General features: G+C 66.4%; 44 protein-coding genes and 1 pseudogene. 33 read left to right on the forward strand and 12 right to left on the reverse strand.

Features of this window, described 5'->3' with window-relative positions; translation table 11 throughout:
• Positions 1–596 (forward strand): NAD(P)/FAD-dependent oxidoreductase (locus EB75_RS06665; protein WP_502689344.1); only part of this gene is annotated, 596 nt, incomplete at its 5' end.
• 6 nt (positions 597–602) lie between these two features.
• Here EB75_RS06665 and ygiD read toward each other — a convergent pair.
• The 3 genes from ygiD to EB75_RS06680 are packed head-to-tail and all read right to left on the reverse strand — an operon-like array spanning position 603 to position 3,374.
• The gene (gene ygiD / locus EB75_RS06670) at positions 603–1,367 is read right to left on the reverse strand and encodes a 4,5-DOPA-extradiol-dioxygenase (protein ID WP_073694717.1); all 765 of its coding nucleotides are present in this window, start codon (positions 1,365–1,367) and stop codon (positions 603–605) included.
• Between the two features lie 52 nt (positions 1,368–1,419).
• The gene (locus EB75_RS06675) at positions 1,420–2,874 is read right to left on the reverse strand and encodes an FAD-binding protein (protein WP_073694685.1); all 1,455 of its coding nucleotides are present in this window, start codon (positions 2,872–2,874) and stop codon (positions 1,420–1,422) included.
• A complete protein-coding gene (locus EB75_RS06680) occupies positions 2,871–3,374 on the reverse strand; it encodes a VOC family protein (RefSeq protein ID WP_073694686.1) in 504 nt (167 codons plus the stop codon). Before EB75_RS06680 ends, EB75_RS06675 begins: the two co-directional genes overlap by 4 nt.
• Positions 3,375–3,494: 120 nt before the next feature.
• Here EB75_RS06680 and EB75_RS06685 point away from each other — a divergent pair, with 120 nt between their 5' ends.
• Both EB75_RS06685 and EB75_RS06690 read left to right on the forward strand, forming a co-directional pair.
• Positions 3,495–4,139: a TetR family transcriptional regulator gene (locus EB75_RS06685; RefSeq protein WP_073694687.1), complete on the forward strand. Its 645-nt coding sequence runs from the start codon at positions 3,495–3,497 to the stop codon at positions 4,137–4,139.
• A gap of 23 nt (positions 4,140–4,162) precedes the next feature.
• A complete protein-coding gene (locus EB75_RS06690) occupies positions 4,163–5,302 on the forward strand; it encodes a 3-ketosteroid-9-alpha-monooxygenase, oxygenase component (protein WP_142239468.1) in 1,140 nt (379 codons plus the stop codon).
• 2 nt (positions 5,303–5,304) lie between these two features.
• On the opposite strand, the gene EB75_RS06695 is transcribed toward EB75_RS06690, so the two are convergent.
• Positions 5,305–6,942, reverse strand: coding sequence for a diguanylate cyclase domain-containing protein (locus tag EB75_RS06695; protein ID WP_073694689.1), 1,638 nt, complete (start codon positions 6,940–6,942; stop codon positions 5,305–5,307).
• A gap of 209 nt (positions 6,943–7,151) precedes the next feature.
• Between EB75_RS06695 and EB75_RS06700 the strand changes: the two genes are divergently transcribed.
• The gene (locus tag EB75_RS06700) at positions 7,152–8,306 is read left to right on the forward strand and encodes a beta-ketoacyl synthase N-terminal-like domain-containing protein (RefSeq protein ID WP_073694718.1); all 1,155 of its coding nucleotides are present in this window, start codon (positions 7,152–7,154) and stop codon (positions 8,304–8,306) included.
• Positions 8,307–8,319: 13 nt separating this feature from the next.
• On the opposite strand, the gene EB75_RS06705 is transcribed toward EB75_RS06700, so the two are convergent.
• Positions 8,320–8,958, reverse strand: a complete 639-nt coding sequence (locus EB75_RS06705; RefSeq protein ID WP_073694690.1) for a TetR/AcrR family transcriptional regulator — start codon at positions 8,956–8,958, stop codon at positions 8,320–8,322.
• 105 nt (positions 8,959–9,063) lie between these two features.
• Here EB75_RS06705 and EB75_RS06710 point away from each other — a divergent pair, with 105 nt between their 5' ends.
• From EB75_RS06710 to EB75_RS06730, 5 genes are all read left to right on the forward strand, one after another.
• Complete coding sequence (locus EB75_RS06710; protein WP_073694691.1) at positions 9,064–9,819, forward strand: SDR family oxidoreductase; 756 nt, start codon at positions 9,064–9,066, stop codon at positions 9,817–9,819.
• Positions 9,819–10,847 (forward strand): phosphotransferase family protein, encoded by a 1,029-nt coding sequence (locus EB75_RS06715; RefSeq protein ID WP_073694692.1) that lies wholly within the window; start codon positions 9,819–9,821, stop codon positions 10,845–10,847. The genes EB75_RS06710 and EB75_RS06715 overlap by 1 nt, the downstream gene beginning before the upstream one ends.
• 1 nt (position 10,848) lies before the next feature.
• Positions 10,849–12,069: an acyl-CoA dehydrogenase family protein gene (locus EB75_RS06720; protein ID WP_073694693.1), complete on the forward strand. Its 1,221-nt coding sequence runs from the start codon at positions 10,849–10,851 to the stop codon at positions 12,067–12,069.
• A gap of 118 nt (positions 12,070–12,187) precedes the next feature.
• A complete protein-coding gene (locus EB75_RS06725) occupies positions 12,188–12,652 on the forward strand; it encodes an RrF2 family transcriptional regulator (protein ID WP_073694694.1) in 465 nt (154 codons plus the stop codon).
• Between the two features lie 55 nt (positions 12,653–12,707).
• Positions 12,708–13,811 carry a hypothetical protein gene (locus EB75_RS06730; RefSeq protein WP_073694695.1) on the forward strand — a complete coding sequence of 368 codons (1,104 nt, stop codon included), beginning with the start codon at positions 12,708–12,710 and terminating at the stop codon, positions 13,809–13,811.
• Here EB75_RS06730 and EB75_RS06735 read toward each other — a convergent pair.
• Positions 13,745–14,545, reverse strand: a complete 801-nt coding sequence (locus EB75_RS06735; protein ID WP_073694719.1) for a crotonase/enoyl-CoA hydratase family protein — start codon at positions 14,543–14,545, stop codon at positions 13,745–13,747. The genes EB75_RS06730 and EB75_RS06735 overlap by 67 nt on opposite strands.
• Before the next feature lie 256 nt (positions 14,546–14,801).
• Between EB75_RS06735 and EB75_RS06740 the strand changes: the two genes are divergently transcribed.
• The 14 genes from EB75_RS06740 (at position 14,802) to EB75_RS06805 (ending at position 27,831) form a co-directional block, all read left to right on the forward strand.
• A complete protein-coding gene (locus EB75_RS06740; protein WP_073694720.1) occupies positions 14,802–15,449 on the forward strand; it encodes a TetR/AcrR family transcriptional regulator in 648 nt (215 codons plus the stop codon).
• On the forward strand, positions 15,446–16,309 hold the full coding sequence (locus EB75_RS06745) for an MlaE family ABC transporter permease (RefSeq protein ID WP_502689345.1): 864 nt from the start codon (positions 15,446–15,448) through the stop codon (positions 16,307–16,309). The genes EB75_RS06740 and EB75_RS06745 overlap by 4 nt, the downstream gene beginning before the upstream one ends.
• 1 nt (position 16,310) lies before the next feature.
• A complete protein-coding gene (locus EB75_RS06750; protein WP_073694696.1) occupies positions 16,311–17,168 on the forward strand; it encodes an ABC transporter permease in 858 nt (285 codons plus the stop codon).
• Complete coding sequence (locus EB75_RS06755; protein ID WP_073694697.1) at positions 17,168–18,685, forward strand: MlaD family protein; 1,518 nt, start codon at positions 17,168–17,170, stop codon at positions 18,683–18,685. The genes EB75_RS06750 and EB75_RS06755 overlap by 1 nt, the downstream gene beginning before the upstream one ends.
• Positions 18,682–19,731, forward strand: coding sequence for an MlaD family protein (locus EB75_RS06760; protein WP_073694698.1), 1,050 nt, complete (start codon positions 18,682–18,684; stop codon positions 19,729–19,731). The genes EB75_RS06755 and EB75_RS06760 overlap by 4 nt, the downstream gene beginning before the upstream one ends.
• A complete protein-coding gene (locus tag EB75_RS06765; protein WP_073694722.1) occupies positions 19,728–20,792 on the forward strand; it encodes an MCE family protein in 1,065 nt (354 codons plus the stop codon). Before EB75_RS06760 ends, EB75_RS06765 begins: the two co-directional genes overlap by 4 nt.
• A complete protein-coding gene (locus tag EB75_RS06770; RefSeq protein ID WP_073694699.1) occupies positions 20,789–21,097 on the forward strand; it encodes an MlaD family protein in 309 nt (102 codons plus the stop codon). The genes EB75_RS06765 and EB75_RS06770 overlap by 4 nt, the downstream gene beginning before the upstream one ends.
• A gap of 95 nt (positions 21,098–21,192) precedes the next feature.
• Positions 21,193–22,428 (forward strand): IS256 family transposase, encoded by a 1,236-nt coding sequence (locus EB75_RS06775; protein WP_073694700.1) that lies wholly within the window; start codon positions 21,193–21,195, stop codon positions 22,426–22,428.
• A 163-nt stretch (positions 22,429–22,591) separates the two neighbouring features.
• Positions 22,592–23,425: an Mce/MlaD family protein gene (locus EB75_RS06780; protein WP_174557637.1), complete on the forward strand. Its 834-nt coding sequence runs from the start codon at positions 22,592–22,594 to the stop codon at positions 23,423–23,425.
• On the forward strand, positions 23,422–24,537 hold the full coding sequence (locus EB75_RS06785) for an MlaD family protein (protein WP_073694701.1): 1,116 nt from the start codon (positions 23,422–23,424) through the stop codon (positions 24,535–24,537). The genes EB75_RS06780 and EB75_RS06785 overlap by 4 nt, the downstream gene beginning before the upstream one ends.
• Positions 24,534–25,796, forward strand: a complete 1,263-nt coding sequence (locus EB75_RS06790) for an MlaD family protein (RefSeq protein ID WP_286150105.1) — start codon at positions 24,534–24,536, stop codon at positions 25,794–25,796. The genes EB75_RS06785 and EB75_RS06790 overlap by 4 nt, the downstream gene beginning before the upstream one ends.
• Before the next feature lie 25 nt (positions 25,797–25,821).
• Positions 25,822–26,457 (forward strand): Rv1363c family protein, encoded by a 636-nt coding sequence (locus EB75_RS06795; RefSeq protein ID WP_073694702.1) that lies wholly within the window; start codon positions 25,822–25,824, stop codon positions 26,455–26,457.
• Positions 26,458–26,474: 17 nt separating this feature from the next.
• Positions 26,475–27,044, forward strand: coding sequence for an Rv1363c family protein (locus EB75_RS06800; protein WP_142239470.1), 570 nt, complete (start codon positions 26,475–26,477; stop codon positions 27,042–27,044).
• Complete coding sequence (locus EB75_RS06805) at positions 27,034–27,831, forward strand: hypothetical protein (protein WP_073694704.1); 798 nt, start codon at positions 27,034–27,036, stop codon at positions 27,829–27,831. Before EB75_RS06800 ends, EB75_RS06805 begins: the two co-directional genes overlap by 11 nt.
• Before the next feature lie 65 nt (positions 27,832–27,896).
• On the opposite strand, the gene EB75_RS06810 is transcribed toward EB75_RS06805, so the two are convergent.
• Together EB75_RS06810 and EB75_RS06815 are read right to left on the reverse strand one after the other, a co-directional pair.
• Positions 27,897–29,291 (reverse strand): amidohydrolase family protein, encoded by a 1,395-nt coding sequence (locus EB75_RS06810; protein ID WP_168175995.1) that lies wholly within the window; start codon positions 29,289–29,291, stop codon positions 27,897–27,899.
• A 181-nt stretch (positions 29,292–29,472) separates the two neighbouring features.
• The gene (locus EB75_RS06815; RefSeq protein WP_217267681.1) at positions 29,473–30,084 is read right to left on the reverse strand and encodes a TetR/AcrR family transcriptional regulator; all 612 of its coding nucleotides are present in this window, start codon (positions 30,082–30,084) and stop codon (positions 29,473–29,475) included.
• A 124-nt stretch (positions 30,085–30,208) separates the two neighbouring features.
• Between EB75_RS06815 and EB75_RS06820 the strand changes: the two genes are divergently transcribed.
• Genes EB75_RS06820 through EB75_RS06835 form a run of 4 tightly spaced genes read left to right on the forward strand, consistent with a single transcriptional unit; the run spans position 30,209 to position 34,725 of the window.
• On the forward strand, positions 30,209–31,039 hold the full coding sequence (locus tag EB75_RS06820; protein ID WP_073694707.1) for an alpha/beta fold hydrolase: 831 nt from the start codon (positions 30,209–30,211) through the stop codon (positions 31,037–31,039).
• Positions 31,040–31,048: 9 nt separating this feature from the next.
• A complete protein-coding gene (locus EB75_RS06825; protein ID WP_073694708.1) occupies positions 31,049–31,930 on the forward strand; it encodes an alpha/beta fold hydrolase in 882 nt (293 codons plus the stop codon).
• Positions 31,931–31,933: 3 nt separating this feature from the next.
• Positions 31,934–33,508, forward strand: a complete 1,575-nt coding sequence (locus EB75_RS06830) for an FAD-dependent monooxygenase (RefSeq protein ID WP_073694709.1) — start codon at positions 31,934–31,936, stop codon at positions 33,506–33,508.
• Complete coding sequence (locus EB75_RS06835) at positions 33,505–34,725, forward strand: MFS transporter (RefSeq protein ID WP_083612032.1); 1,221 nt, start codon at positions 33,505–33,507, stop codon at positions 34,723–34,725. The genes EB75_RS06830 and EB75_RS06835 overlap by 4 nt, the downstream gene beginning before the upstream one ends.
• Before the next feature lie 40 nt (positions 34,726–34,765).
• Here EB75_RS06835 and EB75_RS06840 read toward each other — a convergent pair whose 3' ends face one another.
• Positions 34,766–35,980, reverse strand: coding sequence for a BTAD domain-containing putative transcriptional regulator (locus tag EB75_RS06840; RefSeq protein ID WP_073694710.1), 1,215 nt, complete (start codon positions 35,978–35,980; stop codon positions 34,766–34,768).
• A gap of 339 nt (positions 35,981–36,319) precedes the next feature.
• Between EB75_RS06840 and EB75_RS06845 the strand changes: the two genes are divergently transcribed.
• The 6 genes from EB75_RS06845 to EB75_RS06870 are packed head-to-tail and all read left to right on the forward strand — an operon-like array spanning position 36,320 to position 42,542.
• Positions 36,320–37,168, forward strand: a complete 849-nt coding sequence (locus EB75_RS06845) for an ABC transporter permease (protein ID WP_168175996.1) — start codon at positions 36,320–36,322, stop codon at positions 37,166–37,168.
• On the forward strand, positions 37,165–37,953 hold the full coding sequence (locus EB75_RS06850) for an ABC transporter ATP-binding protein (RefSeq protein WP_073694711.1): 789 nt from the start codon (positions 37,165–37,167) through the stop codon (positions 37,951–37,953). Before EB75_RS06845 ends, EB75_RS06850 begins: the two co-directional genes overlap by 4 nt.
• Positions 37,950–38,921 (forward strand): ABC transporter substrate-binding protein, encoded by a 972-nt coding sequence (locus EB75_RS06855; RefSeq protein WP_073694712.1) that lies wholly within the window; start codon positions 37,950–37,952, stop codon positions 38,919–38,921. Before EB75_RS06850 ends, EB75_RS06855 begins: the two co-directional genes overlap by 4 nt.
• Positions 38,918–39,874, forward strand: coding sequence for an asparaginase (locus EB75_RS06860; protein WP_073694713.1), 957 nt, complete (start codon positions 38,918–38,920; stop codon positions 39,872–39,874). The genes EB75_RS06855 and EB75_RS06860 overlap by 4 nt, the downstream gene beginning before the upstream one ends.
• On the forward strand, positions 39,871–41,097 hold the full coding sequence (locus tag EB75_RS06865) for a M20 family metallopeptidase (RefSeq protein ID WP_073694714.1): 1,227 nt from the start codon (positions 39,871–39,873) through the stop codon (positions 41,095–41,097). Before EB75_RS06860 ends, EB75_RS06865 begins: the two co-directional genes overlap by 4 nt.
• 5 nt (positions 41,098–41,102) lie before the next feature.
• Positions 41,103–42,542, forward strand: coding sequence for a CYTH and CHAD domain-containing protein (locus tag EB75_RS06870; protein WP_353651648.1), 1,440 nt, complete (start codon positions 41,103–41,105; stop codon positions 42,540–42,542).
• 1 nt (position 42,543) lies between these two features.
• Here the strand turns inward: EB75_RS06870 and EB75_RS06875 are convergent, their stop codons facing one another.
• The 3 genes and pseudogenes from EB75_RS06875 to EB75_RS06885 form a co-directional block, all read right to left on the reverse strand.
• The gene (locus tag EB75_RS06875) at positions 42,544–43,530 is read right to left on the reverse strand and encodes a site-specific integrase (protein WP_083612040.1); all 987 of its coding nucleotides are present in this window, start codon (positions 43,528–43,530) and stop codon (positions 42,544–42,546) included.
• 71 nt (positions 43,531–43,601) lie between these two features.
• A complete protein-coding gene (locus tag EB75_RS06880; RefSeq protein ID WP_073694716.1) occupies positions 43,602–44,483 on the reverse strand; it encodes a universal stress protein in 882 nt (293 codons plus the stop codon).
• Positions 44,480–45,832 (reverse strand): annotated as a pseudogene (locus EB75_RS06885) (amino acid permease); the annotation flags it as partial. The pseudogene EB75_RS06885 and the gene EB75_RS06880, both read right to left, overlap by 4 nt.
• Positions 45,833–45,879: the final 47 nt, after the last annotated feature.

The raw sequence follows: 45,879 nt of genomic DNA on the forward strand, positions 1-45,879 counted from the left end.
CGAAGCTGCCTAACCACAAATCCCGTGTCCACTACATGGGGGCAAGGCCCCCGTCCGGGCCGGGGTGGGCACTCGTTGGCGATGCCGGCCACTTCAAGGATCCTTCGGCGGGGCGGGGCATCAGCGATGCGTTCGCTCAGGTCGATGCGCTCGTGCCGGCCGTTGTCCAAGGACTGAGCGGTTCCCCCGAAGCCCAGGACGCGGCGTTGACGCGGTGGGGCAAGTGGCGTGACCACGAGTTCTCCGACCACTATTGGTTCGCCAACGATCTGGGCAAGGCGGGCCGGGTGCCGTCGGTGTTTCCGCAGATGGTGGCCGACCTGCACGACAAGGGCCAGATCGGGCGCTTCCTCGACCTCTTCACGCACCGGGACAAGCCGTCTCAGGTGCTGAGCCCCGCTCGACTCTTCGGCTCGGCGGGACGGCTCCTGCGGCACCAGCACCAGGGCAGGCGCGCCCTCCTGAACGAGGTGCGCACCCTGGTCGGCGAGAATGCGCGTCACCAGTTCCTCAACCACCGGCACGCTTACGCAACGCCGGCCGAGACGCTGAAACCCGCTGGGGCGACGGAGGTTGACGCCACCAGCACGGTCTGAGCGCTGTCAGGTCAGGGTGTAGGACGTCATCGACAGCGACCCGTAGGTGTAGCCGTCAACGAGCACGCTCGCGGGGGTGTCGGCCGCTGCGCACAACCCGGCGAAATAGAGCATCGGGATGAAGTGGTCCGGTGTGGGGGCCGAGGCGGCGAAGTCGGGATGGTCGTGAAGCCGCAGAATCTGGCCCGGATCAGCGGTCAGCAGGCCGGCTGCGGCGTCGTCGAACCTTGTGGCCCAATCGAATCCGCTGTCGGGCAGTCGGGCATTCATGGCACGCAGGTTGTGCACGATGTTGCCACTGCCGACGATCAGTATGCCCCGGCTGCGTAGCTCGGCCAGTTGCGCGCCGAGTGCGACATGCTCCTCGAGTGGCTTCTCGGCGTTGATCGACAGCTGTACCACCGGGATCGAGGCGTCGGGGAAGGCGTGCACCAACACCGACCAGGTGCCGTGGTCGATGCCCCAGCTGTCCCGGTCGGCCCCGATCCACGTCGGCTTGACGGTTTCGGCGATCTCGTCGGCGAGGTCCGGCAGTCCCGGCGCCGGGTACTGAACGTCGAACAGTTCCTGCGGGAAGCCGTAGAAGTCGTGGATGGTGCGTGGCTGAGCCATGGCGGTGACCGCGGTGGCGTTGATGTACCAGTGCGCGCTGATCACCAGGATCGCGCGTGGCCGCGGCACCGACCGACCGAACTCCGTCCACGCGGCGGTGTATCGGTTGCGTTCGACCGCGTTCATCGGACTGCCGTGTCCGATGAACGCGGCGGGCATGATGCTGGGCAGGTCAGCTGATCCGGTCATCGTTCGACCAACGCTACCGGCATTACCCTCCGGTTGCCGCTGAAGCGGCGGCACGTCCCGCCCGCCGGCCGAAGAACGATCCGGCGCCCAGTTGGGTGCCGCTCGAGTATCCCTTGCCGTCCTGCGCCAGCGTCGATGCACACGCACCCGCGGCGTACAGTCCGGCGATCACGCTGCCGTCGTCGCGCAGCACTTCGCCATCGACCGAAATGGCCAGGCCGCCAAGGGTGAAGCCGCTGTAGAACGCCTTGCCGAGGCTCAGATCGAACGCCGCCCACGGCCCGGTGTCCTGGGGCTCCAGATACTTCTCCGCCTTGTGGAAGTCGGGGTCTTCACCACGGGCCGCATTGGCGTTGTACCGGTCCAGCGAGGCCTGCAGCCGGCCGGCCGGGATGCCGAGCGCGGTTTCCATCTCGGCGACATCTTCCCAACCGTCGATCAGCTGGACCAGCGGCATCACCGGCATCTCGACGTGCTGGGAGTCGACGATGAGATAGGCGGAGCTATCGGGCTGTTCGAGGACGAACGCGGAAGTTCGTGCGTGATAGGAGTCTTCGGCCACGAACCTGTCGCCGCGCCGGTTCACGATGAGTCCGGTGAGTAGTTTGGCGGGCGGATACACCGGTGCGGTCATGAATGCCTGATCCAGGTATTTGGTTGCCGCACCGACGGATTGGCCCATACGAATCCCGATACCGTCGTCGTAGCTGCTGCCCAGGGCAAAAACGCGCTCGTCATTCAGCTGCGGCACATGCTGCGCCAGCATCTCGGGGTTCATCACGAAGCCGCCGGTGGTCAGCACGACGGACTTCGCCCGCACGGCGCCGGTCTCACCGAAGTGCTTCCAGGTGGCGCCGACGATTCGGTCGTCCTCGACGACCAGCGCACAGACGCCTGTCTCATAACGGATTTCCGCGCCCAGCTCCGCGAGCCGTTCGACGAGAAGCTTGACCACCATGCCCGCGCCGCCGGTATCGCCCGGCACCGGAACCTTGTGGCCCCGGGGTGCGGGCACCGCCTGCTCCCGGAACGGCCACACCTGCTCGTTGCCGGTGTACATCAGGCCCTGCGTCTCCGGCTGGATGACGGCCTTGTGCGGGTAGTAGCTGCGCTCGAACTCGAACCCGAGCGCCTCCAGCCATCGGAGGTGCTCGGCACTGCCTTCGCAGTAGGCGTTGATCAGTTCCGGCACAGGGTCTTTCGACACCGCGGTCAGATATGCGGCCATCTCCTCGGCGGAGTCGGCCTGCCCGGTGGCCGCCTGGACCGCGGTGCCGCCGCCGAGGTAGAAGTGGCCGCCCGCCATGGCCGTCGTGCCACCGGCGACCGCGGCACGCTCGAGCACCAACACCCGGGCGCCGGACGCCGCGGCTTCCACCGCGGCGCATCCGCCGGCCATGCCGAGTCCGACGACCAGGACGTCGACCTCGTCGGAGTACGACGAAACACTTTGTGCTGCAACGGTTTCCGGGATCATTTCGACCCCGTCGCAGCCGCCTTGATGTGCTCGAACATCGCGCGGATCTCGGGGCTGAACTCACCGAGTTCGATGTACGGGACTCCAGCCGAGGCGCCGTCGATGTATGCGAAACGCATCATGCCGCCCGACATCTCACCCTGCTGCACGATGGCCAGCCCCTGTTCCTGCGCCGACCTCACCGCTGCGCCGAAATCGCTTGGCTCGAAGCACACGTGGTGCAGTCCCGGGCCGCTGCGGTCCAGGAATTCGGTGTAGATGCTGGTGCCCCGCACCGGCTGGATCAGTTCCAACTGCATGTCGCCCGAATACGACATCGAGATGTGGGCGGTGAAATCCGCGGGCTCGCCGTGCAGGCGACAGGTCTCGGGCCCGAACTCGATGTTCGGCATCCGCACCCAGGCGCCGACCCCGTACTGCCGGCTCAGCAACTGCTCGGTGGCCTCGATGTCGTCAGTGACCCAGGCGATTTGGCAGATCTGTCCGTACGAGACGGTCATGGTTCTTCCTTCCGGGGAGAACGGCAGGGCTGAGGCAGGTGACCCAAAACTAAGCGAGCAAGCTTAAATGGTCAAGCATCGGTGATTGCAATCTGAAGCGTGAGGGCTAAACTGAGGCCCGTGAGTCGGCCCGGTGCACGCACGCAGCTGCTTCTCGCCGGTGAACGCTTGATAGCCGAATCCGGACCCGAGGTCTCCCTGCGTGATGTCGCGGTGGCCGCGGGGCAGCGCAACAATTCGGCCGTCCACTATCACTTCGGATCACGAGATGGCTTGATCAAAGCCATCATCGGCCATCGGCAGGCCCCGCTGGAACAAGCGCGATTGGCGCTGCTGGCCGAGCACGAAAGTGCCGGCGAGCCGGACGACAGCATCACCGCGCTGGTGACCATCCTGGTCGAGCCGCTTTTCGACACCCCGTACTCCGACGGATCGAGCCACTATGCGCGCTTCCTCGAACGCGTCCGCAATCATCCTGTGATGGCCGAGCTCACCCTCACGGCCGAGCAGTGGCCCGCCACCCGCATCCTCACCACCCGGCTGCTGCGGGCGCTCGATTACCTACCGGAAGCGCTTCGGCGCCAACGGATGGCCGCGATGGCCTCGGTGATGTACACGCTGCTCGCCGACCATGAACGGCATGTAGAGGAGCATCGAGATGCGGTCCGCGGTGCCCTCAGCGAGGCCGAGGCACGGGACAACATCATCGCGATGGTCGTCGGTCTACTCACCGCACCGATGCCCTCAGTGGTTGAACCCCAATGAAATTCGACGTTAAGGAGGCGCGCATGTCGGTCACGGAGCCGGAGTCGACGGAAATCCGGGAGATCGAGGCGGGCGAGAACCCGACCCGCTTCGCCCGCGGCTGGCACTGCCTCGGCCTGATCCGCGACTTCAACGACGGCAAGCCACACCAGATCGATGCCTTCGGAACGTCTTTGGTGGTCTTCGCCGACAGCCAGGGCCGGTTGAACGTGCTCGACGCCTACTGCCGGCACATGGGCGGCAACCTGGCCTACGGCAGCGTCAAGGGTGACTCGATCGCGTGCCCGTTCCACGACTGGCGGTGGGGTGGCGACGGCAAGTGCACGCTGGTGCCGTATGCCAAGCGAACCCCGCGGCTGGCCCGCACCCGGTCGTGGCGCACGCTGGAACGCAACGGGCAACTGTTCGTCTGGAACGACCCGCAGGGCACCATCCCGCCCCCGGAGGTCGACATCCCCGAGATCGAGGGCTACGGCACCGACGAGTGGACCGACTGGACCTGGAACATCCAGTTGATCGAAGGGTCGCACTGCCGCGAGATCATCGACAACAACGTCGACATGGCGCATTTCTTCTACGTGCACTACGCATTTCCCCGGAACTTCAAGAACATCTTCGAAGGTCACATCGCCACCCAGGTGATGGATTCGACGCCCCGCGGCGACATTGTCGTCAGCACCTTCCACGACCCGACGTCCATCCTCTATTCGGAGGCTTCGTATTTCGGCCCGTCGTACATGATCGACCGGTTGCGCAGCGTCGCCAATGGCATGACCGTCGAGACCATCCTGATCAACTCGCATTATCCCGTCAGCCCGAACTCGTTCGTGTTGCAGTACGGGGCCATCGTGAAAAAGCTCCCGAGCATGAGCGAAGAGGAGAACGCTGAACTGGCACGGACTTTCATCGAGGGCGTCCAGACCGGCTTCGAGCAGGACGTCGAGATCTGGAAGCACAAGGCCCGCATCGACAATCCGCTGCTCACCGAGGAAGACGGCCCGGTGTACCAGCACCGCCGTTGGTACGAGCAGTTCTACGTCGACGTCGAGGACGTCACACCGGAGATGACTGACCGCTTCGAGTTCGAGATCGACACCACGCATTCCGTCGAAAGTTGGGAAGCGGAAGTGGCGGAGAACCTGGCGGCCGCGGCCGAGAGCTGAGATCAGGCCGACAGGTCGGCTGCGGGCGTCCAGAACCGGGTCTGGCCGGGGCCGCTGGTCTTGGCGTCATACATCGCGACGTCAGCGTGTTTGAGAATCTCGGCCGCGACGCGGGTCTCGTCGGGTTCGATCACCGTGACCCCGACGCTGGCGCTGGCGCGCACGCGGTGCCCGTCGACGGAGATGGGATCGGCGAGAGCGTCGTGCAGACGTTGCGCGAGGCGGTGGAGCTTGTCGACCGCCGCGGGTGCGCCGACGAGGACGAGGAACTCGTCGCCGCCGATGCGCGCGACGGTGTCGTCCTCGCTCAGTACGTTGCTGAACCGCTCGGCGCAAATCTTGATCACCGTGTCGCCGGCGTGATGGCCGAGGGTGTCGTTGACCTCTTTGAGTTGGTCGAGGTCGATGAAGATCACCGCAGCCAATGGCGGGACGCCGATACCGCTGAGCGCCCGGGTGATCCGGTCGGTGATCCACGCCCGGTTGGGTAGGCCGGTGAGAGTGTCATGGGTGGCGTCGTACCGCAGCCGCTCGCTGGCCAGATGCGCGTCGGTCGCGTCGGCGAACGACACCAGCACGGCGGAGCCGCCGTGATCGTCGGGATCCAGCAGACACGTGCTGACGGACAGCCAGATGCGCCGGTCGCCGACGGCCGATACGTAGATCAGCGCATCGTGCACCGGCTGGCCGGTACGACGGGTGATGGTGACAGGGTGTTCGCCGTCGCTCAGGATGTGGTTCTCGAAGGTGTCGACCGGGAAGAGCCCGGTGAGTGCGGTGCCGGTGGCGGGGTATTGCGGGGGTAGCCCGAGGATGCGCAGCGACGCCGGGTTGGCCGATTCGATCCGATTGTCCGGGCCGATGACCATGACGCCGCGGTGCAGAGAATCGACCACGCTCTGGAAGTGCTGCTCGGCGCGGCGCAGCGCGGTCTGGTCGGAACAGACCAGCACGTAGCCGGCTTCCATGGCCGCCGCCGACACTCTGACGGCCAGGGGGCGCCAGTCTTTGGTGTGGTGGGTGGCGTGCTGGACTCCGCGGGCGGCGACGATGGCGGCCGGGTTCAGCGCGGCGCCGACGGCGATGCCGATGGCCAATCCCAGTGCCTCTGAGGCGGGCCGCTGGTAGATGGCCTCGGCGGCCGGATTCCAGGCCGTGACGGTGCCATTCGGCGCGGTGGCGATGATGGCGTCGGATACGTGCTCGACCAGCGCCGCCTGGTATCGCAGCATGGCCTGCGCGGCCTTCTGCGCGGTGATGTCCCGAAACACCACCTGGTAGGCGGACCGGCCTTCCCACGTGGTCAGGATCGACACCGATTCGACGTCGAGCGTCCCGCCGTCGAAGCGCAGCAGCGCGGCTTCCGACGGGTCGGACGCGTCGCCTTCGTTCCGGAGGGCGGCGATCCGGGTCAGCATGGCCGGCACCGAATCCGAATGGACGAAGTCGGTGATGGGGTGCCCGACCAGCTGATCCGCCGACTCGGCGCCGATCCACCGGATGGCAGCGGGGTTGACGTAGACCACCAGTCCGGCCTCGTGCACACAGATGGCATCGGGACTGTGGTCGACGAGCACCCGGAACCGCTCGTCGCACGGGTCCGGCCCGGCCGGACCCGTGTCCGGGCTGCTGTACGACACGGGTCCCTCCGGATTCGCTTCGACTGAGTGTCCAGAGTGCCCCTCATTCGCCCTCGTTGACAACCGGAACGTTCCGCCCACTGGGCGGCTTGTGTCTGGCGATGGCGCCGGCAGACATTTGGTAGTGCCTTCTGGCGAATTCCGCAGGACGATAACCGGGTTGCGGTCAACGTGCTGCTCACCACGGCAGCGGACGAGGAGAAGTGAACATGGCAAACGGGATCGACATCGCCGGCATCGGTGCGGCAACGGGATACGGGTGGGGCCGCGACAAGTTGTGGTCCGGCTTGCTGCGCGGTAAACCGGCGGCCGCGCTGTATCCGGGCTATGGCACGAGCGGCCGGGACGCCGGATGGCTGGCGCGCGTGCCGGACGGCGGGTCGTCGGCGGATGGACCGACTCGTTCGGCGCGAGCGATGCGTGCGGTGGCCCGCGAGGCGATCGACGACGCCGGTGCCCGCGGTTGGACACCCGGGCGCCGGGTGGGGTTGTTGCATGCGCTGGTGCTGCCCGAGATCGAGACGTGGCGCGACTTCTACCTCAACGACGGTTGCTCCCGGCAGGTTCGTGACTACCTGGCGCTCATGCCGTCGACCGCGGTGTCAATGGTCATGCAGGAGCACGGTTTCCACGGTCCGGCGATGAATGTGTCGGCGATGTGCGCGTCCGGGAACGCCGGGCTCATCACCGCCAAGATGTGGCTGGACGCCGGCATGGTCGACGACGTCGTGTTCCTGGCGACGGACCTGTCGCTGACTCCCGAGAACGTCGAACACTTCGTCAAACTCGGTGTGGCCGTGGTGGATTCCGAGCCGCTGGACGCGTGCCGGCCGTTCCAGGAGGGTAGCCGGGGCTTCTCGGTGGGTGAAGCCGCGGTGGCGTTCGTGCTGACCCGACAGCACACGCGGGCCTATGCGTCGGTGCTGGGTGGCGCGATGACGCACGACGCGTACCACGTCACCTCGGTGGACCCGAGCCGAGTGCAGGTCGACGAATGCGTGCGCGGCGCGCTGGATGCCGCAGGGGTCGAAGCCGCCGACATCGCGTACGTCAACGCGCACGGCCCCGGTACCCGGCAGTGCGACGCCGCGGAGGGGGGAATAGTCGACGACATCTTCGGCGGGCGGCCTGGCCTGTATTCGGTCAAACAGTTGGTTGGGCATTGCCAAGGCGCTGCCGCGGCAGTCGAGATCGCAGCGGCCGCAATGGCTTACGAGCACGGTGTGATCCCGGCCCCGCCGACCGTCGCGCCCGGGCATCACCGGTTGCTGGACGGGCCGACCCCGATCGACGGTGGTCTGACCCTCAAGACCTCGCTGGGGATGGGTGGCCAGAATTCAGCGGTGGTGTTGGCGCCGGCTTAGCGGGTTTTCGTCGTCAGGCCTCGGCGGTTCGGCTGTGGCCGAGCAATGCTGCCACGAGATCGAGCGCGGTACCGACCTCTGGTGCACCACCGCCGAGCAGCGGGGCGTAGAGGTGGGCGTCGCACATCCGGATGAGTGCCAGGCCGAAAGTGGCTGTGGGCAAAGGCAATTCCAGCCGGCCGGCGGCCACCTCGGCGTCCAGCAGCTCGCCGACCAAGCGCCCCGCGGTCTGTTCGACGAGTCCGGGCAGCAGCATGAGCCGCACGATCAGGAGCGGCTCGCGGTGCGATACCACCTGCAGGGGTTTCGCGTCGACGACCGCGTGCAGGAAGCGGTCCATCACTTCCAGGATGTAACCGGTGCCGCCGGGCGGTTCGGCATCGGGGCCGGCCTCTGCGGCCATGTCCGCGACGGTGCGCCGGAAAGTGCGTTCCGTGGCCTCGGCCAGCACGGTGGCGAGCAGGTCTTCCCGGTTGCCGACCAGTCGATAGAGCGTCGAGCGGCCGATGCCGAGTTCGGTTGCCAGCGCTGACATGTCGACCGACTCGCCTGCCAGATACAGCCGCGTCGCGGCGTCGACCGCGGCCTGGCGGCTCAATGCCGTCCCCAGGCGTGCGGACGGGGTGGGCGTCGTCGACTCTGATCCGGACATCTGACCATTATGGGACATTGCGCTGAAGTGTGCCAGTGTGGCACACTTCGCCTATGTGTCCCACATGTTTGGGGCCGGGTACCGCCAACATCACGAGGAAGTGACATGAGCACGCGATTCGAAGGAAAGACCGCAATCGTCACCGGTGCCAGTCGTGGCATCGGGTTCGCCATCGCCCAGCGCCTGGTCGACGACGGCGCCAAGGTGGTGATCACCGCACGCAAGCAGGAAGCGCTCGACGCCGCCGTCGAGGCCCTCGGTGGGCCGGACGTCGCCCTCGCCGTGGCCGGACGCGGCGACGACACCGAGCATCAGGATGCTGTGGTGGCCAAGGCGATCGAGACCTTCGGTGGTGCCGACCTGTTCGTGAACAACACCGGCATCAACCCGGTGTATGGGCCGCTCATGGACATCGACATGGACGCCGCGCGCAAGATTCTCGAAGTCAACGTGCTGTCCGCACTGTCGTGGGTGCAGAAGGTGAACCGGGCCTGGCAGGGCGAACACGGGGGAGCCATCGTCAACGTCGCGTCCATCGCCGGCCTGCGCCCCGCCCCGGGCATCGCCTTCTACGGCGTCTCCAAAGCCGCGGTCATTCACCTCACCGAGGAACTGGCGGTCGAGCTGGGCCCGAACATCCGGGTCAACGCCGTCGCACCCGCCGTCGTCAAGACGCGGTTCGCGACCGCGCTGTACGAAGGTCGCGAAGACGAGGTCAGCGCGAACTACCCGCTGAAACGCCTTGGTGTGCCGGAAGATATCGGCTCCGTGGTGGCGTTCCTGCTGTCGGACGACGCCGGCTGGATGACCGGTCAGACACTGACCATCGACGGTGGCGTGCTGCTGGGCGGCGGCGTCTGATGGCCGCTGACACGCAGCTGGATCTGCCCGGGCTGGACCTGACTCGACTGGGCGCGTGGCTGTCGGCCACGGTGCCCGGCGCCGGCGCCGACCTGTCGGCGACGTTGATCGCGGGCGGCAAATCGAATCTGACTTACCGTGTCACAGACGGTGATTCGTCGTGGATCGTCCGCCGGCCACCGGTGGGTGAACTGCTCGCCACCGCGCACGACATGAGCCGCGAATACCGGATGATGTCGGCCCTGGCGCCCACATCGGTGCCGGTGCCGGCCATGTACGGCTTCTGCGACGACGTGTCCGTGCTCGGCGCGCCGTTCTATGTGATGGCGCAGATCGACGGCATGCCCTACCGGCAGGCCGCCGAGCTGCAGGCGCTCGGTGCCGAGCGCACCCGGCTCATTTCGGAGCGGCTCGTCGACACCCTGGTGGCAGTGCATTCGGTCGATCCCGCATCGGTGGGGCTCGCCGATTTCGGTCGGCCCGAAGGCTTCCTCGGGCGCCAGGTCGGGCGGTGGCACAAGCAGTTCGCCGCCGCCTACACCCGGGACCTGCCTGCCATGGAGCAGCTCTATCAGGCGCTGTCACAGCGGGTTCCGGGCGATTCGGTACCCGGCATCGTGCATGGCGACTACCGCCTGGACAACGTGCTGTTCGATTCCGCGGACCGGCCCGCTGCCGTCATCGACTGGGAGTTGGCCACCATCGGCGACTCGCTCACCGATCTCGCGTTGATGGTGGCGTACGGGCGGTTGGCCGCATCGGGCACCGGAGAGGTCTCCGATGTCAGCGAAGCGCCGGGCTTCCTGACCGAGCAGGAGATCGTCGACCGCTACACCGCCGGAATCGGCCGCAGCCTCGGTGATTTCGGCTTCTACCTCGGCCTGGCCTTCTTCAAGATGGCGGGCATCTTCGAAGGTATCCACTACCGCTACGTCAACGGGCAGACCGTCGGCGACGGGTTCTCGTTCGCCGGGGACGCGGTGCACATCCTGCTGGACGCCGGCCTCAACGCACTCAAGGAGCACTGACATGGAATTCGCGTACGACGCCAAGACCAAAGAGATGGTCGCCGAACTGACGGCATTCATGGAGAGCTACGTCTACCCGGCCGAGAAGACGTTCCACGAGCAGCTTGCCGCGCTGGACAATCGCTGGGCGTGGGACAGCGTCCCGGTGCTCACCGAGCTGCGCGCCGAGGCCCGTCGTCGCGGGTTGTGGAATCTGTTCCTGCCCGGCGTCAAGGGGGCCGGCCTGACCAATCTGCAGTACGCGCCACTGGCCGAAATCACCGGCCGCAGTATCCAATTGGCGCCCGCCGTCTTCAACTGTGCCGCCCCGGACACCGGAAACATGGAGGTGCTCAACGAATTCGGCACCGAGGAGCAGCAGCGCCAGTGGCTCGAACCGTTGTTGGACGGTGAGATTCGGTCGGCCTTCGCCATGACCGAACCCGACGTGGCGAGCTCGGACGCCACCAACGTCGAGCTGTCCATCGTCCGCGACGGCGACGAGTACGTGATCAACGGTCGCAAATGGTGGATCACCGGAGCGATGAATCCGAACTGCAAGGTGTTCATCGTGATGGGCAAGACGGACCCGACCTCGGAACGACACCGCCAGCAGTCACAGATCCTGGTGCCCCGGGACACCCCCGGGCTCGAGATCCTGCGCGGCATGGAGGTATTCGGCTACGACGACCACGATCACGGTGGGCATGCGGAATTGCGGTTCACCGATGTGCGGGTCCCGGCGTCGAACCTGATCGGTGAAGAGGGCGGCGGCTTCGCCATCGCCCAGGCGCGCCTCGGGCCGGGCCGCATCCACCACTGCATGCGGGCCATCGGTGTCGCTGAGCGCGCTATCGAGATGATGTGTCAGCGGGCCGCGAGCCGGGTCGCGTTCGGCAAGCCGCTGGCCGAGCAGGGCGTCATCCGCGACTGGATCGCCGAATCCCGGGTGCGCATCGAGCAGCTGCGGCTCCTGGTGCTCAAGACAGCCTGGCTCATGGACACCGTGGGAAATCGCGGTGCGCACACCGAGATTCAGTCCATCAAGATCGCCACGCCGCTGACGGTGCAATGGATTCTGGACAAGGCCATCCAGGTGCACGGCGCCGGCGGGGTGTCGCAGGACTTCCCGCTCGCCGCGATGTACGCGGGCATCCGCACGCTGCGGTTCGCCGACGGGCCGGACGAGGTGCACAAGAACGCCCTCGCGCGCACGGAGCTGAAGAAGCACCTGGTGAGCTGAGCCGGTGACGCCGTCCACATCTGCCACTGCAGTCGCAGTGACAGATGTGAACAGCGCGCCGCCGGTCCCGCGAACGTCTTTATTTGCATCGTAAATGTCAATTAAATAGCGTGGTCGCGTGCGGCTTACCGGTTTCAGCGACGTCGGGCTGAGGATTCTGATCCGGCTCGCCGCTGAAGATGGCGTGCAACGGATCTCGACGCGCCAGATCGCCGAGGACATGCAGATCTCGTACACCCACGCGACCAAGGCGTGCGCGCACCTGGCCGCTGCCGGGTGGCTGGACGCCGACCGCGGTCGGGGCGGCGGACTGGCGCTCACCGAGGCCGGCCGCACCGCCCGCCTCGGCGATGTCGTGCGGTCACTGGAAGACGACGGCGAGACCGAACTGGTCGATTGCAGCGGGCTGGATTGCCCGCTGCAATCGGCCTGCCGGCTGCGCACGGCGTTGGCGCAGGCCAAGGTGGCGTTCTATGCGTCGCTGAACACCAGCACCGTCTCCGACCTCGCACAGCCGCCGACGCGCAAACTCCTCTTGAGCCTCGGCGCACTCGCCGCCCAGATTGATTCGGGCACCGATTGAACCGAATGGCTCTGTAGTTCGTGGTACCCCACAACCGCTGCGTAAGGGGACCACGATGCAACTTTCCGCACGCCTGCCCGTCGACCTCGCCGCTGCCGCCGTTGCCGTGGTGGTCGTCGCACCACTGACGCCCGTCACGCCCGTCGCCGAGCATGCGGCGCCCACCGTGTCGCGGGAAATACGTTTGGCCGCAACCGTTCCGCCGGACGGGTTGATCACCAGTTTCGTGAAGAACCAGGGGATCTACTGCTCCCTCATCTGTCCGCTGCTGGCGCAGACCGTCACGACGGGCATCACGACCACACTGCAGGAGCCGGGAGTGTTCCTCGCGGCACTGCCTGCGAACGGCCCGCTCAAGGCGCTCGGCATCGCCGGCGCATCGATGACGGGGCCGACCGCGGCGGCCATGGACAAGGCCATCGATGTGGATGCCGCCATTCCGGCAAAGCGGGCGCTGAACGCCTTCGAGGTCGGTGTGGTGGGTCTGCTCAACATTCCTCCCGCGATCCTCGGCGGTCCCGGTGCGGTCCTGGCGGCGTTCCAGGATTTCCGCCAGCAGACGTTCGACGCGCTCAACGCGCCCGTCGTCCGGGACCCGGAGCCGACGGTGCAGCCGCGCGGCGTGTTCCAGGTCGCGGTGATCGGCGTCATCAATGTGGTTGCGGCAGTGATCTTCCCGGGCTTCAACTTCTTCCTCGCGGGTGCGTTCCACGTCCCCGACGCCGTCGCCCAGGAGCTGGCGAAGACCGGCAATCCGCTCCGCGCATTCATGGCGGGTGTCCAAACCGCTGTCGGCGTGGTGAACAACGCCGGGAACGTCGTCGCGAAGGCCATCGTCGCCGAAGCAAACAAGGTCCGCGCCGCGGCCATGCAGCCCGGTGCCTTCGCACCGTTGGCAGCGTCGAAGCCTGCCACGACGTCCGCCGTCACTCCTGCTGTCACCGTCACGCAGCCGCCGCCGAAGAAGCCGAAGACGGCCTCGCCGTCGCTCGGGCAGTTGCCCAACCCGCTGGCCGGTCTGGCGAAGGGGCTGACGAAGGTCCTGCCGCCCAAGGCCAGGCCGAACCTCAAGCCCGGCGGCACGTTCGGGCTTCAGCTCAAGGATCTCGGCGCCCACACCGGGCTGCTGTCGCGACCGGCCTTGCGCGCCAATCGGTGATTGCGGCCCCGCAGCAAGCGGAGTTGCAACAGCGACTCGGTCCAGAACGCCGATCGCGGCGACGACGTCCACGTCGCGTCGAACAGTTTCTTGGTGGCGGCCAAGGCATCGGGGGACCGCTCGATGAGCTGTGCGGCCAGGGCCTCGGCTGCAGCCACCGGATCGTCGGCGACGGACGTGACCAGTCCATAGCCCAGGGCGTCGGTCCCGGAAAACACCTCGGCGGTCATGGTGAGCCGTTTAGCCACATCCATCGGCAGGAGCTCGCGCAGCGTCACCGACCCCGTCATGTCCGGGATGAGGCCCCACTTGGCCTCCATGACCGACAGCTTGCAGTCGGGTGTCGCGATCCGGAAGTCGGCGGCCAGCGCCACCTGCAGTCCGCCGCCGTAGCAGTGGCCGTGCACCGCCGCGATCACCGGGACCGGCAACTCCCGCCACGCCCAGCACGCCTGCTGGAAGAGATTGGTCTTCTGCCCGGGGAGCTTGCCGAAGTTGCGCACGGCGCTCAGCCCCTGCAGTTTCGCGCCGGCGAAATCCAGCCCGGTGCAGAACGCGCGCCCGTCGCCGCGCAGGATGACGACCCGCACCGAGCGGTCCTGTACCAGCCGACCCGGTATCGCGGCGAGGGCTTCCAGCATCGGCAGGTCAAGGCTGTTCATCTTGTCCGCTCGATTGAGCGTCGCGTAGGCGATGCCGTCGCGGATGTCCACGGTGATCCGGTCCGTCGTCATGGGGGCAGGATAGTGCGCCGCGATGGCTACCACGATGAGGTCCGAAGCTGTGGGTATTTCGTGAAAATGCCCAAACAGCCCCATGGTCGAGCATCCCGCCCTACTGTGCTGCGGCAACGGCTGTAGCGACTCCCAGCAAACCTGCGCGGCGCGTCACTTACCCGCGAGACAATTCATTCCGTTTCGCGAAGACTGTGTCCGAAACCGGAATCGATACGCTACTGTGATCCGCGTGACAGGCGAGGCGCGCGCGACCATGGCCGAGCGCCAGCGTGCAAAACGCGCTGAGCTGGTACGCGAAGAAGTGATCGAAGCCGCACTGGCGGAGTTCGCGGAGCGGGGCTATCACCAGACCTCCATCAGTCACATCGCCAAGCGCCTCGGGTCCGGGCACTCGATGTTCTACCGCTACTTCGAGAACAAGCGCGACATCGTCGACCACGCGGTGCGCCAGGTGAATGCCCGGGTGCTCGCCGCCATCGGCGACTCGAGGCCGGGGCAGTTGACATCCATCACGGAGTTCCGCGATCACCTGCTCGGCATCGGCATGGCCTACAGCGAACTGCTGGCCGACGAGCCGCGGCTGATGCAGTTGATCGTGGTGCAGGCCGCCGGCGTCGACCAACAGATGACCGAGGAGTTCCAGCACCTCTTCGATGACGGCGCCCGCGTCCTCGCGACCATGCTGCGGGACGGCATCAACCAGGGCTACATCCGCGCCGACGTCGATGTCCGCGCGACAGCCCAGACCATCTGTGCCATCCCGTTCGGCATCGCCTTGCGCTACGGGCAGAAGCCGAGCCGTGAAGAACTGATCGCGCAGACCCTCGCAAGCAACGAACTGGTGTGCCGAGGCATCGCCACCGAGTGGCCGGCATCCGGCCAGGAAGCGACGGCCCTGTGACCGACCAGGCACAGCCCAGGGGACTGGCGAAGTGGGGCGCCATCGCCGAGGCCATCGACTGGGTGAAGCGCTATCTGCAGAACCACCCGATCGCGTCGCTGAGCACTGCCGGCGGTCAGATCGTGCTCGGACTGCGGACGCTGGAGTACCTGTTCTTCGACATCATCAAGGGACGCTTCCAGGTGCGCGAGTTCCTGGACCAGGCGGCGTTCATGGCCGGAACCGCTTTCACCCCAACGGTTCTGGTGACCATCCCGATCAGCGTGACGTTGTCTATCCAGTTCGCCTTGCTGGCCGGCCAGGTCGGCGCCTCGTCGCTGTCGGGTGCGGCCACCGGTCTGGTGGTCATCCGGCAGGGCGCCCCGCTGGTCGCGTCGCTGCTGCTCGCGACGGCCGTCGGTTCGGCGGTCTGCGCCGACCTCGGATCGCGCACCATGCGGGAAGAGATCGCCGCCATGGAGGTGATGGGGGTTTCTCCGATCCAGCGCATGGTCGTGCCGCGTCTGGTCGCGTTGGTCCTCATCGGTGTGTTGTTGACCGGCGTCACCAGTTTCGTGGGCTACCTGGCGAGCTACATGTTCAACGTCTATCTGCAGAACGGCACCCCCGGCTCGTTCATCGCCACGTTCTCGTCGTTCTCGACCGTTGGTGACCTGGCGCTGGCCATGGTCAAGGCTGTCGTCTTCGGTGTCATCGTGGCCGTGATCAGCTGCCACAAGGGCCTGGACACCCGCGGCGGTCCGGCCGGTGTGGCCAACTCGGTCAACGCCGCGGTGGTGGAGTCGGTGCTGCTCATGATGATCGTCAACGTCGTGATGAGCCAGCTGTACATCCTCATCTTCCCGAAGACGTCGATCTGACATGGCCGCACCGTCAACATTCACCCCGGGTCTGCTGCGACCGTTCGCGGCGGTCGGCAACGGACTGCTGAAGGCGGCCGGGCGAACCGGCCACATGATCGAGTTCTTCGGCAAGGTCGTGCTGGCCATGCCCACGATGTGGGTGCGCTACCGCAAGGAACTGTTGCGACTGCTCTCGGATATCACCTGGGGCAACGGCTCGATCGTGGTCGGCGGCGGAACCTTGAATGTGGCTGGCGTTCTGGGCGTCACGGCCGGGGCGCTGGTGGCGATCGAGGGGTACAACGCCCTGAACCTGCTGGGTTTGGGGCCTGCCACCGGTTTGGTCTCGTCGTTCGCCACGACGCGTGAGTTGGCGCCGGCAATGATCGCGATGGCGTTCATCGCGCAGGCCGGCTGCCGGTTCACCGCCCAACTCGGCGCCATGCGGATCAATGACGAGATCGACGCGCTCGACACCCTCGGCATCAACTCGGTGGCCTACCTGGTGGCGACGCGGGTGGTGGCGTCGGTCATCGCGGTGGTCCCGCTGTTCCTGGCGTCCTTGGCCCTGGCGTATCTGTCGTGCCAGTTGGTCAGTGTGATCGCCGGCCAGTCCACCGGTACGTACCTGCACTACTTCGGCCTGTTCCTCGAGGGACGGGACGTGCTGTTCGCGACCATCAAGGCGGTGGTGTTCGTGTTCATCTCCTCGACCCTCCAGTGCTACTACGGGTACTTCGCCTCCGGCGGCCCGGCGGGCGTCGGAGTGGCGGCCGGACGCGCAATGCGCGGCAGCGTCACTGTCGTGATGATCGTCAACATGCTGCTCACCATGGCGCTGTGGGGCGTCATCAGTGGTGCAAGGTTCGGTGGCTGATGGCCAACTCGTTCGACCACGACCCGCGCGGCTCGACCGACCGCAAGCTGGGCGTCATCGGCCTGTGCTTCGCGGTGGTCGCCTCGTTCGCCGCGGTCCTCATGGTGGTGAAATCGCAAGGCAAGCTGGACGATTTCATCCGGGTGGACCTCAAGCTCATCAACATCGGTGACGGTCTGCCGGAGCGGTCCGACGTGAAATTCCGCGGCGTGATCGTCGGCATGGTGTCGAGCGTGACGCCCTCGCAGCACGGTCAGCCGAACGTGGTGCACGTCAACATCCAGCCGCAGTTCGCGTCGCAGATCCCCGACAACGTGACCGCGCGTGTGGTGCCCGCCAACCTGTTCGCGGTGTCGGCCGTTCAGCTCGTGCAGAACGGCAACGGGGCGCGGCCCATCCGTTCGGGCGACGTTGTCCTGGAAGACCAGACGCTGCCCACAGTGCTGTTCCAGAACGTGCTGGCGAAGCTGCGCCAGTTGCTCAAGGCCGTCGGTCAGTCACCCGATGCCAACAATGTCGGTGTCTTCGCGGCCATCTCCGAAGCCACCCATGGCCGCGGGCAGAAGCTCACCGATGCGGGGCACGACGTGAATGAGATCATGCGCCAACTGAATTCGGTAGTGCGGTCCGACGACACCGGGCCGACGACGTTGTCCGCACTCAAGGCCGCATCCGAGAGCTTGCGTACCGTGTCGCCGGACCTGTTCGCCGCGCTGGACAGCTCGGTGAAGCCGATGCGGACGTTCGCCGAAAAGCGTTCGCAGCTGACCGGTTTCCTCACCGGCGGGCTGAACACCACGGGAACACTCGGTGATGCTTTCGACCACCAGACCGACCGGATGATCCAGGTCAGTACCGGCCTGACGCCGGGCCTGGGTGTGATTGCGGACCACTCCGGCGAATTCCACGGCATCTCAACACGTTTGCAGGCGCTCGCCAACAAGGCATACGACGAAGCGTGGAACCCGGAGACCAACATGCTGACCGTCAAGGCGGCCATCTCGATGAACCCGTCACGGCAGTACACCCGAGCCGACTGCCCGCGGTATGGCGCGCTGGAGGGCCCGAGCTGCCAGACAGCACCGGAAACTCCGACGGCTCCCGACCTCAAACCGGGTCTGGCCTCGATGGGCACGGCCGTGCCGCCGTGGGTGACCGAGAACCGTCCCAACGTTGCGCCGCCACGGTTCTCGGTGCCGGTGGTGCCGGACTTCCCGGGCCCGCCGGACCCGAATGCGCCGCCGGCACCCCAGGCGGGACCCGCTCCGGGCCCGCAGGCCGTGCCCGCACCGCCGGGGCCGCCGTTGCCCGCAGAAGCCGGCGCACCCGCCCAGATTCAGCAGCAATCAGCGCCGCTGTACGGCGGAACCGTCGGGCCGGTCGGCAGCGATGTCGAGAAGGATCAGTTGAGCAAGATCGTCGGTGGCCCAGCCACATCCGCCACCCAACTGTTGCTCGGTCCTGTCGCGCGTGGCCAAGAAATACAGGTCACTCCGATTCCGGAGGGACAGCGATGAAACTGAAACGCAGCACCGTCGTTTTTCTCACGCTGTTCCTGGTGTTCTCCGTTGCCGTCACGTGGATGGTGTTCGCCACCTTGCAACGCAACATCGCCGGGCCGACCACGACGTACTCGGCCATGTTCAGCGACGTGTCGGGTCTGGCCGAGGGCGATGACGTCCGGGTGGCCGGCGTTCGGGTGGGCCGGGTCGACAAGATCGAACTGACGCCCGACTACCGGGCCAAGGTCACCTTCCAGATCCACAGCAATCAGACCCTCTACACCAACACGCTGGCCTCGGTGACCTACCAGAACATCATCGGGCAGCGGTATGTCGGGCTCAGCCAGGGTGACGGAGACAAGCGGAAATTGGCTGCGGGCGCGCTGATTCCGGTGAATCGGACCAATCCGTCGTTCGATATCTCCTACATGCTCAATGGTTTCGAGCCTTTGTTCACCGAGTTGGATCCGAAGCAGGTGGACAATCTGACGAACGCCATCATCCAGGCGTTCCAGGGCAACCAGGGGTCGCTTTTGACGTTGACCACCCAGGCCTCGGTGCTGACGCAGACGCTGGCGGGTCCTGATGCGGCACTGGGTGATCTGATTGCCAACCTGGACAAGCTGATGACGACACTGGCCAAGCAGAGCAGCAACCTGGAGACCATGCTGAGCCAGACGTCGGCGTCGTTGGCAGCCTTCAACAGCCGGCGTGAGGAACTGCTTTCCTCGGTGGGATCGATCACCGCCAACGTCTCGCGGCTGTCGACGATCGTCAACGCGATCACCCCGCAGATGCAGGAATTCATCGCCCGCGACCCCGGCTTCTTGAAGTACAGCACCACCGATGGCAAAGCCCGGTTCGGCTACATGATGGCCAATGTGCCACTGCTGCTGAAGGGCCTGAGCCGGATGACGCAGGACGGCACGTACCTCAACGCCTATCCCTGCGACGTCGACTTCGCGCTGTGGCGCGGTCTGAAGCAGTGGTTCCAGAACTTCGTCATCGCCGCCACCCCGGGTAACGGCAACGAAGTGTGGCACACGGCGGTATGCCGATGAGCAGCCTCTTCGGCGGCCCACTTCGCCCGGCCAACATCCCGGGTGGGCGCCAGCGAGTCCTGGAGGACTACAACAAGTTCTGGCTCGGTGTCATCGGTCTGACGGTCATTGTCGTCATGGTTGTCACGGTGGTGCTGATCAGTGTTCTGGACTTCGGCAGGAAGCAGTACACCGCCGAGTTCGCCCAGGCCGCCGCCATCAAGTCGGGCAATGCGGTGACCATCGCGGGCATCCACGTCGGCGAGGTGCAGGACGTCGCCCTGGCCGGTGACCACGTGGTGGTCACCTTCAAGGCCGACAAGAACGTGCGGCTGGGCACCGAGACCCGCGCGGCCATCAAGCTCACCACCATCCTCGGGTCTCGCTATCTGGAGCTGGTACCGGCCGGCCCTGGTGAATTGCGCAGCAACACAATCAAATTGAGTCACACGGAAGTGCCGTATGACCTGCAGAAGACGCTGGAGGGCGCGACCAGCACTCTGGCTCCGCTGGACGCTGATCGGATCGCCGAGTCGGTGCGCGTCATGAGTGCCAGCCTGCAGGGCCTGCCCGACGCACTGCCACAGGCGCTGACCAATCTGAATTCACTGGCCGGCGTGATCCAGTCTCGACGTGATCAGCTGGGCACGCTGATCTCCAACGCGGACACGATCGCTGCACTGCTGCACCGACAGAAGGCTGATCTGGGCGCACTTGTGTTGCAGGGCAATCAGATTCTGGGTGAGATCACCACGCGGCGGGCTGCGGTTCAGCGCCTGTTCGACGGGGTGACCTTGCTGGCCGACCGGGCACATACGATTCTGGCCGACGAGCCGCAACTCGACGCGCTCATCAACAGCCTGCACGACTTCGCCAAGATGTTGGCCGATCACGATGCGCTGGTTCGCAACATCCTGCAGAACGCACCGATCGCGGCGCGCGATTTCGCCAACATCATGGGTAGTGGGAATGCCGCTGATGTGCAGCTCTCGGGCGGACTCATGGTGGATGCCTGGATGTGCGCGATCAGCGGTCGAGCCCGGCAGTTCAACATCGTCGAGTACTTCAAGGACTGCAAATGAGAAAGCGCGCCTTGATCATTGCCGTGGTGGCCGTCGTCGCGGTGGTGTCGTTGGTGACGACGGCCGCCGCCGTGGCGCCGAAATTCTGGCACCGCGACATCAGGGTGACGGCGCATTTCCAGGACGCCGTCGGCTTGTATCCCGGCAATGCGGTGTCGGTGCTCGGCATGCAGGTCGGCAAGGTCGACACCGTGGAGAACAAGGGCAGCTATGTCGAGGTCACCATGGACATCGATCGGAAGGTCCCCGTACCGAGCGATGTCGTCGGGTTGCGTCCAGCAGAGTGGTGTACGAGTCGGACCTGATCAGCGGTACCGGCGTGTCGTAGCCGAGTGATTGAAGGTCATCGCGTGATTCTTCGAGGGACCGTCCAAAGTCACTCGAGCAAAGGAACCACGCGATGACCGCTGCCCAGAATATCGACCTGCCGACCGTGCTGGCCGAACGACTCACCACCACCCACCCCGACGTGCTGCGCGAGCTGCTCGCCACGTTCATCCACACCCTGCTCGGGGCCGAGGCCGACGCCCTGTGCGGCGCCGGATACGGCGAACGCAGCTCTGAGCGGACCAACCAGCGCAACGGCTACCGGCACCGCCAATTCGACACCCGCGCAGGCACATTGGATCTGGCGATCCCCAAGCTGCGGCACGGCTCCTACTTCCCCGAATGGCTGCTCGAACGCCGCAAACGCGCCGAACGCGCCCTGACGACCGTGGTCGCGACCTGCTACCTGCTCGGCGTCTCGACCAGGCGGATGGACAAGCTCGTCGAAACGTTGGGCATCACCAGCCTGTCGAAGTCGCAGGTGTCGGTGATGGCCAAGGAACTCGACACCGCCGTCGAGGCCTTCCGGACCCGGCCCTTGGACGCCGGCCCGTACACGTTCGTGGCCGCCGACGCCCTGGTCCTCAAAGTCCGCGAGGGCGGGCGGGTGGTCAACGTGCACGCCCTGATCGCGGTCGGAGTCAACGCCGAGGGCCACCGGGAGATCCTCGGTATCGACCTCACCACCGCCGAGGACGGTGCCGGCTGGTTGACGTTCTGGCGGTCGTTGACCGCCCGCGGCCTGTCCGGGGTCAAGCTGGTCACCAGTGACGCGCACGCCGGGTTGGTGGCCGCGATCGGGGCCACCCTGCCCGGCGCAACGTGGCAGCGCTGCAGAACGCACTACACGGCCAATCTGATGTCTCTGACCCCGAAGTCGTCGTGGCCGTGGGTGCGCACGCTGCTGCATTCGGTGTTCGACCAACCCGACACTGAATCCGTTGCCGCACAATACGACCGGATCATCGACGCCCTGTCCGACAAGCTGCCCAAGGTGGCCGACCACCTCGAAGCAGCACGGCCGGACCTGCTGGCGTTCACCGCGTTCCCCAAGCAGATCTGGCGCCAGATCTGGTCGAACAACCCCCAGGAACGGCTCAACAAGGAGATCCGCCGCCGCACCGACGTCGTCGGCATCTTCCCCGACCGCGACGCCCTGATCCGTCTCGTCGGCGCGGTACTGGCCGAACAACACGACGAATGGGCCGAATCCCGGCGCTACCTCGGCCTCGACGTCCTGAGCAAATCACGCACCGTCAACGACACCCCGACCGAACAGGAGGCCACCCACGCGGCACTGACCGCCTGAACCATCACATCGAAGAATCACACGACGACGTCGTACACCACGTCCATGGACTTGACCTGTCGTCGCCGCGACGGTTTCCGCCTCGATCCTCACCGACCGGCACATCGAGCTGACCCCGGCCTACACCAGCGGTCCCAAACTCCGCGACGGCGATCTGATCGGGTTGGGGAACACCAGGACGCCGGTCGAATTCGACCGGACCCTGGCCATGATCGACAAGCTCGGGACCGCCCTGAGGGGCGACGCCAATGGTGGTGGGCCGCTGGGTGATCTGGTGAATCTGGGCTCCCAGATTTCGGCGGGCAACAGCGATCAGATCAAGTCGACCTTGACCAAGTTGTCCGAGGCGCTAAAGGTCGGCCCCGACGGTGGCGCACAGACGCAGAAGAACCTTCAGCAGATCATCCGCAGTGTCTCGGATCTGACCCAGTCGGCGGCCGACAACGATGCGGCCATCCGCACGTTCGGCGCCAATGTGCACCAACTCAGCGACATCCTCGCCGACCAGAACCTGGGATCAGGGCGCACCGGTGCAAAGGCCAACGAGATCCTCCAGCAGGTCAGCGATCTGCTGAATCGGCACCGTGATCAGCTCAAGGGTGCGTTCGGTGACTTCAACACGATGGTCACCTCGCTGGCCGACAACAAGCGTGAGCTGACCGAAACCCTCGATGTGCTGCCGTTGACGCTCGACAACTTGTACAACGTCCTGGACCCGGTCGGCGGTAGTGTTCGCGTCCACCTGCTGACCGACAAGGTCATCTTCAACAACAACCTGAACAAGGAACTCTGCAACCTCATGGGCCTGAAGCAACTAGGTTGTGCGACAGGCACATTGCAGGATTACGGGCCTGATTTCGGGCTCAGCTCGATGCTGGACCTGATGGGCAACGGCATCGGTCCGTCGGGCCAGGGTGAGCCACCCAAACCCGGTGCTTCCGCGGCGACCCCGGCTCCGGCGCCGCCCGCACCCGCGGCGGGAGGGCCCACACGATGACTGTGAAATCGGTGGCGCGCGGCGCACGCTGGGCCGGCGCGCTGGGCGGTGTCCTGCTGATGACCGGCTGTGCCGCGGGCCTGGACAGCGTGCCCTTGCCATCCCCGGGGTCAGGTGGGCCGACTTACAACTTGAATGCCGTGTTCACCGACGCGCTGAATCTGCCGTCGAAGGCGAAAGTGCGTTTGTACGGCGCGGATATCGGTGAAGTCACCGGGATCGAGGCCCAGGATTTCACGGCCAAGGTGGCGATGAAGATCCGCAAGGACGTGCCGCTGCCGGTGGGCAGTACGGCTGAATTGCGTTCTGCCACACCACTGGGCGACGTTTTCCTGCAGATCCGCCCACCCAGCGACAAGGCTGACGGCGGTGCGCTGTTGCACAATGGCGACACCATCCCGCTGGCGTCGACTGCTTCCGCACCGACGGTCGAAGAACTGCTCAACTCACTGGCCATGCTGGTCAACGGTGGTGCCGTCCGCGCGTTGACCACTGACGTCAACGGGGCCGGCCGCGTGGTCGGTGGCCGCGGGGAGAAACTCGCCGGCCTGATCGCGGAGACCAACCAGTTCCTGTCGAAGATGTCGGCGCGCTCGGCGCAGCTCGACTCGACACTGCGCAGCACGTCGAACATGGCCGCCGAGGTGGCCAATCACCAGCAGAGCATCGATTCGGCTCTGTCAGCCGGCGGACCGGCACTGGCGGTCATCTCCGACAACACGACTCGCATCATGGATGTGATCGACAACGTCGGCCGGATCACCCGGCAACTGTCCAAGTTCCCCTCGATGCAGGGCACCGACACCCGCAGCGTCATCGCCGATGTCAACAAACTGTCGCAGGTCTCCAACGACATCACGCTGGATCCGAACATCACGCTGACGGCGTTCAACCGGCTGATCGGCGTCGTGGTCAAGTCGACGAATTCGGCTGCGCTGCATGGACGTGCGTCCGTCGAGAAGATCGCGATCGGTGCCCTGCCCGACAAGAACTACGCGGGCGACCCCGGTATCCACGGCCCTGACGGCACCGACTGGCATCTGATGATCGGCAGTCTGCGATACGAGTGGAACATGCTGCTCGGCCGAATCAACGGGCCGGACCGCCCATGATCAGCCTGCTGAATTCTGTACTGGCGGTGGCCATTCGCATCATCAAGGCGGTCGCCAGCCGCAAGGTGGTGCTCGCGCTGTTCGGCCTGGCGCTGACGGCGTTGGTGTCTTTCGGTTACATCGCGATCGACGGACTGCGGTTCAACCCGTTCCACCGGACCATGGCGATCCGCATCATGCTGCCGGAATCCGGTGGGCTGCTGGCCAACCAGGACGTCACGTTGCGCGGCATCCCGATCGGTCACGTCTCGGCCGTCAATCTCACCAGCAACGGCGTGGAAGCGATCGCGACCGTCGACAGGTCGGCCCACATCCCCACGGACAGCCCGGTGCGGGTGTCGGGTCTGTCGGCGGCGGGTGAGCAGTATCTGGATTTCCGGCCGGACCACGGTGGTGGCCCGTATCTGGTTGACGGCGCGGTCATTTCGGGCAAGCAGGCCAGTATTCCGGTGACCCTCCCACACATCATCGACCATAGCCGCGGCGCGCTGGCCCAACTCGACGCCGACAAGCTCGGCAAGATGTTCAACGAGTTGCACGTGACAAAGGACGGCCCGCGGAAGCTGGCCGCGATCCTCGACGGTGCCAGCTTGCTGGCGAACACCGTCGACTCGGTATTGCCGGAGACCACCAGCATGATCCGCACCACGCGGGTGGTGTTCGGCACTGTTGCTGACGTGCGCCCGGGTCTGCAGGCCACGACCAAGAGCCTGGAGGCGGTGCTCGGGGGTGTGAACAAGATGGACGGGGGCTTCCGAACCCTCGTCGATCGTGGTGAGCCGCAGTTGGCCACGCTGGACAACCTGATCGCGGACAACCGTCAGAATGTGGTGCAGATCCTCGGGAACCTGACCACGGTGTCGCAGATCATCTATCAGCGCATCCCAGCGCTGCAGTACCTCTGGCGGCCCGACCGCGACCCGTTCATCGATCGGTTCGCCACCGTCGTGCACGACGGTGGGATCTGGGCACTCGGCGATATCTATCCGAAGTACCGGTGCGACTACGACCTGCCGCGCCACGCGCCGACCGACGCGAGTTTCCCCGAGCCGTACAAGTACACCTACTGTGAAGACCAGGACCCGTCGCTGTTGGTTCGCGGCGCCCGCAATGCGCCGCGGCCGCCGGGTGACGACACTGCCGGTCCGCCGCCGGGATACGACCCACATGCCGTGACCGACAAGACGCCGCACTACCCGGGCTACACCATTGACACCCCATACGGCGGCCCTGTGATGCCGGTGCCTCTGCCGAACTGATGGGCCACGAGATACGCGAGAAGTGATGAGTAAACGAACTGCCAGTGCTGATGTCTTCGATCAGGTGCAAGACACGGAGACCGAACCCGCCGAAGCGACGGATCAGTCCGTCGAGGCCGATGCTGTCGATGTCACGGAGGCAGACGCTGCCGAGACCACGGAATCGGCCGCTTCGGAGTCGAGGCGCCGGGTGGGACCGGCCGCTGTGGTGTGCGCGTTGCTGTTCGCGGTATTGATAGGGGCACTGGGATTTCTGGGTTGGCGGCAGTACGACCAGTACCGGGTCAACGCGGCGAGTGAGGCTGCACTGCAGGCTGCCAAGGATTACGCAGTGGTGCTCACCACGTTGGACGCCAAGAACATCGATGAGAATTACCGCAAGTCGCTCGACGGCGCGACCGGTGAGTTCAAGGACGCCTACAGTCAGGGCGCGAACCAGTTGCGTCAGGTGCTGATCGACAACAAAGCGTCGGGGACGGGCATCGTTGTCGCCGCCGCGGTGAAGTCGGCGACGCCCGACAAGGTCGAAGTGCTGCTGTTCGTCGATCAGTCGATCACCAACGCCAACAACCCGAGCCCGCGCATCGACCGCAATCGCATCGACATGACGATGGAACGCAGCGGTGACCGGTGGCTGGCCAGCAAGGTCGAAATCCTGTGACCGCCAAGGAAGCTGACGTGGCAGACGACGTCGAAACCGTGGATTCCGAAGCGGCGCAACCCGAGACTGCCGGGTCCAGGACGTACACCATTCGTCGCTCGATCTGTTGGGCCGTCATCGCCGTGGTGATCGCGCTCACCGCCGCAGCCGGCACCACCGGGTGGCTGGTTTTCGCCCAGCACCAACGCGACGCCGAGGCCTCGCAGGCGCTCGACGCGGCGCGCAGTTATGCGGTCACTTTGACCACGACCGACCTGAACACCATCGACAAGAACTTTGCCGATGTACTCGGCGGCGCCACGGGCAAGTTCAAGGACACCTACAGCAAGGCCGCGGCGACCATGCGAAAGATGTTGATCGACAACAAGGTCAGCACCACCGGTGTCGTCGATGACGCCGCGGTCAAAGCAGTCCGGGGCGACGACGTGGACGTGCTGCTGACGGTGAAGCAGGACGTCACCAGTGCCGCGGTGAAGGACAAGAAGACCGATTACGTCAGCGTGTCCATGACGATGCAGAAGGTGGGGGATCGATGGCTTGCTGCCGAGGTGATGCTCGCCGGGGCGGACGGTAAACGTGGCAAGTAGATTCCGGGCGTCGTTGGCAGCTCTGGGCGTTGCCGCCGGCTGCCTCACCGCTGCACCGGCCGCTCACGCGGCGGTTGACAACTTCTGTGCGGGGCTCGGGGCGGTCTGGGACGGCGGCGCCTGCACCGCGGTGGTCAAATCCCAGCGTGAAGCGGAAATGCTGCTGTCGCTGCGGATTCCGGCCGAATTGATCGACAACCCGACTGCTGGGCCGATACTGCGTGACTACTACACGCGGCTGTTCAATGGGTGGCGAGCTACCGGCAACACCACGCCGCGGGACAGCAGTGCCCGCGCCGACTACGAGATCATTCCCGGTCCTGGTGGGCTGCAGTCCGTGGTGGTCCACGAAACGTTCGAACCGTTCGGTGTGCAGGCCAACAACGCCTACCGGTCGTTCCTCTTCGACATGAACTCCGGCCGCCGGCTGTACCTGCCCGATCTGTTTCGGCCGGGAGTCAATGCCAATCAGGCGGTTTCGGCTGCCGCCGCACCCATCCTGCCGCCGATTCTCGACGCGGTACCGCCACCGCACACCCCGGGCACCTACCCCTTCACGGTGCCCGAATTCCAGCCGGACAGCGCCGGCCCGGGCTATTCGGGCAACTACCGTGCGTTCGCGCTCACCGGAGATTCACTGCGGTTGTACATGCCGGATCAGCCGATGATGCGGGAAGAACCCACACCGCCGGGGCAGCGCGTCTGGTCCATGGACGGTGGCACCGTGGTGGCCAACGTGCCGCTGTCTGCGCTTGCGGGTCAGCTGAAGCCGCAGTACGGCGGCTGAGGGCCCACTGGTCGGCGGCGAACCACGGCGAACCCTCGGGCGCGGACGCACTGCTTCGGCAATTGTCAACTGGCGGAGTGGGCTTGGCGACGAAGGTGCCTGCGCACGACCGTGCGCACGACGCGGCGCCGGGTACGGGCGAGCGGACCGGTCGCGTGGATCTTGTGGGCGAACCGTTCTCCCGACTCCTGTAGCCGGTCTGTGACATCGTCGATGTCGGTATCGACGAGGGTGTGGTGCCGTTTGCGCCAGCGCCCGGCGACCATGACCGCTTCGATGTTGGCGATGCTGGCGTGCAGCGCCGCGGTGACCGGGTCATGGGCCGGCCACAAGTTCAGTGCCCGGGCGTCGATCACGACGATGTCGGCTTGCATCCCGGGGGAGAGGTGGCCGACTTTGTCGGCCAGGCCGAGGGCACGCGCGCCGTGGACGGTTGCCCATGACAGCGCCTGTTTGCTGGTGAGCCCCGCAGTGGGCGCGCCCATGCCGGTGCGGTGGAATTCCTGCTCGTGGGCCAGGCCTCGTTGGCGGGCCAGGGTGATGCGGGCAGCGGTGAGAACTTCACCGGATACGGCCGTTTCGGTGTCGGTGCCGAGCGACGGCGCTCCGCCGGCACGCACGAGTTGTTCGGTGATTGCCGTGCAATGTCCTTGACCCAGTTCGTTTTCCGGCGTGGTCGTGAACGTGACTCCGGCGTCGGTGAGCTTCTTTGCCCAGTCGTCGGTCAGTCCGGTGCCGTGCACGATGTTGGCGTGTGGACCCCACAGTCCGGCCGCGCCGACCGCGCTCCAGCCGGGTCCGGGCGTTCCGGCGCTCTGGTGCATCGATGCGGTCACGCCGCGTTCGAGGGCAGCCCGGAGGTCCGCGATCACCACGTCGGAAGCGGACAATTGCGGCCCTTTGATCGCCATTCCCGCGGTCAGCAGTGCGCTGTTGGCGATGGGACCGCTGAGGAGGCGGTCGACCTCGGACACGTCATGGGGTTTGGTGGGGCCGCCGTGAGGTGTGCCGTGAAAAAAGACCGCGCGGATGCCGGCAACGTTCAGGGCGTCGACGGCGGCATCGGCGTGCTCCGGCGTCAGGCAGTTGTGGCACCAGTCGCCCACGGTAGTTGTACCGCAATTGATTTGGTTCAGCGCGCCGGCCAGCGTCCCGATGTGCATGTCGTCGGGGCCGTATCTGCGGGCGACGTGACCGTGAGTGTGGGCCAGGTATTCCAGCAGCGACCAGTCTCCGCCGACGAACCGGAGCGCGGACTGCCACGTGTGCAGGTGGGCGTTGACGAGTCCGGGGATGACGATGTGGTCTTTGAGGTCGACAACGTCGGCGCCGGCCGGATCGAGGCGGTCGCCCATCGCCGCGATGCGCTCGTCCTCGACGAGGATGTCGATGCATTCAGTGTCGGGGCGATGCGGCGCCATGGTGATCACCTGTGCACCGCGTATCAATATTCGGCTCACCGTTTCTCCGATTCTCGGGCTGGGAGGCTCGCCATCGACGGCGCCCTGATGCCATAGGCGCCTCTGGGCACCCCGACGACACTATTTCTGGACACACCGTATCCATTAATGTGTCCGCATGTCAACGACTGCTTCGGCTGACCGCCGCCGGCACGTCGGAGTCGCGCCGGCTGTCGGCATGTCAGGCCTCGTCGAGCAGCTGCGCCAGGCCGTTGAGGATCAGTTCCAGTCCTAGGCCGAACTCGCGGTCCAGGCCGACCGGCAGGTGAGCGGCCACCGCCACGGTGGCGGGGTAGGACTGCGGATCCTGGGCGCGCCAGGTTTCTGGGAGTTCGGCGTCATCATCGCTCGGGTGCTCACCGAGTTGGATGGCGAATCCGAGGACAAACCGCGCCACTGTCGCATAGGCCTGTGCGGCCAGCTCGGAACCGAACCCTGCATCCAGCAGTGCTACGATCATCACTTCACGCTGCAGCATTGCGTTGGGCCCCATGGGAATTCGCTCTGCCAGCAACCGCGCGACGTGTGGGTGGGCGTGAAAGACTTCGAACAGCTTGCGTGCGGCCGATTCGACGGCCTGTCGCCACGGCATTTCGCGTATCGCCGCCGCGTCGATATCGGCCTCGCCGAGCACCGTGTCGATGACATGGGCGACGAGTTGTGTACGCGATTTGAAATGCCGGTACAGGGTGGCGGTACCCGAATCCAGGCGCTGGGCCAGTGTCCGCATGGACAGTGCCTCGGCGCCGTCCCGATCGACGATCGCGATGGCCGCGGTGATGATGCGCTCCACCGGCACCGCGGGACGCCCTCGCGACCGTTGGGTCGATCGCTGTGCGGGTTTCGAAGTCGAGGTCACTGCCCCAGTATCACCGATCCTTGACAGGCGGCATAATTACGGCAACACTGTATCCATTATGAACCTTCGCGATATCGATGTTCACGCGGACTCGCGGTTCGCCACCGTCGACGGCATGCGCATTCACTACAAGCGCTCGGGGACGGGCCCGACCGTAGTGCTGCTCCACGGCAGCGCGTCATCGCTGTACGGGGTGGAGGCGGCGGCGCAACGTCTGGCGGGCTCCTTCGACGTGATCCGGTTGGACCTGCCCGGTTTCGGCGTCACGGGGCCGCGCCCCGACCGCGACTACCGTGTCACCACGTACGCCGGGACGCTCGCCCGCTTCTTGGCCGCCATCGGTGTCACGCGGTGCGCCGTGGCCGGTAATTCCCTGGGCGGCAACATCGCCTGGAACCTCGCGCTTGATCGCCCCGAGCACCTGGAGCTCACCGGCTTGGTTTTGATCAACGCCACCGGCTACCCGGACAAGGCACTACCGGCAGCGATGGCACTGGCGCGCAATCCCATTGTGGGCCAATTGCTGCGACGGTTCATGCCGCGCCGCGCCGTCGAGCGCAGCCTGCGCCAGGCCGTCGGACCCAATTCCGGCATCGTCGACGCTGTGATGGTCGAGCGCGCACACCGGTTGTGGAACAGGCCCGGTAACCGCTCGGCGTTCGTCGATTTCCTCTGTACCGACCAACCCGACCGCAGCGGCGAGATTCCCCACGTCAGCGTGCCGACCCTGGTGCTGCGCAGTGTGGACATGGACGGCCAGCACTTCACCAGCGATATCACCGACAGCATCGAAAAAGTCCATCCCGATGGCGGGCACCTGCTCCCCGAGGAAGACCCCGCCTGGGTGGCAGACGCGATCGCTGAATTCCTGAAGTCCCTCCCAGCCTAGGAACACCGAATGAAGTACTTCGTCGCGGCCGGAGAAGACCGCCGACTCGATTCCGCCGCGCGGCGCACTTTGCGTGGCGACTACATCCGATTATCAGACGGCATAACACATTACGAGCTGGCAGGGCCTGACGGCGGCGACGTCGTCGTGCTGACCGGCGGGCTGACCATCCCGTTGTTCTACTGGGATGAATTGGCCGCCGAGTTGCATGACCGTGGGCTACGGACCCTGGCCTACAGCGGCTACGGGCGCGGCTACTCCGACCGTGTCGTCGCCCGTTACGACGAGGCGCTGTTCGTCCGCCAACTTCGCGAACTCGTCGAGCATCTCGACCTCCCCACCTCCTGCCACGTGGTGGGCACGTCGATGGGTGCGCTGATCGCCATGGCGTACGTGGGTCAACACGTCGACAGGACGGCGACTCTGACGCTGGTGGGTCCTGCCGGGCTGAGCCGTCGACCCGTCGCCCAGAAACTGTTGCTGGGCAACGATATCGCGGCCGGCGTCGTGGCCACGCGGTTCGGTCGGCACTTCCTCGAACAGCATCTTGGACACAACGTGGCAGAGGCCAACCGCGCCGCCGCGCTGGCGGCCATGATCGGCGACGCGTCACGATACGAAGGTTCGATCTACGCTCTTTTCGATACGCTGCAACACTTTCCGTTGTTCGATCGCGCCGAGCTCTACCGGCACACCGGAACCCTTCGCCTGCCCACCCAACTGATCTGGGGCCGCGAGGACCACGTCACCCCGATCAGCAGCCTGGACTACGTCCGTGAACTGCTCCAGCCCAGCCAATGCCACGTCATCGAAGACTGCGGCCACATGGCTCCCTTCGAACGTCCCCTCGTCGTCGCCGACCAACTCGCGACCTTCTACAGATCGGCTTGACCCATGACAACAACAACCAGCACCACCGACGTCTTGATCATCGGCGCGGGGCCCGCCGGCACCGCGCTCGCGATCGACCTCGCCCGCCGCGGCGTGGCAGTACGCCTCGTCGACAAGGCGCCACATTCCTTCGACGGGTCGCGCGCCAAAGGCATCCAGCCCCGCACCCTCGAGGTCCTCGATGATCTGGGTGCCCTGCCCGACATCATCAACCAGGGCGCCCTGTACCCACCGATGGGAATCCACCTCGGCCCGATCACCATCCCTTTCACGATGATGGCCAAAGGAAAGCGCGGCCCCGACGTCCCGTACCCCGATACCTGGCTCATCCCGCAGAACCGCACCGACCGCGCACTGCACGCCCGGTTCGAAACCTATGGCGGCCGTGTCGAATTCGGCACCGAGCTGACGGAGTTCACCGATCACGGCACCCATGTCGCGGCGCGCGTCACGACCGCCGACGGCGATGAGGACATCACCGCGCGGTACCTCGTCGGCGCCGACGGCGGCGCCAGCCGGGTCCGCAAGGTCCTCGGCGTCGAGTTCAGCGGCTCCACCGACGAGGCCGACCGTATCCTCATCGTCGACGCCGCGGTCTCGGGTGGGCTGTCGCGCAAGTACTGGCACGTGTGGCCCGGCATCAAGGGCCGCTTTGTGGGCGCCTGCCCGCTGCCGCACAGTGAGACGTTCCAGTGGATGATCCGGCTCGCGCCGGACGAACAACCGCCGCAAGACCTGGCGCAGATCAACGCGCGCATCCAAGCCCACACCCACAACAAGCGCCTCGTGTTGCGAGACATCCAGTGGCAGTCGGTTTTTCGGCCCAACATCCGTCTGGCTCAGAACTACCGCCGCGGCCGCGTCCTGCTGGCCGGTGACGCTGCTCATGTGCACACCCCCGCCGGCGCCCAGGGCCTCAACACCGGGATCGGCGACGCCTACAACCTGGGCTGGAAGCTCGGCCAAGTCCTGGCCGGAGCAGACGAGCGACTCCTCGACACCTATGAACAGGAACGCCAACCCATCGCTGCGGGTGTGCTCGGGCTCTCCACCAAGAAATACGAAGGCATCGGCAAGTTCGACCCCTCGAGCATCCGGCGCGGTAAGGACGAAAAACAACTCGCCCTGACCTACCGCGGCGGGCCACTGGCGCCGCCGGCCGCCGGCCGCACCGCGACTCTGTGCGTCGGTGACCGCGCGCCGGACGCCGACCTCGTCACTGCGGACGGACGCCGCGTGCGGCTGTTCGACGCCTACCGGGGACCGCATTTCACCGCGCTGGCCTACGGTCGGCACGCCGCCGACGCGTTGGCGGCACTCGGCTGGCCCGACAACGGCGCGCGACTCGATCGCGTCATCGTCGACACCGAAGGACGCGGCGGCCCTGACGGCGCGCTCGGTGACCCGACGGGAGAATTCGCCAGGATCTACGGTTTGACCCGCGACACGCTGGTGCTCATTCGGCCCGACGGCTACATCGGCCACATCGCCATTCACAACATCGCCGAAACAACCCGCGCCGCTGTGCAATCCATGACGCCGCACATCGTGCCCTCAGCGCCGTCGAAGCAGTCATGACCGCGAGCGCCGAGGCACTTGCGTCGGATGGTCAGAACCTCAGGCCCAGTGGCGGCGTGGCCACCGTGCTACTGGCGTATGCGCTCGCCGTCATCATGGCCGGCACCACCTTGCCCACCCCGATGTACGCGCTGTACGCCACCACCATGGGCTTCACCGTGCTCACCACCACGATGATCTATGCCGCCTATGCCGGCGGGGTACTGGCGGCGCTGGTGATCTTCGGGCGCTGGTCCGACGCAATCGGTCGACGACCGGTCCTGCTCGCCGGGGTCATCCTCGCGGTCGCCAGCGCCGCAACGTTCCTGGTCGCCGACACCGTGCCCGCACTGGGGGCGGCACGGGTGTTGTCCGGATTGTCCGCCGGACTCTTCACCGGCACGGCCACCGCAGCGATCATCGAAGCCGCACCGCCGAAATGGCGTACCTGGGCCGCCGCGACCGCGACCATCGCCAACATCGGCGGTCTGGGCATCGGGTCGCTGCTGGCCGGGGTTCTGGTCCAATACGGTCCGGCACCGTTGCAGCTGGCCTTCGTGATCCACATCGTGTTGGCGGCGGTGGCCGGCCTGTCGATCATATTGGTACCCGAAACATCTTCCAAGACAGGATATCTCGGGATGCAGCGACTGCGACTTCCTGTCCAAGTGCGAGCCACGTTCGCCCTCGCGGCGATCGGGACATTCGCGGGATTCGCGTGCATGGGGCTGTTCGCCGCGCTGGCACCATCGTTCCTTTCGACCGTGATCGGCGTCGACAACCATGCCGCAGCCGGGGCAGTTGCCAGCTGTGCCTTCCTCGCCTCAGCAGTCGCGCAGGTAGCGGCGAACCGCATGCAGCCGCAACGCGCGATGCCATTGGGCTGCGCAACACTGGTGATCGGCATGATCGCCTTGACCGCTGCTCTGGTAACCACATCACTGGCCGGACTCGTCTGCGCGGCCATCATTTCGGGTGCGGGACAAGGCATCAGCTTCAGCCGCGGCCTGGCTGCCGTCACCGAGACCACTCCGGCCAACCGGCGGGCCGAAGTCAGCTCAACGTTGTTCGTGGTGGCCTACATCGCTATCTCCCTACCCGTCATCGGCGACGGCCTGGTCGCCGACCGCTGGGGGCTGCGCAGTGCCGGCATCGGCTTCGCCATCGCGGTCGGCGTGCTCGCCGCCGGCTGCCTCATCGCGCTACTAACCCGGCAACCAAGCCGCGCACGGCGGTGAGAGACGCCCACGTCTTGTCAAAGTGCTCGGGCGGGTCCTGTCAATCTTCGTTGCCTGGCGACGCCTGGTCGCCTTGCGCCGTCGCGGGCGGGTAGCGCTGGAAGACGAACACCTGACCACCGATTCGAATGGTGTCGCCGTCGTGGAGTTCGGCCGTCGCGCGGATTCGCTCTCCGTTGACGTGAACCCCGTTGGCGGACCCGAGGTCGGTGATGATGTGCGTAGTGCCGGCGTTGTTGATGACGGCGTGGTGTCGGCTCACCTTGTCGTCGGGCACGACGAGGTCGTTGTCGAGGTACCGGCCGATGCGGGTGGCCGACCCGGTCAGGGCGTGCACGTGATCGTCGGCATCGCGCAGAATCGCGGTGACGCCTTTGACCGGGATGGTGGCGCCGGGTTCGAATGCGATGATCGTCTGAGCGACGTACTGGGCATTGCGTTGTACGTCGAGCGGTTCCTGGCGCAGCACTTGTTCATACAAGGTACGCAGTGCCGGCGCGGGGTCGATGCCGAGGTCGTCGGACAACGCTTTCTTGAGTCGGTGGTAGGTGTCCAGCGCGTCGGATTGGCGGTCGGTGAGGTAGTACGCCGTGATGAGTTGAGTCCACAGCGGCTCGCGGTAGGGGTGTTCGCGGACCAGGGTTTCGAGTTCGCGAACGATGGTATGGGCACGGCCACAAGCGATTTCAGCCTGGGCGCGTGCCGTGTGTACCAGGATCTTGTCCTCGGTCAACTCATTGCGCAACGCATCGGCGAAGGCGAAGTCGCGAAGGTCGTCGAGGACGGGGCCGCGCCACAGGCTCAGTGCAGTCGAGAGGTGCGTGCTGGCCGCTTCGAAGCGTCCGGCGGCCACGGCGCTGATCCCGGCCTGTTGCTCCGTGGCGAATCGGGCCAGATCGCTTTGTGTGGTGGTGATTTCGAGTCGGTAGCCATGGGGCGCGGTGGACACGACGGCGTGGGCGTCGACGCCCGCCTCGGTGATGATGCGGCGCAGATTCGAGACATACGCACTCACGGAGATGCGCGCGGCGGCGGGGGGTTCGTCCTCCCAGATTGCGGTGATCAAGTCGGCAGCGCTGACCGCGCGGTTGGCGTTGATGATCAACTTGGCAAGTACCGCGCGCTGTTTCGGCGTACCCACCTGAAGCGGTGTGGACCCGATGGTCACCTGCAGTGGACCCAGCACGCCGAACTGGATGTCGGGTTCTGTTCCGGTCCGCTGCGGCGCCGGTGGCGCCGGTGCGTGGCCACCCATCAGTTGCTCCTCACCTGGCCGAACCTATCCAATCGCACGCGTAGAGCGTTCCACACCCTGCGGACCCCGGCCGGTGGAATCAGGCACAGGATCACGGCACCGCCCGCTGTGCGCTGCCGCCATCGGATCAGAACGATTTCAAACACCGCGCGGGGGCGCACGGATCGTCGCCTTCCTGCAGGTCGGAATAGATTCTCGCGGTGGCCCTTCCGAATCGCGGATGACGGTTCGGCGCCTCTGACGCACCCGGTTCCGCCGAAACCGAGTGTTACGTTGCGGGCCATTCACGCAGGTCTGCAGGGGAAGAAAATGGTATCGGCACCGCCACGCGGTTCTGGCGTGCTCCGCTCGAGCGGAGCGCCCACAACAGCACGTCCGCGCACATCGGCCGTCGCCGAACGTCCGCGACGCGATCGTCGTGAGCTGGCCCGTACCGCGCTGCTGGCAGCGTTGCCGCTCCTGAGCCTGATTGCAGTGGTGGTCGGGTGGGACGCCGCGGTACGGCTCGAACTGTTCTCGGCCCGACTGCTACCCGCGCCGGCCACCGTCGTGCACGCCGCTCGTGAGATGTACAGCGACGGAACGCTGCTCACCGATGCGGCCGCGAGCTTCCGTCGAGCTTTGCAGGGATTCGTCCTTGGATCGGTGATCGCCATCGTGGTCGGCACCCTGACGGGCCGGTCGCGTGTTGCCCGGGGCCTCTTGGAGCCGGTGATCCAGATCGTCAGGCCCATCCCCGCGATTGCCTTGGTGCCGTTGGCGATTCTGTGGTTCGGCATCGGTGAGGAATCCAAACTGTTCCTCACCAGCCTCGGCGTCTTCTTCCCGGTCTGGGTCAACACGCACGCCGGCATCGCCGCGACGCGCGACGACTATCTGCGGGTGGCGGCATCACTGGGCGCACCAAAGTTCTTGACGTTCACCAATGTGGTGTTGCCGGGCGCGTTACCGTCCGTGCTCACCGGCCTACGCCAGGGCATTGCGACATCCCTGATCCTGATCGTCGCCTCCGAGCAGTCCGGTGTCACCGAGGGGCTCGGGTTCCGGCTCGACCAGGCGCGCCTGTTCAGCCAGCCCGACCGCTTGTTCGTGTGTCTGGGTGCCTTGGGCATTGTCGGGGCGCTCGCCGATCAGCTGTTCCATCAGGCAACCCGTCGCACCGTGAGCTGGGCGAGGGAGCAGTCGTGACGGCCGGCGACATCGAGGTGGCGTCGTTGACAGTGCGGTATCCGGGCGCGGATCGCCCCGTCGTCGACGGCCTCGACCTCACCATTGACTCCGGTGCGTTCCTGGCGATCCTCGGACCGTCGGGTTGCGGCAAGTCGACCCTGCTGAACGTCATCGCCGGATTTGTCCGCCCGACAACAGGTTCGGTCACGTTCGGGGGAGAGCCGGTCACTGGACCGGGACGTGAACGGGGCGTCGTGTTCCAGCGCGACGTCCTGTTCCCGTGGGCCACGGTCGGCGCCAACATCGGTTTCGCGCTGCGTGCGGCGAAGGTACCGCGGGCGCAGCGCCGCGGCCGGATCGCCGACCTGATCAGTGCGGTCGGCCTGGCGCCCGACGTCGTGCACAAACGTCCACATGAACTCTCCGGCGGGATGCGCCAGCGCGTCGGTATCGCCCGCGCCCTGGCGAACAGTCCGCGAGTGTTGTTGATGGACGAACCATTTGGTGCGCTGGACGCCTTGACCCGGCAACAGATGCAGGATTTGGTGGTCGAGCTGTGGGAGCGCGACCGGCCGACAGTCGTCTTCGTCACGCACGATGTCGACGAAGCCATCCGCATCGCCTCCTCGATTGTCGTGATGGACCACGCCGGCGCCATCGCCGACCACCTCACCAACCCGCTACCGCGACCCCGGCCAGCCAGCCGCCTCGGCGAATTCGACGACTACGCGGCACTGCGCCGCCGACTGCACGACCTGCTGCACGGACATCAGCCCGCCATCACCTTGGGAGAACACGGATGAAACCACATCGGAAACTTGCCGCGATAGCCGTTGCCGCACTGGCGGTTCTGGGTGTCGCCGGCTGCAGCAGCTCGGGTAGCAAGGACACCGCTGCCGACTCACTCACCGTGGCGTGGGTGGTCGACCCGTCATGGGCGCAGGTGCCGGTGGCGAACGACCTCGGCTACTTCAAGCAGCACGGGGTCAACGTCAAGATCGTCCCCTTCCCGACCGGCGCCGCGGCGCTGGAGGCACTGGCCGGCGGCGCCGTCGACGTGGCCAACGGCGGTGACGTGCCGACATCGGCTGCCGCACTGAAGAATCCGCACCTGCGCGTGTTCGCCGACGGGGCGATCTGGCCGGAGGGCCGGTTCGTGGCGCGTCGGTCCGCGGGCATCAACTCGATCGCGGACCTGAACGGCCGCAAGATCGCGGTGCCGCTGGGCAGCAGCGCGCACTACTTCGCGAGCCGGTTCCTGACCGAGGCGAATGTGAAGGCGGACCTGGTGCAGACCGGGCCGGCGGAGATCGTCACCGCGATCACCAATCACAACGTCGACGCCATCGCGGTCTTCCAACCGGCGCTCGCGAAAGCTGTTGCAGCGCTGGGCAGTGATGCCGTCGAGCTGCAGGGCACGCAGAAATACCACCAGCACAGCCTGTACCTCGCCAACGAGGACGTGCTCGCGTCGAAGAAGCAGGCGGTCGGCAAGTTCGTCGCCGCGATCCGCAACGCGGATGCTCCGCTGTCGGGCAAGGATCCCGCCGCCCTCGCCGCCGTCGCAAAGGCAACCGGGCTGGACAACAACCTGATCAACCAGGTGACGTCGGAGTTCAGCTACCAGGTGCATCTGGGCCCCGAACTCGCCGGCGACCTGGCCGACCGCGCCCGCTGGGCGCAGAGCATCGGACGCATCCCCGCCGACCAGCGTATCCCGGACTACCAGAACGTCATTGCCGGATCCTTTGTGACGGCGAGCAATTCATGAGCGGCGTCCATCTCCTCGGTTTGGGTGGCACCATCTCGATGCACCAGACCGCGCAGGGCGCGGTGCCGGTGACCGGAGCGGTGGAACTGTCCGAAACCGTCGCGGGCTTTTCCGGCGCCGAGAGCCTCGCGCTGGTCGGCGGGTCCGAAGTCGACTTCGACCTGCTGGAACGACTGGTCCTGCGGGCCCGGGAACTCGTCGCCGACGGCGCCGACGGCATCGTCGTGACCACGGGAACAGACTCCATCGAGGAGGTCGTGGCCTGGCTGGCCTATCGCGAGAACTGGCCGGTACCAGTCGTGGTCACCGGATCCATGATCCTGGGCACCCGGGCGGACAGCGACGGCCGCGCCAACCTGGCCGACGCGCTGGCGGTCGCATCGGCGGGCGCGGACATCGACCCGGTCGTGGTGTTCGCCGGCAAGATCTTCGATGGCCGTGAGGCCGTGAAGGTTTCGGGTGTCGTGCGGGACGCGTTCGATGCGCCCGGCCGCGGCCCCATCGGGTACGTCGTCGGCGGCCAGGTTCAGTGGCACCGATCCCCGGCCCGCGGCAAGAGCCACGGTGATCCGACCGAACCGATCCAGCCCGTGCCCGTGGTACTCGCCGCCCTCGGTGATGACGGCACGGTGCTCCGTGCCGCGGGGGACGGGCAGCAGGCACTCGTGGTCGCCGCCAACGGCGCCGGTAACCTGCCGCCCAAACAGGCTGCGGCCGTTGAGGAACTCATCAACGGCGGCCGGCTCGTCGTGCTCACGACCCGGGCGGCCGACGGCCGGGTCGCTCCGGTCTACGGATACCCGGGCGGGGTGGCGGGTCTCGTGGAATTCGGCGCGCAACTGGCGGCCGGGATATCGCCGCATCGGGCGCGGCTGCTGGTGACGCTCGGGCTGGCGCAGGGCCGCGACAACGACGGACTGCGGGCGTTGATCGACAGCGAGATTCGGGCATGACGCGCGCTACCGTCGACACCGCCGTGGACCGCCGTGAACTCGTCGAACTCACCACCCGTCTGGTGGCAGCAGGCCAGCCGTGGTGCGAGAACAGCCTCGATGGTCCGGCGCGTCCACCCGAGGAGGAGCGCATCGCGCGCCCGGTGGCAGAGCTGTTGCGCGAGTGGGGTTTTGCCGTCGAACTGATCGGCCGCACCCCGCAGCGGCCGAACGTCGTCGCGACCAAACGCTTCGGTGACGGTCCGACGCTGATGCTCAACGACCACCTGGACACCTACCCGTCCGGTCCACCGAGCCGTTGGCGGGTATGCGCCGGAAACCCGTACTCGGCAGTTGAATTGGACGGGCGGATCTATGCCCGTGGTACGTCGGACACCCGCGCCAACCTGGCGGCGCTCCTGACCGCCGCCAAGCGTATCGTCGACGACCCGCCACAGCACGGGACGCTGCTGGTGGTCCTGACGGTCGACGAGGAACGCAACGGCATCGAAGGGTCCAAGTACCTGGTCGACGAGCACGGCCTGCGTCCCGACGCCTCCATCACGGTCGAGCCCACCGCGTGGACGCAGGACGGCCGCGGCGGCATCGCCCTGGCCGTCGCCCAGACCGGCCACGCCCTGCTCGACATCACCGCGCGCGGGCGGTCCAGCCATATCTGGCGACCCGACACGGGCGTCAACCCGGCGCAGTTTCTCGCCGAATTCCTGACCGAGATCACGGCGAATCCGGTTGGGGATTGGCCGGTTTCGGTAGTTGGCCTGACCGCGGGGGAGGCCGGCATGGCGCAGTTCACGCCGCTGCAGGCGACCGCGCGCGTCGCGGCCGTCAACATCGGCCCCGACGTCGTCGCCGGCCGGCTGCGGGAAGAATTCCACCGGCGACTGACGGCCGCACGGCCCGACGGCATCGAGGTCGACGTCGACTTCGCACCCGGCCCCACCTTCGTCGCGGGCACTGTCCCGCTGGAGGCGGGTGACCCACTCGTGGCCGCGATCACCGGCGCCTACCGCGACGTCACGGGTGAGGACGTGCGCACCTACACCAAGCCGGCGTTCAACGACACGATCCGCTTCCGCCACGTCGGGATTCCGGCGGTGACCTTCGGTCCCGGCGACGACGGCTGGGCCGTCTACGACGAGAGCATCGGCATCGACACCATGATCACGGCGGTGCAGGTGCTCGAAGCCGCGGTACGGGAGTATCTGTCTGCCCAGGCTGTTTGACCGCTGTGATGGCGGGGCATGCCCCGGGTATGCACGAGGTACTCGAACGTGAAAGCAAGTGGGACGTCGACGATCGATTCCGGTTGCCGGATCTCCACGGCATCGTCCCGGGCGCTGACGTCGAGCACGACACCGTCGACCTGACCAGCGACTACTACGACACCGCGGACCGTGACCTACAGGCACACGGTGTCGTGCTCCGTCGCCGCGCCGGTGACGACGACACGGGATGGCAGCTGAAGGTTCCGGCGGCTGACGGCCGCGTGGAACTGCACTGGCCGCCCGCGGATGGACTGCCCGACGCCGCGCGTGAGCTGCTCACGGGGCTGAGTCTGGCCAAGCAGCTGTCCAGCGTCGCGACGATCCACACTGTGAGGAACCGCTACCGCATCTGTGCGCCGGGCGTCGGTGAACTCTGCGCGGAGATCGCCGATGACTCGGTGCGCGCCTGGGCGAACGAACGACTGCTCGCGTGGCGCGAGGTCGAGGTCGAACTCGGGCCCAGCACGGCCACGGTTCCCCGACGCCTCGTCAAGCGGTTGACGGCGGCCGGCGCCCGGCCATCTCACTATCCGTCCAAGCTCGCCCACATCCTGCCGCTCATCCCTCCAGCCGAGCCGATGTCGCCGGCAGCGCGCGCCGTGCAGCGCTATGTGAGCACTCAGATCGACCAGATCGTGGCGGGCGACATCGAGCTGCGTCGGGACCACGATCCCATCCACGACACGCGCGTGGCGATCCGGCGGCTGCGCAGTACGTTGCGGGTGTTCGGCAAGCTGTTGGACCAGCGCGCCGCACCACATCTTGATGACGACCTGCGCTGGTTCGCCGGGCTGCTCGGTGAAGTTCGCGACTGCCAGGTTCAGCAGCGCAGGATGACGGCAGCGCTCGACCAGTTGCCGGACACGCTGATTCTGGGCCCGGTCCGGGCGCGCGTGCGCAATGACCTGCAAGCCACCGAGCTGCCCGCACGGGTCAGGATCACCGAGGCCATGGAGTCCCCGCGCTATCTGGCGATCATGGCTGCGCTGCGGACGTGGCGTACTGCTCCACCCGTGGCGCCGGAGACGAGTACCCACAAGCTGGTCAAGCGGGCACAGAAGGTCCAGCGCCAGGCCGACCGTCGGCTCACCGCGGCACTCGGTGACCGTGGCGGCGACGACGCGATGCTGCATCGCGCGCGAAAAGCGGCGAAGCGGGCCAGATACGCCGCCGAGCTGTGCAAGGACGTGGGCGCGTCGAAGCGAACCGTCAAGCACTACAAGCAGTTTCAATCGATTCTGGGGGATCATCAGGACACCGTGGTCGCGTCGGCACTGCTGCATCGCATGGCCCTGGCGAGCGGAACGACCGCGGGCGAAAACGGCTTTACCTTCGGCCTGCTGTTCGCCCGCGAACAACGGATCGCCGAAGACTGCCGACAGCAGGCGCGAAACCTGTTGTGAATCAGGCCCGCCGGATGAGCGATCGCGTGGCCTTTTCCAGGATCGCCTGCGCTGCAGCCGCGTTGCGCCGCTTCTGGGCGCGGCTGACGGCCGCGGCAATGGTCGAACCCTTCTCGTACGCCGTCACCACCCGGGGATCGACGTACGAGCCACGGGCCACCGCAGGCGTGTTGCCGAGCTGTTCGGCCACCTCACGGAAGACCGCAGTCCGGGCGCGCCGCAGAGCGCTCTTCGTGTCCGGCGGTGCCGCGCCGGCGAATCCGACGGCGGCCAGCACGGTGCCGTGCCACGTCCGCAAATCCTTGACGCTGTACTCCGCGCCGACCAGCTCCTTGAATCTGGTGTTCAGATCCTCGGCGTGCAGTTCTGAGCGACCGGAGTCGGTGCGGCACCACAGGAGTCGCTCGCTGGGTCCCTGACCTCGACGCAGTGCACGGACGACGCGGACCACTTGCCGGTCCGCCAGTTCCAGATGGCGCTGCACGCCGCTCTTGGCCGGATAGTCGAACACCACAGAGTCGGCTCGCACCTCGATGTGCTCGCAGCGCAGCGTGGCCAGCCCGTAGGAATCGTTGTCCTGGGCATACTCCTCGCCGCCGGCGCGGAAGAACCCACGGTCGATCAGGTGCAGGGCGAGTGCGAGTACGCGGTCGCGCTGCAGCCCGCGGCCGGCGAGATCGGCGGCGATCTGGCGGCGCCAGTCCGGCAGAAGCGTCGACAGCTGCAGGACGCGGTCGAACTTCTCCTCGGTCCGTTCCTGTTGCCACACCGCGTGATAGAGGTACTGGCGGCGCCCCGCGGCATCGGCGCCGGCGCCCTGGTGGCCATGGGAGCCGCCACCACCGTGGCGGGCGCCGAACCGGCGCGGGAGAACCCGGCGGGTGCGAATGGTTCGACGACGACGCAGACCGCCCCTCCGACGGCGCCGCTGACCCCCTCGGCCAGCCCGGTCGTCAAGGCGGCCCCGTACGGCGGGAGCTAGCCACAAACGCCGAAAGGCCAATTGCTGCACGCAAATTGCGAAAATGCGGGCAACAATTGGCCTTTCGGCTTTTGAACTCAGGTGCGCGGCATGATCATCACCGGGACCGGTGAATGCCGCAGAATCTTCGCCGCTGCCGACCCGAGGAAAACCCGCGCCGACTGCCCCGCGGCACCCGACCCGAGCAGCAACACATCGCCTGCTGCCCACCCGGTGTTCTCCACGGCCTGCTGCCAATCCCGCCCGCTGCTGACGATCATCTCCACGTCGGGCACGGCCAGATCTTCGCGAACCTTGTTGAGCTGCTTGGTGACATCGTCGGCGGTGCGCTTCGACCACTGCGCGACCACCATGTCCTCGGCACCCGCCTCGAGTGAGGGCCCACCGAACGCCCATCCGGGCCGCACGGTGAACGCCACGATCCGCAGCCGGGCATTCCAGTCCCGGGACAGCTCCGCGGCCGCCCGGACCAATCCGTTGGTGTCGGCCTCACCGCCGTAGGCCGCGGTGAGCCGGCGGATCGGCTCGTGGCTGAATGCATAGCCGCGCGGCGCGATCGCTACCGGCACCTGCGCGGTGTGCACCAGCCGCTCCGTCACGCTGCCGAGGGCCACTCGCCCCAGTAAGCCGGACGATGACGACCCGAGCACCACGGCCCGAGCCTGAAACTCCTGCGCCAGCTCGAGCAAGCCTGTTGGGATGGAACCGGATTCGTGCACCAGCGTCGGGACGTCCGGTCGCCCGGGCAGGCCGTCGACGACGGCCTGCAAGGACTTGGCCGTCTGCGCCTTCACGTGGCGCAGGTACTCGTCCTCGACAGGGTCGTTGCGCGGTGGCCACGAGCGCTCCAGAACCGCTGCCGCGATGACCTTCTCGCCGGTGGTCTTCGCGATCTGCACGGCGAGGTTGATGGGGGCGCTGCCGTGCCGGGACGCGCTGAACCCGGCGATGATCGTCACGCGACAGGCTCCTCGGCGGGAGTCAACGAGATCACGTTGGTCACCGGGATGTTGTATTCGGACCGGGCGCGGTCGACCACATCGAAGCGGTGCCAGATCGACTGTTCCGGCGGCTCAGTCGCGATGACGATCTGGTCCGGATCGAATTCGGCGACGCCGGCGGCCAACGCGCGCAGCGGTCGGTAGTCGCCGAGCTTTCCGTCGGCCTCGAGGTTCGCCGAGCGCAGCGCGGCCAGCGTCTGGTCGAGGCGTTGCTGGGCAAGGACTTTGGTGGCCTCCCAGACGTCGAGGGGGCTGTGCGAGGCGGCCGCGCCGGTCTCGATCGGGCTGACCGGTACGACGACGTGATAGGTCGTGGCGTTGTCGGCGCCGATGGCGCGCAGTTCGTCGAGCAGCTCCGCGGAGCCGACGGTTTCGTTGGCCAGCACCAGCACTCGGTGCGGCCGCTCGGTTGCGGTGACGGGCTCCGGGACCGGCCGGCGGGAGTTGAACCAGCGGTTGGCGAAGAACAGCCCGATCACCACTGCCCAGGACAGCAGGCTCAGCGTCAGGGCCCTCCTGTTGTCGCCGCCCTGGACGAACATCTGCACCAGGATCGCGGTCATCGCCAGCGCGGTGATGATCGACAACACGGGGAACAGCCACATCTTCACTTTGAGCTTGTCGCCACCGTTGCGGTACCGCAGCACGATCTGGGAAATCGCGATCAACAGGTAGACGAAGAGGATGACCGCACCGCTGGAATCCAGCAGGAACTTGAAGATGAAGTCGGGCGAGAAGGCCGAGGCGATGACACCCATGAACCCGATGACCGACGATGTGAGAATGGCGGCGGCCGGAACTCCGCGGCGGGTGACGGAGACGAGCTGGGCGGGTGCCTCACGGCGGGCGGCCAGCACGAACAGCATGCGCGACGCGGTGTACATGCCCGAGTTCAGGCAGCTCAGCACCGCTGTCAGGACGACCGCGTTCATGATGTGGTCGGCGTAGGGGATACCCATCGCGGTGAAGGCCGAGACGAACGGCGACGCGGCGAGCTGTTTGCCGTTCCACGGCAGGATGGTCACCAGCAGGAACGCCGAGCCGACGAAGAAGACCGCGATACGCATGATGACCGAGTTGGCGGCCTTGGCGACAGCGCGCTCAGGGTCGGTGGACTCGGCGGCGGCGATGGTCGCGATCTCGGCGCCGACCATCGAGAAGATCACGGTGACGACACCGACGGTGACCGCGGATGGGCCCAGCGGGAAGAATCCGCCGTGTGAGGTCAGGTTGGAGAAATCCATGGACTTGTGCGGCCACAGACCCAGCACGAAGCACGAGCCCAACCCGATGAACACGATGATTGAACCGCCCCGAGTTTGATGCACACCGGTTTATTGGTGCGCAGCCTCTG

The sequence above is a fragment of the Mycobacterium sp. ST-F2 genome, assembly GCF_001905655.1.
Classification (GTDB): Bacteria; Actinomycetota; Actinomycetes; order Mycobacteriales; family Mycobacteriaceae; genus Mycobacterium.

What these genes read in the sequence shown, in the direction of transcription:
- EB75_RS06820 (WP_073694707.1), top strand. Translation starts at nt 30,209, where the DNA reads ATGAACCTTCGCGATATCGATGTTCACGCGGACTCGCGGTTCGCCACC.
- EB75_RS06710 (WP_073694691.1), top strand. Translation starts at nt 9,064, where the DNA reads ATGAGCACGCGATTCGAAGGAAAGACCGCAATCGTCACCGGTGCCAGT.
- EB75_RS06680 (WP_073694686.1), bottom strand. Translation starts at nt 3,374, where the DNA reads ATGACCGTCTCGTACGGACAGATCTGCCAAATCGCCTGGGTCACTGAC.
- EB75_RS06825 (WP_073694708.1), top strand. Translation starts at nt 31,049, where the DNA reads ATGAAGTACTTCGTCGCGGCCGGAGAAGACCGCCGACTCGATTCCGCC.
- EB75_RS06735 (WP_073694719.1), bottom strand. Translation starts at nt 14,545, where the DNA reads ATGACGACGGACCGGATCACCGTGGACATCCGCGACGGCATCGCCTAC.
- EB75_RS06855 (WP_073694712.1), top strand. Translation starts at nt 37,950, where the DNA reads ATGAAACCACATCGGAAACTTGCCGCGATAGCCGTTGCCGCACTGGCG.
- EB75_RS06840 (WP_073694710.1), bottom strand. Translation starts at nt 35,980, where the DNA reads ATGGGTGGCCACGCACCGGCGCCACCGGCGCCGCAGCGGACCGGAACA.
- EB75_RS06715 (WP_073694692.1), top strand. Translation starts at nt 9,819, where the DNA reads ATGGCCGCTGACACGCAGCTGGATCTGCCCGGGCTGGACCTGACTCGA.
- EB75_RS06705 (WP_073694690.1), bottom strand. Translation starts at nt 8,958, where the DNA reads ATGTCCGGATCAGAGTCGACGACGCCCACCCCGTCCGCACGCCTGGGG.
- ygiD (WP_073694717.1), bottom strand. Translation starts at nt 1,367, where the DNA reads ATGCCCGCCGCGTTCATCGGACACGGCAGTCCGATGAACGCGGTCGAA.
- EB75_RS06835 (WP_083612032.1), top strand. Translation starts at nt 33,505, where the DNA reads ATGACCGCGAGCGCCGAGGCACTTGCGTCGGATGGTCAGAACCTCAGG.
- EB75_RS06775 (WP_073694700.1), top strand. Translation starts at nt 21,193, where the DNA reads ATGACCGCTGCCCAGAATATCGACCTGCCGACCGTGCTGGCCGAACGA.
- EB75_RS06690 (WP_142239468.1), top strand. Translation starts at nt 4,163, where the DNA reads ATGTCGGTCACGGAGCCGGAGTCGACGGAAATCCGGGAGATCGAGGCG.
- EB75_RS06675 (WP_073694685.1), bottom strand. Translation starts at nt 2,874, where the DNA reads ATGATCCCGGAAACCGTTGCAGCACAAAGTGTTTCGTCGTACTCCGAC.
- EB75_RS06865 (WP_073694714.1), top strand. Translation starts at nt 39,871, where the DNA reads ATGACGCGCGCTACCGTCGACACCGCCGTGGACCGCCGTGAACTCGTC.
- EB75_RS06770 (WP_073694699.1), top strand. Translation starts at nt 20,789, where the DNA reads ATGAGAAAGCGCGCCTTGATCATTGCCGTGGTGGCCGTCGTCGCGGTG.
- EB75_RS06765 (WP_073694722.1), top strand. Translation starts at nt 19,728, where the DNA reads ATGAGCAGCCTCTTCGGCGGCCCACTTCGCCCGGCCAACATCCCGGGT.
- EB75_RS06720 (WP_073694693.1), top strand. Translation starts at nt 10,849, where the DNA reads ATGGAATTCGCGTACGACGCCAAGACCAAAGAGATGGTCGCCGAACTG.
- EB75_RS06860 (WP_073694713.1), top strand. Translation starts at nt 38,918, where the DNA reads ATGAGCGGCGTCCATCTCCTCGGTTTGGGTGGCACCATCTCGATGCAC.
- EB75_RS06700 (WP_073694718.1), top strand. Translation starts at nt 7,152, where the DNA reads ATGGCAAACGGGATCGACATCGCCGGCATCGGTGCGGCAACGGGATAC.
- EB75_RS06740 (WP_073694720.1), top strand. Translation starts at nt 14,802, where the DNA reads ATGGCCGAGCGCCAGCGTGCAAAACGCGCTGAGCTGGTACGCGAAGAA.
- EB75_RS06785 (WP_073694701.1), top strand. Translation starts at nt 23,422, where the DNA reads ATGACTGTGAAATCGGTGGCGCGCGGCGCACGCTGGGCCGGCGCGCTG.
- EB75_RS06830 (WP_073694709.1), top strand. Translation starts at nt 31,934, where the DNA reads ATGACAACAACAACCAGCACCACCGACGTCTTGATCATCGGCGCGGGG.
- EB75_RS06730 (WP_073694695.1), top strand. Translation starts at nt 12,708, where the DNA reads ATGCAACTTTCCGCACGCCTGCCCGTCGACCTCGCCGCTGCCGCCGTT.
- EB75_RS06755 (WP_073694697.1), top strand. Translation starts at nt 17,168, where the DNA reads ATGGCCAACTCGTTCGACCACGACCCGCGCGGCTCGACCGACCGCAAG.
- EB75_RS06750 (WP_073694696.1), top strand. Translation starts at nt 16,311, where the DNA reads ATGGCCGCACCGTCAACATTCACCCCGGGTCTGCTGCGACCGTTCGCG.
- EB75_RS06795 (WP_073694702.1), top strand. Translation starts at nt 25,822, where the DNA reads ATGAGTAAACGAACTGCCAGTGCTGATGTCTTCGATCAGGTGCAAGAC.
- EB75_RS06790 (WP_286150105.1), top strand. Translation starts at nt 24,534, where the DNA reads ATGATCAGCCTGCTGAATTCTGTACTGGCGGTGGCCATTCGCATCATC.
- EB75_RS06760 (WP_073694698.1), top strand. Translation starts at nt 18,682, where the DNA reads ATGAAACTGAAACGCAGCACCGTCGTTTTTCTCACGCTGTTCCTGGTG.